We start from the raw sequence: 57,671 nt of genomic DNA, 5'->3' as shown, positions 1-57,671 counted from the left end.
TAAAAGTGGCTGAGTGTTTCAAAATGTTAGCCACCCTGTTCCCCGACCGCATCGACCTGGGTATCGGCCGGGCGCCCGGTGGAACCGGCCTTACCTCTCAGGCACTGGCATACCCGCATCAGCCTCATCATGGCGATCTGTATGCACAACAGGCCCAGCTGCTGAAAGGGTTTATCGAAGGTAGCCTGCCGCAAAATAACGCCTTCAGCCAGATAAAAGTGATGCCCGACAACAGCCCGCAACCGGAACTGTGGATGCTCGGCTCCAGCGGAGGCAGCGCGGGCTTAGCCGGCCATCTGGGGTATAACATCGCCCTGGCCCGCTTTATCGACCCGGACAACTGCCACCCGTCAATCTTCACCGAATACCTGGAACAGTGGAAACGGGCAGAACACCCGGGCACACCCACCAGAATGCTGGCGATCGCCTGCATCTGTGCCGACACCGAAGCCGAAGCAAAGCTACGGGCAGGTACAGCGGTGTATCGCAAGCTGGCCGCCCAACTGGGTATGCGGGAAGCCTTCCTTACCCCGGCCGAGGTTCAGGATCGTTATAAAGCGTTTCCGGCAGCCCACCAGGCCGAATATGATCATATCCTCAACGGCTACACTGTCGGCACACCGGAGCAATGTGCCGAAGAGATCACTCAACTGGCCAGCACCTTTGATTGTAACGAGATCGCCACCGTTGCAGTAACCCATAGCCAGGCAGATCGAATCGATAGCTATACGCAGCTGATAAAAGGTTTTTAACAACCGCCGCTCGAACGTCTGTCCCGACCAGCCCATTACTCGAAGAAGTATTAGCTGCATCCAACCTGGATGCAGCCTGGATATAACCTATTCAAACCTGACGCTTTCAGTAAACAGTATTGGGCATCACAACCTGTAAGATAAAAATACAGATCATAGTACAGAATGCCCCTTTAATACGTATCAGCACCCACAAACATTTCTGACTTATACCCACCACCCAAAATGGGTAATGACGCTACTCTTCTGCTTGTTAAACTATCTCTCTTTTGCCACTATAAGCCTGTTGGTTGGGATGAAAAAGAGTCCCGTTTGAAAAGTCAGACATCGTCCCCCCCGGCGATATTGGATCTCTTTTCGTTGTACCCAACTGACATTAAATCTCGCGTCACTATTAGACAAATAGTCCTCAGACGCCACTGCGTGACTTGCCAGGGATTAGGCATGTCTGCGTATTTGATAAAATCAACTCAGCTCGTTGTTAGAATGTTGCTTCCCAGCTTACCCGTCGTTCGCAAATCCTGCTTAAACAGGTTTCTTAGCCCATATCATTTTATTTTTAAACTGCCTCGACTCTGGCTTCCTGCTTCGTTCTACCTCCGCCACCCCTGGAGTCGTGTTCGGCAGTGAACACCATTTACGCAGCTGCAACCGCTCTTGATTAGCTGTCGTCCTGAGCGCATTACCTGACACATAAACCACATTATCGTCGCGAGTGCTGCGTACCCGGAATCTGATTTCTGTGTCGCAGGCTGCATATTCTTTCCCTGTTGTATTCACTGCATCAATTCACAGTAAGCAGTTATTCTGTTTCGTGAAAACTTCAATAAAGCTAAATTAAATATTTAAAGGCACTGCGTTAATTAACCATTCCTAGCCGCAATGTTTCTTAAAATTCTCCGCCTGTTCCAGAATCGCTTTATAGGCATCATCATTGGCCACAGGCGGATAACCGAATTCGGCCAGCAGTAGAATCAACTTCACTTGCAGCTCGGCTTTTATATCTTCTCGCTGATTCCAGGCGGGAAAGCTGGCAACACTCTCAACCTCTTCTCTGGCGCGTTTCGCCAACTGAATCATCTTATCTTTGGGGTAGAAAAAATCGTATTTAACCGACAGGGATTTCAGGATGTCGTAGAACGCTTTCTCTTCATAGTCGATACCCATATCGGCAAACGACGTCATTTCGGTTTTCAGGTCGTGATAGAGATCGATAATTTCATTCGAGAAGTCTTCCAGCACGCTACTAACGAGTACATCATCTTCTCTGCGCTCGTTATATTTATCCACCAGCGCTTTGAACTTTTTAGAAAAATCGATAGCTTGCATCCTGTTGGTTTTCGACACTTCACCAATCGCTTTTTCCAACAGTTTTTGCAGCAGTTTAATCTTGGTGTTCGGCAGTTTTATTTTGTCGATTTTGGCGAGGTAATCTTCATCGAAAATATCGATAGCGCCCTCACCCTCTTCTCCCAGCTTAAAGATCTCTTCGACGCCATCACTTTTAATCGCTTCAGCGATCATCCCGCGTACTTTGGCGTTCATCTGCGCGGTATCGGGTGCCGTGCCCCGGATTAGCTTGAAGATAATAGAGCGAATCGCCATATAAAAATGGATATGATCTCGTTCATCTTTAGTGATCTGTTCATTACCACAGCAGATGTCATAAGCCGCTTTAAGACGTTTAGTAATGTCCATAAAGCGCTTTTCAGTTTTCTCGGTTTGCTGAGCATACTCTCCGGCCCGGTTAAGGCAATTTAACTGGCTAACCGGGTCAGCGGTAAAATAATCTGAGCTATCAAAGTGATAAAAGGCCTTGTTCAGCAGATCTAAGTGGTTACGCACCTCAATAATCGACGCGGCGATATCTTCAAAGTTATCACTGCCACTACCACCGAACTGTTTCAACGCTTTGTTCATGCTGGTTTTGATGCCGATGTAATCCACCACCAGCCCTTTACTCTTGCCTTCAAACTTGCGATTGACCCGCGAAATCGTCTGTATCAGGTTATGCTGTGATACCGGCTTGTCGATATACATGGTATCGAGAAAGGGCACATCAAAGCCGGTCAGCCACATATCCACCACAATGGCGATCTTAAAGTTAGACTTAGCCAGCTTAAACTGGCGGTCCAGCGCTTTACGATCGTCTTTGCTACCCAGCAGATTCCACAACGCTTTATCGTCATCTTTATTGCGCGTCATCACCATGCGCACCCGCGCCGAGGCTTTTATCGCCTTACGCTCTTTGTCGCTAAGTGATTCACCCTTAGCGCAATTCAGCACCTCAAACCATTCGGGACGCAGGGTTTGTAATTCCTGATACAGCTGATAAGCAATCTGCCGTGAACTACTGACAAACATCGCCTTACCCGCCACAGTAGAGCCCTCTGCCACGCGGTCTTCGTAATGCGCCACAAAGTCCTTCGCTAAGGCCTGAATACGATCCGGGTCGCCGAGAATCGCCCCCATGCTGGCCATCGCTTTTTTACTGTCGTCTATCTGATAATTGCTGGCCCCATCGTCGGCACATTGCTGATAGTACGCTTCAATCTCTTTCAGCTTACTGTTATCCAGAATGACCTTTGCCGCACGGCCTTCATAGACAATGCGCACGGTAATCTCATCCCTGACCGACTCGTTCATGGTGTAGCTATCGACAACACACCCAAACACATCCAGGGTGGCGTCAATGGGTGTGCCGGTAAAGCCCACATAGGTGGCGTTAGGCAACGAGTCATGCAGATATTTGGCAAAACCGTAGGTTTTTCTAACCCCTCGGTGTTTACCTTCGGTCACCACTGATATTTTCTGGTCGAGGTTAATCTGACTACGATGCGCCTCATCGGAGATACAGATCACATTACAGCGATCGGTTAACAGCGCGACATCTTCAGTAAACTTATGAATCGTGGTGAGAAATACCCCGCCGCTCTGGCGGCCTTGCAGCTTGGCGCGCAAGTCTGCACGGGAGGCCACCGTTTCAACAATCTGATCGCCAATATAGGTTTTGGCATTGGTGAATTGCTGCGAGAGCTGATCATCTAAGTCGGTGCGGTCGGTGATCAATACAATGGTAGGGCTTTCAAAGTCCACGCTCTTCATCAACAGACGCGCAAGAAACTGCATGGTAAAGCTTTTACCGCAACCGGTCGCACCAAAGTAGGTGCCACCTTTGCCGTCGCGTACAGCGTCGTCAGCGATAATATTACCTGCACTATCACGCTTTTTCTGATGCTGTTTTATATTCTGGTAGAGCTTGGTTGCCGCGTAATATTGCGGATAACGACAAACAATCTTGATCTCCTGATGGCTTTTATCGGGGAAGTAAATGAAGTGCCGGATCACCTCACGTAAACGCCGCTGATCAAACAGCCCCTGCACCATACTGTTGAGTGAATCGATGCCCTGTTTATCAACCGTCTCGTTGCCGCTGATTTTGCGCCAGCCATAATAATACTCATAGGGCGCAAACAGGTTGCCCAGCTTATTATTCACCCCATCACTGATTACACAGAGGGCGTTATAGATAAACAACTGCGGGATATCCCGACGGTAGCGGGTGCAGATCTGCACATAGGCATCGTGAATCGTGGCTTCTTCACGAATCGCGCTTTTAAACTCAAACAACACCAGCGGCAAGCCATTAATATACAAAATGCCATCGGGAATACGCAGTTCCCCCCCACTGGCCGACGCTACCCCTTCAATCTCCAGCTGGTTTACGATTTTATAGATATTGTGTCTATTGGCCTGATAGCCCGGGCCTGTTTCGGCAACAATCGAGAGCTGATCCACTTCACCCCCCGTGGGCACACGCATCCTGGCTAGGTCGCTGTAATCAATCAGCTGTATGTAGATATCTTTATCGGCTGGATCTTCGCGCTTGAGTAAAAAGCCATCACTTAACCATCTGCAGAAGGTTTTGTTACTGTCATACAGATCACTGGGGGATAGCAGTTCCAGTTGACGGATAATGCCGTTGATCTCATTGTCCGTGATGCCTTCACTGGCATATTGCTGACTTAAAAAAGCACGCAGATCCGATCTGATCAATACCTCTGTCGCACTACGAGAAAGATCGCCCCCCAGCGTATGGGGATAACCCTGCTCCCCCAATAGCTGGATAATGGCGCTTTCTAATTGAGCTTCAGTAAATTTGCGCATGCTTTTTAATAATCCTTTACGTGTTAGCAGTCAGACCAATATCCGTTTACTTTTTCGTATCTTGTTTTTGCAAAGCTACTTTCCCGGAACCTGCTTGGCTTTATCGACCAACGCATCAAAGTCACTCACAATACCCTTTGCGTCGGCAGCATTCCCGATACGTCGTTGCTCGGCAAACTGTTCGTACTGCTCTTCCGCTAAGGCTTTCGCAACATCATGAGATATTTTACCCGCATCCGCCAGTATCGAATGTTCATTAAAGGCTAAGAAGGCATCCAGTTTATTCGCCCACTCCTGCATCGTCATCGGTTGGCCTCTTTCCGCCTGGCTCTCAGCGTAATCCAGATACATGGTGACAATGCGATTTAAACTTTTTAGTTCGGCTTCAGTTAAGTAGTTTTTCGCCAACGGCACATCCCGTTTGGTGACTCGACTACCCGTCCAGCTCGTCAGCCCCATATTAGGTTTACCGCTATCGGCACGTTCAGCCACTAATTCAGCGGCGGTATGCCCATGAATAGCCCAATGCAGCTTATTCTGCACCGTGGCAAAAAACTGTTGGCTCACAGCTGCCCTGGCGTTGTAATCACTGGCCGTGGCGTAGATGTCGGTGATTTTTTGATAGAAGCGTCGTTCCGATGCCCGTATATCGCGGATACGTTCAAGCAGCTCATCAAAATAGTCACGGCTAAAATCCCGCCCCGGATCTTTAAGCCGCTCATCATCCATGGCGAAGCCTTTAACCAGATACTCTTTTAATACCTGAGTCGCCCACTGTCTAAACTGTACACCACGATCAGAGCGCACCCGATAGCCGACGGCTAACACCGCCTCTAAGTTATAGTGATCTAGCAGCCGCTCCACGTCTCGCGTGCCTTCGCGGGCAACTATTCGGAATTTCCTAATAGTTGAATCAGGCTTCAGCTCACCTTCTTCATAGATATTTTTCAGGTGTTCATTAATGGTGGGCGGTGTTTTTCCAAACAACTCCGCCAACTGTTTCTGCGTCAACCAGAGGGTTTCATCTTCAAGCTTCAGTTGCAGACGCACACGACCATCTTCGCTGGTGAACAGCGCCATGGGTAAACGGGTTTGTGCCATCAACTCACCTCATCCATAAGTGGGTTAGTTTCGCTATCAAGCATAGATTCAGGCAGGCGCAGTTCACCGGAGATCAGTTTGGGGAGAAGAGTGTCGCGGAGTTTTGTTAAAGTATTATTTTCATTATTTTTTAAAGTCATTTTATGTATTGTTGAGTCCATAAAACTAGAAAACAACTGCAATAATTTTGCATTGGCTACAGGAAACAACAAGCGATACACATTATTTCTATTCAAGCCTGGAACTGCAGCGTCTGTATTCATGTCTTGAAGTCCCAGTATTTGCAACATCATGAAGCAAAAACTCAAACTATAATCGTCTCTTGGTTTAACAAAAAAAACCGTATCAATTGGATAAAAAGGGCTGCTCTCCCAGTAGAGTGAACCAACAGTTCCCTTTCTACCTATAACTATCCCTGGGCCATCTACGATTGAACTATTGTGATAACCGTTTATACCTCCCGAACCATAAACAGGAACATTCCCATCAATCCGATCAGTCTTCTTTAACGCCTTCCCGTATGCTAACTCCATTATTCCATCAACCCTTTTTACCTCCCACCCCTTCGGCACCCAGCCCAGCGCTTCGGTTTCTTCAAACTCACTGGGAAATAGCTGGCGCACGTCATCGGGCAAGGGTTGATGATCAGGTTTGGCGAGTTGCTGCTGGCGGCGTTGGGCGCGTGCTTGCAGCTCGTCGGGGATAGGGTTACCCGCAGCTAAGGCGTTGTCGATCACTGGGTCGAAATCCACAAACCAACTTTTAAACAAGGCTTGCGCCATCTGCTCTAGGGTTTGGTTGGTTTGACGGTTGAGTTGGATTTTGTTGTCGAGCGCGCTGAGAATATGAGCAATATTTTTTTGTGTTTCATATTTAGGAATTTGTAGCTCTAATTTTCTAAGTTCAGACTGTTTAATCCCCTTAACCGTTGTTCCTGTTCCTCGCCCATCTAACTGATGTTGCACATCATTTGAAATCAATAAATATTTCAAAAACGTATTATCTAAAAAACCCTTTTTTCCACGTAAAGTAATAACTCTTTGAGCTAAAGCAATCTTCCTATCATCAAGCTGAGCCACCTCACCAAGAGGTGCCTCTGTTGTAAGAACTACATCTCCAGGCTCGGGAATGCCTCTACGCATCCACGAATCATAGTCTGCTTCGGCAATAAACTCGTTAACTTGCTGAATAGTCCCATTCTTGATGATTTTAGCTGTTATCAAAGGGATACCTGAATCGGTCTTCTTAGGCGTCTTACCTCGGTAATCAATAATTGCATCCATACAATCTTCAAATAAATACCTTGGCCACTTACTCCCCATAACCCAGCACCTCCAAGTTCTGACGAATAGTCCTATCCAGCGTTTCCGCTTCTTTCATCTGGCGATACAGGGTTTGGCTAAGTTTGCGCATTTTATCTTCAAAGGGGATGCCGTCATCTTCGATATCCGCCGCGCCCACATAACGACCGGGGGTGAGGACGTAATCGTTGTTTTGAATATCCGCTAAGCTGGCCGCTTTGCAGTAACCGGCCACATCCTCATACTGTGCCAGTGTGCCGCTGCCATCCTGCGTTTCACCGCGCCATGCGTGATAGGTGCCGGCAATTTTAGCCAGGTCATCGGGTGTTAGTTCCTTATGAATACGGCTGGCCATGGTGCCCATCTGACGGGCATCGATAAACAGGGTTTCCCCTTTGCGGTTGCGATAGCCGCGGGTTTTATCTTCAGCTTTGTTCTTAGTCAGAAACCATAAACACACGGGAATCTGGGTGGTGTAAAACAGCTGCCCCGGCAACGCGATCATGCAGTCAACGTGATCGTTATCGATAATCTCCTGACGGATTTTACCTTCACCACTGGTGTTAGAACTCATTGAGCCATTGGCCAGAACAAAACCTGCAGTACCGCTTTCACTTAGTTTACTGAGTATATGCAGAATCCACGCATAGTTGGCATTACCGGTGGGCGGTACGGTGTAACCGGCCCAGCGAGGGTCATCAACCAGTTCGTTATCGGCGCGCCACTGTTTTTGGTTAAACGGCGGGTTAGCCATAATGTAATCGGCTTTCAGGTCCGGGTGCTGATCTTTAAAGAAGGTGTCCCCGGCGACATCACCCAGATTGCCGTTAATCCCCCGGATGGCGAGGTTCATTTTCGCCAGCTTATAGGTGGCGCTGGTGTATTCCTGGCCGTAGATCGAGACCTCTTTTTGGTTGCCGTTATGGCTGTTCACAAACTTGATCGATTGCACAAACATACCGCCCGAGCCGCAGCAGGGGTCGTAGATTTTACCTTTGTAGGGTTCCAGCATTTCGGCCAATAATGCCACTACCGATTTAGGTGTATAGAACTCGCCCCCGCCCTTACCTTCGCTGGCGGCAAACTTACCCAGGAAGTATTCATACACCCGGCCAACCAGATCTTCTTCGCTCAGGTGGCAATCATTTTTGCCGCCCGTCATATAAGTATCAATATTGTTAATGGTATCCAGAAGCGCAGCCAGTTTGCTGCTTTCTAACCCCAGGCGCGAGAAATAATTGTCGGGCAACGCTCCGGCCAGAGATTTATTATTTTTTTCAATGCTGTGCAAGGCTGTATCGATTTTAAGGGCGATATCATCCTGTTTACTGTGCTTGATCAGTGTGCTCCAGCGCGCCTCTTCACTGAGATAAAACACATTGCTCTGGGCATAAAACGGCACCATATCGATAAACTGCGCTTTGCCGTCGTCGATCAGGGCCTGACGATGGGCTTCAAACTTATCACTGATGAATTTAAGAAAGATCAGGCTCAAAACGATGTGTTTATATTCCGATGACTCGACGCTGCCACGCAGCTTATTGGCGCTGTCCCAGAGAGATTCTTCAAACGAGGTGTTTTGTTTTTTTGACGATTTAGAATTTGCGGGTGCTTTAGCCATTGCAGAAACGATTCCATTGTATAAGTCACACGCCCTTCCTGGATGTGAAATGACAGGTAAGGGCCTGGTCTTAAAAGCTTGAAAATATGCTTGAATTTATGAGCACCGATTTTGGCAGAAAGCAGAGGGCTTGTCGCCTTACGTTGCTGACCTTATGCTTCCTCAGGGCCAGTTAATATCATAGCGGGTGCTGCGCCCTCCTCCTTCCAGCTTTTTCAGACAGTTTTTTTCCAGAAGATCCGCAAGATGCCGGGTCGCAGTTGCCTTGGATACACCCGCTATGCCCATATATTTTTTGGCGTTCAGATGCCCTTCAAAACCACCAGAGCCTGCATCTAATAGACGGTTGAGCACTTTGGTTTGCTGCGCATTCAGCCCGTCCTGACTATGAACCTGCCAGAAGCGGGCTTTTTGCATCACCAGATCGATACGCGCCAATGCCGTTTCTAACGTGTGCTTAAAGGTGTCTAAATACCAACTCATCCACGGGGTAATATCGACATCGCCTTTCTGAGTCGCTTCAAGAATTTGGTAATACGCCTGCCGCTTTTCCATAATACTGGCGGCCATGGCGTAGAAACGCACCGACTGATTCTCTGCCTGGGCCAGAGCATAATCACTGACAGCCCTCGCCAGACGGGCATTACCATCATCAAACGGGTGCAGGGTGACAAACCACAGATGAGCCTGAGCCGCTCGAAGGATCGGGTCTAGTGTGCTATCGGTGCGGCTGGATTCTAACCAGCCAAGAAACCTATCTAACTGTTCAGCCAGATCAGCCGAACCTTTTTCGAGCGTTTGTTTAGGCGGCGCTTCAAAATGTACAACTTGTCTGCTGACAGGCCCTGAGACGACCTGCATGGTAGCATCACCACGTAGTTCGCCAACACGGATATTAACGAGGCGGTATTCCCCCTCTGCGGATTGTGGAAACAGATAACGATGCCACTGAAACAGGCGCTCCATCGTTAATGGCTGCTGATGATTCTGCGTGGCATCCAACAGCAGTTCAGCCAACCCTTCGGTCTGTGCAGTCACAGGTGTGAGGCCTGCGTCATCAACCCCTAATCGGCGTGCAAGCGAAGAGCGTACAGAGGCTGCATTGAGGTGTTCTCCTTCAATAGCAGAAGACTGCACTATATTTTGTAATAGTGCATCCAACTGGCTGACAGCAGAACTCTCGTCAGCCACCGTATCGATTTTACCCAGCAACCGGCCCAGAAGCTGATGTACTTCACGCAGGCTGGCACTAAGGGCCTTATCATCCCATCTGAACTCAGGCCAGTCTGGCTGTTGCCAGATCCAGATATGCTGATGTGAACAGGTATGATCATCTGTTGGGGACATCGGTCACCTCTGAGTAAGCGTAATATTTATCTGCTCAACTATTTCCAGTTGATCGATCACATAACCACGATATGAGCCGATTAATCGCTCTATTCGGCTCACACTAAGAGCCAATTATAATCATTATTCGGCTCACAGGGAAATTTGAGCGACAGATCGCCTTCCATCGAGCAGGTTAAACCGGCTTACAACAGATCAGAAACAATAAGGTCGAAAAAGATAAAAGACGTTCAGGCACAAAAAAAACAGTCAAGCGCTGGTCTGAAGGTTTCTTCCATCAGGAAAATAAAGCCCAGCCTCCGAAACAAATCTTCTGGCTTCTGGCAATATTTGCAGCCCCAGAAACTAACCGTTCGGTTATATTTTTAACAATGACACAAAAGAAAACAGGTAATATAACCGAACGGTTATATCGCATTGATTTCTTTAACTATTCACCAAGTATGCTTTCAAGTTTTTGATAAGCGGCTTTATGTTTGTCGTCAGCCATTCTGGACAAGTTAATCTGTTTCCATTTTATCGCTGGAAGCTCACTAACACCGTCCAGCTCTAATAAGTGCCAATCTGGCTGCCTGTTTTTAAAAGACAGCAGATAATTTTTTTCATTGGCAGTCAAACCTTGATGAATCAGTGTAACCAACAGTTCGCGAATCTCTAGCAGCTCCTCTAGCGGGACCTCACTGTCTGTCATACTTGCAAATTCACCGCTGTATACTGACTCAATATCCTTGAATTGTGGACGTAATAACTCGGCCATTGGCCGGTTGTGGCTGGATAGATAGACCAATAGCGCTTTGCGTATATCATCGGTTAACCCTTCATTTTCAAGCAGCCACTTAACATCAAAAAGATCCCGCGGATGCTGGCGATCCAGAGCGGCACAGATCTTTCCGGCATACAGGTCAGGCAGAGCGACAACCAACATTTCGGTAAAACCAAACTCATCTTCAACGGCCTCACACACCGCCATGACTTCTGGCTTAAAAACCGTACCCCGTAATACGGGCGATAGCTCAATCTTAACTTGCACACCGTTACGAACGACTATTAATCGTAAAGCATCATCTTTGTTCTTATACGCTTCGGTAATTTGTGTGCCGGTCAAGCGCTCAACGATGGAGGCACTGATAGCATCCAGTGCTTCACGAATCTCGTCCAAAGCGTCATCACGGGATTTCATTGGCAAATATACCAAATCAATATCAACAGATAATCTCGGTAAATCCCGGACAAAAAGATTAATTGCCGTGCCACCTTTCAGCGCAAAGCATGTCTGTTCTGCCACAAAGGGTAACACCTGCATCAGCAATTGAACCTGTTTATAGTAACGGTTATTGTGGTTCATCTATGCTATCCCGATTGCCTTTAGTCATATGAGCTGGCACTGTGATCAAATAGTCTTTATCCAGCTTACCGCCTGTAGCAACCACACGTTTACCCGATCCAAAATCATAATCGCTTCGATTCAATTTGCCGAACCACGAATAGTTTTGCCGCGCAGCCAACCAGAAAAATAGACGCTTTGCTTTAACATTGCGACAAGCCTGTAAAAGACCATCAAGCTTACGTGGGGACAAATTGACCAGGCCCTGCATTAACTCATCAGCATGCTCGAAACTGATGTTTTCTGGCACCCCTGTCAGCAACTCTAATATCGCCTTTTCCGGACATGAGTAATACACCGGGGGTAAAGCGTTATCCCATTCATACTCTTTGAGGTAGCGCCTGTCCGCCATCAGGCTTTCAGGCCACAGGGTTTTCACGCTATAGCCTTTAAATGCCACATCCAATGATAATCGGGACAGCCACGCTGGAAGCTTGTTGAAGGTGTAGAGGGATACAACCTGATTCCCCAGAGGCAGATACTGAAATACCCCGGACAACGATAACGCGCTTATCCCCCCCACATGCACAGCAGGTACAGAAGCCTTCTCCATACGCTGCAATGAAGCGATAACGCCTTCCCAGCGAATACTGCGCGAATACTGGCTATAAACCCCCGATGTCAGCAACAACAGCGTTTTCGTCTTTACAGCATTATCCAGAGCGTGATTACTTAGCCCTTGCGACGCGAGCCACTTTTTGGTCGCCAGCATTCCGTAAGGCAACAATACCTTAAGGCGCTCTTTATACCCGTTTTTCTTTTGCGTATCCGCCAATGCCATATCGTCATTATCCAGAGCAAATAAACCACCCAATAAGTTTATAAAAATGAAAAAACACGGCGATTATCGCCGCATAATAACAGAAATACAAACCATTTTTAGCAGACACGTTTATAAAATAACAGTATCACGGCGAAAAACGCCGTAGAAAATTATTAATTTAAACTACAAATATAGCTGAAGCAGACAAATCGTATGAGGAGTATCTGATAAAAAAGTAAAACTGATCTATTTCAGGCACAAAAAAACCAGCAAAGTGCTGGCCTGATGGTGGTCTTCTCTTCTTGAATAGATAAGTGAAGTGGAAGGATTTGGTGGGCCTAGCTCTATCTAATACTATCCATAAGGCATTGAATTTTAATTAATATAATAAAGACCAATTATAGAATGCCCCTAAAAATGCCCCCGCATTTTTTTCCTTAGCCTACAGAGCAAATTATAAGCTGCCCTCTTTCTCAAACGTTATCGCTTTACCGCATAGATATACTATAACGCTGGTGGCTTGGAGGCCCTATATCAAGCCTGGATTACTACAGTTAAGGGCATACATTATACTCGCCTTGAACGCTTTGACGTTATCTAGCCGCAACTTCACTTACTCCAAGCTAGATCTGGCTTCCACTGAACAATCCATCTGGGAATCTCTGCAGCCGGCATTGGTCTTGCAGTTCCATAACCTTGGGCGAGCTCGAAACCCATTTCTAATAACTGCGTTCCATGAGCTGTAGTTTCTACTCCCTCCACTATTGCTTGACGGTTAAAAGCCGTAGCTAATCCAATAATACCTCTCACTATAGCGCGATCATCAGGCTTCTCTAGCATATCCTTGAAGAAAGTAAGATCAATCTTGAGCAGATCCACGAGTAAACGTTGAAGATAAGTTAGAGATGAAAAACCTGTGCCGAAGTCATCCAATGAAAAGTGAATTGACTCGCTTTTGTTAGCTCCTCTACGCCCTAAATTCAGTTGATAAAACACCTCCGTTGCAAGTTCACCAATCACATTTTCAGCCCATCGTTTACCGAGACTATTCCAACAATAAATAAAATTTAAAACTACCAGCATTGAAAGTAGTATTTAATTTCTGTATAAATACATACTGTTTCGCATATCGAAACATAATTTTACAATAAAAACCAAAATTAATTGGCGCTTTAACGATGAGGATTATGAATGAAAATAAAAAAATCACTGCTGGCTCTTGCGATAGGCGCAGCAACGCTTACATCTCCTCTCTACGCTGCTGAATTTAAAGCAGGTGATACCGATTTCAATATTGGTGGGTATGTCAAATTTGACGCGAGTTACAACAACTTTGCGTATACCGGTAACGGCACCATTGTTACCACCACAGCGCTCAAAAACGGCGACAGTGCTGACGACGGAAACCTAGATATGAGCGCACGTGAATCGCGCTTCTGGTTGAAAACTTCCACACTGATCAACGGTTCGACGCTAAAAACACATATCGAAGGGGATTTTTACGGTAGTGGAGGCAATGAGGTTGTTTCTAACTCACACGGCCTGCGTCTACGTCATGCCTATGGTGAAATGGACGGTATCCTGATGGGTCAAACCTGGTCAACCTTCATGGATCTAGCACACCTAGGTGAGTTGATCGATTTTGGTCAGCATAAAAGCACCATCTTCGTTCGACAGGCCCAAGCACGCTACACTATCCCACTGGAAAACAGCAAAGTGATGTTAGCAGCGGAAAATCCACAAACAGGCTCCACCGATACCGGCACGTTGCCTGACCTGATCGCGCGCTATGACTATAACAGCGATGGCTTTCACGGCTCTGCGGCGATGATGCTACGTCAACTGAAAAGCACCACTGGCGAGACTAAAACAGGCTCCGCGATCAGCTTAACCAGTAAAGTTAAAATTGGTAAAGCCGATGATATTCGGATGCAGTTAAATGGCGGTGCTTTGGGTCGTTATATGGGTCTTATACACCCAGCAACAGAAGGCTCTGGCAGTACGTTTGACATCGTAAACTCCTTTGGCGCTTCGGTGGCTTACCGCCATCTATGGAACAAAGATGTACGTTCAACGTTAATGTATTCTGCCACTCAGGCAGATCCGAACATTGTCACTGCAACGACATTAGACGGCACTCAGTCTCTACATGCCAATGTGCTTTGGGATCTTAATAAGCGAGTACGTTTTGGCGCTGAAGTACAGCGGACCAATCTGAAATATGCGGATGGTTCTTCTGATAACGGTTTGAATCGTATTCAGTTCTCAGCCCGTTACCTGTTCTAATTCCATGAACGTGTCTGAGTAACGAGTCCATGCCAGACACAATGGCCGCGATTGATTAACGGCTGCTAAGGACTTAATAGATAGAGCCATTATCCGCCCCCCCTTCCGGATAATGGCTCTTCTTTCGTTAGATAGGCTGCATAACTCAGATTGTAGTGGTCAACTAATCCCGGACAGTAAGTTAAGATTTTCTTCGGCTCGTGAAGGAGCCTCTCCGTTGTTGTTCCGAGGTTTTATCGCGACGGGACGCCGCTCGCTTCAGGGTTGGTGGTTTTATCACTGGAAGGTGCCAAAAAAAGGTTCATCGCGCTTTACCGGGAAAGGCATCCTTAATCTTCAAGAAGAAGTAAGCCTTGTTCCGGTAGCCATATGCCATATGCCATCCGCTTCACCACTTTGATCTTATTATTCATCCCCTCCAAAACACTCGTGCTCAACCGATAGCTGGCACTCGATACAATGCCCTCAAGATAGTTCCCCAGCCTTCTTGCGAAGAGCTGCAGGGCGTGGATACCACTCTCTTCTGCCATGGCTAACCAACATTTCCAACGCGCTCTCGCGGTGTTTTCGTCAGGTGCATACCAGAGCTCTTTGAGTTGCGCCTTCAGGATGTAGACAGTCGTTAACGGCGCGTTTGCGCTGAGTAACTCATCCAGCTTGTTAGCTTGATCTGCAGCGAGGTTTTCAGGGTTGCGTAACAACAGCCAGCGACTGCGCTTAACCAGGCGCCTTGCCGACTTGTCGTGACGTAATTGGTTCGCTTGATCGACCCGTACTCGATCAATGACTTCGCGGCCGTATTTGGCAATCACATGAAAGAGGTCATAGACTATGCGAGCCTTTGGGCAGTGCTTTTGGACCTCCAGATCAAACGCGGTATTCATATCCATCGCAACAGCCTCAATATTCTGACAGGCGTAGCCAAGCCAGAGGAAGAATGGCCGTATCGCTTCACGGCTTCGCCCCTCGCCGATCCACAGCACCTGCTGTGTATCAGCACAGATCGCTACGGCTGCGTAGCGGTGTCCCTTGTGAAGCGCGAACTCATCCATAATCAACCGTCGCAGCTTACTGCGGTTCGGTGGCACAACATCGCGATTCAGGCGCTGCTTATCGATGTTCTTGACGGTATGCCAGTGCAACCCCAGTAACTGTGAGACATGACGTATCGGCAGGATCTTAGACAGTGTTTCAACCCAGCAGCGCATCGCGTTGGTGAGGTGGAGTCGACCGGATAACCAGTCGATGCGCTCAAGTGCTAGGCCGCAATGGCGACACCGTAGTCGCCGCACAGGCACATCCAGCCAGACCTTGCGATCAAACAGGTCACGCTCTCTGACGCGTCTGATTCGACAGTCATGGACTTTATAACAAGGTTTTGAACAGCCGCCGCAAAGGGGGATGTAATCAGGGCAAGGGCGAAGTTGGATTAACAACGAGTGGTCGGGCTGAACTTCAAAGCAATCAAGTTTGAAGCCTTCCCAGAAGAGGTTCAGCAGGTTAGCATCCATGTTGGCGGTGGTGTTGGTTAAACTGTGGTTTTGGTCGACAACAGCTTAACCGGAAAGGCACCACCGCTTCCTAACTATTTCCCCATAACCTGCGAAGAACCAAAAAAAAGCGCCTCTTAATCATATTAAGAGACGCTGAATGCCCAATATCAAAAGACGGGCGGAAATGAAAAAACGACGTACTAGAACATCGTGGTGGGCAACAGCAAGGACAATATAGGGAACGCAATGAGTGCAATAAGGACTATGATATCCATGACCAGGAAGCGCAATACACCCATAAAGATGTCATACACCTTCACTGCTGGAGTGGTGACACTGGCGATCACAAACACGTTAAGCCCCACAGGCGGTGTTATCAAACTGATTTCGAGCAGTTTAATCACGACAACACCAAACCAAACGAGATCCAGTCCATAACCTTCTACCATTGGGATTAAGAACGGTAGCGTCAGTACTAAAATACCCAGTGGATCGAGGAACATACCTAACAGCAGATAGATACCGGCAATCATGACTAGCAACAACCACAGTGACACATCGGCAGACTCGACAATATCCACCAGTGCAGGAGCCATGCCGGTTAAGGCAACAAAGCCAACAAAGATTTTAGCGCCCGCAGCGATAAAAAAGATCGATGTGGTCTGGGTACAGGTTTCTTTTATCGATTGAACGAACTGCTTCCAATTAAGTTTCTTTTGTAAAACACCGACAAGCACGGCCACAAAAGCACTGATCGCGGCAGCTTCTGTCGCCGTAAATACACCGCCGTAAATTCCGCCAATGATAATCGCAAACAAAGTTAAGGCAGGCCAACATTTTATGGCTGCCTTACGACGATCACCCTTTGATAGCTGAACATCTGGAATAGGCGCCGCTTCAGGGTTACGTTTAACCCAAATATAGATAACGACCAAAAAGCCGGCTAGAGAGAGCAATCCAGGAATAATCCCGGCCAAGAAAAGTCGGTTAATCGACATTTCAGTAAATATACCGTAGATGATGAAAAGTACACTTGGCGGAATCAATGAGCCTAGGGTTCCTCCGACCGCAACTGTCGAGGTCGCCAAGCGTTGATCGTAACCCGCCCGCAGCATCTCGGGGCAACAAATTTTACCCATTGCGGAAGCACAAGCGATACTCGAACCGGTGATCGCAGAAAAACCACCACAACCAAATACCGACGCCATGGCGACACCACCAGGGACTTTCATCAACCAAATGCGGGCCGCATGATAAATATCGGTTGTCATGCCGGTGTGATAAGCCACATGCCCTAATAAGACAAACAGTGGAATCATACTCAGGTCATAGGAGTGCACCAGATCAAAGGTATTAGCAAATACCATTGATAGGGTTGGTGCTATGGCGCGTTCGACTTCAAAGCCGCCGGAGCGCGTAGCAAAAATAATAAAAACAAAAGCAGTTGAAACGCCTGCAAGTGTGAAGGCGATAGGAATCCGAATCGCCAGCATGACTAGCGCACAACCGAATCCGATAAGACCTAACGTTAATGGATCCATGAATCAGCTCTCTTCAATGGTGTCGTGAACAGCATCGGTGCGTTTCACTAGATAATCGGCATCGGCTCGGATCGCCGCACGAAGGTCTGCGATACACACAATACTCAAGCGCAAAACAAACAACAGTGCGCCGAGGAAAAAGATAAATCGGCCCGGCCATTTTGGTAAATCCAGATCACCCCAAAAATAGCTGCCCGCCTCTACGGCATGCGCAAATTCGTTCCACCCGGCTACCGCTAGCGGCAGCAAAATAACAAGACTTAAGGTAGAGCCAATGGCCAGAGTCCAAAGCTTTACACGCTCATTCATCCAGTTAAAAAGAAAATCAATCGTGATGTGACTATAGTTAGCGGTCACATAGGCTAGGGGCAAAAAGATAGCGCCGACCATTAACTCACTAACCAGGGTCACATCGTCGGAAACGCCTGCGCCAGAAAACGTCCGCAAGATAACCGTGGTGGTTATCAATAAACCGAGGGCAACAATACACGCCCCAGCAATGGCCAATGCGCCTAGTTCTAATGTTTTAAGCATCACAGTTACCTCTACTATCCAAATAGCTATGAACCTGACGACCAACAGTATTCCGCCTGAATACCATCATTGGTTAACAAGAACCATCCCTAGTTCTCCCAAAAAAACTCAATAAATTAATACCTTAGCGAGCCCAAGGATAGCCCTTTTCATTTAGCTCTTGAGTGTATTTATCCAGCAAACCTCTATAACGGCTAACCATAGCATCACCATCTAAACCGCTTTGCGTCGCACGCTTAGCCCACTCAACGATATAAGGTTCGCCCACCTTAGATAGCTTTTCTGTATCTTCAGCAGACAGGGTGTAAAATTTAAGACCGGCATCTTTTAATGATTTCTCACCGGTAATTTCACCTTCCAAAGCACTTTTAGAAATGTAATCGACATAGTCGGCAGCAACCTCATCAAGTACCTGTTTCTGCGTTGCGCTTAGACGCTCATAAGAGTTTGTATTGATAAACATACCCAGACCCGCGAACAGTCCCCAGTTTACTTTGGTCACGTTGCTGCTGACTTCATAATGCTTGAGGGCAGCGGAAGGCGCCAAATAGCTTTGAGTACAGTCAATCAGTCCAGTATCCAGCCCTTGGTAAGCTTTGTAGATACTCATATTGACGAGGTTTGCACCTAAATCACCAAAACCTTTACCGTAAGCTGAGATACCACGAATGTTCTTATTTTTAATATCATCCAGCGTGCGGATAGGGTCGCCTTTACATACCACAACAACCTTACCGGCACTGTGCGGAGCAACATAAGCGAGGTTCTGCGCAGCCAACTGGGCTTTAATGGCAGGATCTTGCATATGCTCATTCAATGCCCGTGTGCCAACCCAAGCGTCTTGGTTAACAAAAGGCATATCACCGATGCTGTAAGAGACAAGCTCTCTTGGAAAATACCCCTGAATAATGGTACCCATATCAGCAACGCCGGTGGCCACTGATTGACGCGCCGCTTTAGCCTTAAAAAGTGCACCGCCCCATTGGATATTAATTTTTAGATCGCCACCCGAGCGCAACTCAACTTGGTCTGCAAACCACTGAGTATCCGCAGCCCGCTGGCCACGGTTTGGACCTGGTTCGCCAAAGGTCAATACGGTAGAGGCGAATACTGGCACAGCGGTTAAACTCACTGCCGTCATCGTGCTGACAAGTGCCATCTTTTTTATTAGATTCATTCTCAATTCCTTACGGTTCGGTCTAAGCTTTGCTTGTTTTGATTATTTTCGCTGTGCGAAACGTAGTACCAATTTACACTATTAAAAGCAAAAATCAAGGCTCTCGTATTCATTTATACAATCGTCTTTAATCGCTTTACGCCTAACGTCTATACAATATTATTTTTGGGTTATAAATCGTGATCATAGCGGTAATTACGGCATAAATAGGGGTAATATCGGCTTTCACTTCCGCTCACGCACATGATTATCTCTCCTTTTATAGGCACAGATAGAGTACGTATTAAGAGAAAATTATAAAAACACACAATTTTACTTGGCAGAATTTAATTCTGCTTTTTAACATGGTGTGATTATTAATTCAGTATCGATCTAACGGCGTCCTTATTCTGTAGTCCCATGCGCCATATCCATGCGCGTGACTCAGTCAGCGCAGCAGGGTGCTGATGATAAGCACCCTGCTAGTCATGACGTTAGTCTAGCCTCAATGACTGACTAATTGCGTGATAAAGGGCAACGGTGCCAGCGCTTCTTGCAGCCGCTGCCGTACCCCTTCAAGATCTACATGATGCAGCAACACCAGCACTCGCTGATCCTGCTCGATTTCAATCTTCGGTCTCATCGTCAACCCATGCTCTAGACACATCACTTCAACCATGTCACGAACCACCGCTTCCGCCGCTAGCGCCCGTAAACGAGGTTTGTAAATTTTGCCGACATTGGTCATCGGCATTGCATCAAGCACTACCAATTTTTTCGGTCTCGCCGGTGGCTCATCAACCCCCGCAGCAGTGAACGCTAACAACTCGTCTTCAGTCGCACTAGCCCCTTCAATCAGTGTGACGAAAACCACCGGCAGCTCACCCGCATACGCATCCGGCGCACCGACGGCTGCAGCAAACTGCACGGCAGGATGAGCAGACACCACATCTTCAATCTCTTTCGGATCAATGTTATGGCCACTGCGAATGATTAAATCTTTAGAACGGCCACTCAGATGTAGTCGGCCTTGATCATCAAGCCAGCCCAGATCTCCGGTCGCCAACCAACCATCATCGGTAAACGCGTGACCGGTCGACTGTGTATCAAGAAAACCAGAGAAGAGATTAGGTGACTTAAACAGCACCATACCTTGCTCACCCAATGGCATATCATTGTCACTTGCACCACCTTCGCTATCCAAAGCCACGATACGTAACTGTGCATAGGGCAGTCTAAATCCAACACAACCGGTCGGTGCCACAACGCCGGGAGGAGTAATTGCCGAAATACCCGCCATCTCGGTCATCCCCAAGCTCTCGTGGGCATGCAGACCAAATAACCGCTCGAAGCGTCCGGTTAACTCAGGAGAAAGTGGCGCCGCACCAGTACGACAGTATTTGAGCGATGAGATATCAGCCCCATCGAGTGGCACATTAGCCAGCCCCGCTAGCACCGTTGGCACGGCAGACAAAACCGTGACTCGATAGGCTTCCACCAAGCGCCAAAAATCAGTGATCACATCGCGGTTACGATACAGCGCTGTGGTTGGAATAATCGTCTCCATGCCACATGCAAGCGCCGTTAGCGCACCGGGTAAAACACCCGCAACATGAAACAACGGAAAACCATTGATAACGATATCTTGCGATGTACTGCCCTGAAATTTAACACTGGCCCAGGCGGTAAAAACCTGCGCGCCATGTGAATGGCGTGCAAGCTTAGGTGCACCAGTTGTGCCACCGGTATGAAAATACGCGGCAATATCATCCGCTTCGATAATACGCCCGCTGACAAGGTGATCAGTGGGTTGTTCAGCACGAGCAGCGGTAAAATCAATCACATTGTTGGGTAGATCAGACGGCAACGCGGCTTCATCATGCGGGGCAACACGAAGCACATGGGTCAATGTGGGCACTTGGTTGCATATACGCATCGCTTTCGACCAAATACCACTATCGTCATCATTACCATAGGCAATCAACACCTTGGCACGCCCCGCATTCATCAACGAGATCAACTTTTCATCGTTCAACAGCGGATTCAGAGGCTGCACAATCCCGGCCGCTTCACCGCCCCACAATGCTAAGTGATACTCTAAACAGCCCGGTAACATCACAGCCACCGCATCATCAGGTTTTACCCCAAGCTCATGCAGAAGGTTGGCCGTCTGGTTAATACCCGCTAATAATTCGTTGTATGTCCAACGAATAGGCTCCTCAGATAGGTTGGTGGTGCGCAGGAAAGTGAGTGCATTTCGCTCCCCAAACGCGTGCGCCGAATTTCGCATAATTTCATAAGTGCTGCGCACGGGCAACGCCTGCTCCAGCGGAATCTGTTCCAGTTGCTCAATATCGGCCAAACATTTGATCGGAAACGAAGGGGTAAAAGGTTCGTTTATTGTTGTAGTCTGTTTCTGCATTTTACTTCTCTCAAGTAGGTACAATTAAAAGGTGCCTACATGTTGGGATAATTTGGGCCGCCGGCGCCTTCGGGTGTCACCCAGGTAATATTCTGAGATGGGTCTTTGATATCACAGGTCTTACAATGAACACAGTTTTGCGAGTTTATCTGAAACGCTTTGTTGTGCTGCTCGTCCTCGACTATTTCATACACACCTGCCGGACAGAAACGCTGTGCAGGCTCATCAAATAACACGAGGTTATGTGCCAACGGGATCGTGGCATCCTGAAGTTTGAGATGGCAGGGTTGATCTTCTGCATGATGGGTATTCGACAAAAAGACAGAAGACAATTTATCGAAGCTAAACACACCATCAGGCTTTGCGTAGTCGATTTTGTGGCATTCTGACGCGGGCTTCAGCTGCGCAAAATCAGGTTTAAGGTCATGCAAGGTAAAGGGTAACTTACCTTTGAAACAGTTCTGATCCAAATAGTTAAACACACCGCCAAAGACCATACCAAACTTATGCATCGCAGGGCCAAAATTACGTGAGCACTGCAGCTCTTCATTTAGCCAGCTACGCTTAAAGTCTTCACCGAATTGGGTCAAATCCTTGCCGCCGCCATCGCCACTCGCAAGGACACCTATCAATGTATCGGCAGCGATCATACCGCTCTTCATGGCCGTATGGCTGCCCTTAATTTTGGCAAAATTCAAAGTGCCCGCGTCGCAACCGATTAGTAGGCCACCAGCGAAGCTCATTTTCGGTAAAGAATTAAAGCCCCCCTTAGCAATGGCACGTGCACCATAGGACACCCGCTTTCCACCGTCTAAATATTGTTTGAATACCGACTGGTGCTTCATCCGCTGCATTTCATCGAACGGGCTCAGATAGGGATTTTCGTAACTAAGATCGGTGATTAATCCCAGCACGACTTGATTATTCTCGGAGTGGTATAAGAATGATCCACCCGCCGCATTTTTACCTAAAGGCCAACCGGCCCCATGAATAACCAGACCGGGTTTATGTTTTGCCGGATCGATATCCCACAGTTCTTTAATACCTAGGCCATAGTGCTGAGGGTCGCTATCACTATCAAGATTAAATCGGCTGATTAACTCTTTGCCTAAGTGACCACGGCAACCTTCAGCAAACAGAGTGTATTTGGCATGTAGTTCCATACCCGGCATATAGCTATCTTTTGGTTGTCCATTTTCATCGACACCCATATCACCGGTAGCAATCCCTTTGACTGCGCCATCATCACGATAAAGAATTTCAGCAGCGGCGAAACCGGGGAAAATCTCAACCCCTAATGATTCGGCTTTTTCGGCCAGCCAACGCGTCAGATTGCCCAAACTAATAACGTAGTTACCTTCATTATGCATCGTGCTTGGCACCATGCAATTAGGTATCTTGGTGGCTTTCTGCTCATCTTTAAACAGGTAAATTTCGTCAGCACTAACTTTCTCGCCTAATGCCAGCCCCTGCTCTTCCCAATCAGGAAAGAGTTCGTTAAGTGCGCGAGGCTCAAACACCGCACCCGATAATATATGGGCGCCAACCTCTGAACCTTTCTCTACGACACAGACCATTAATTCCTGATCATTGACTTGAGCCTGCTGCATCAATCGACAAGCAGCAGAGAGCCCGGCGGGTCCTGCTCCAACAATGACAACATCAAATTCCATCGCTTCGCGTTGCACGATAGCCTCCAAATAATTATTTAGATCGTTACTGCCGTTAAAGCGTGCAATGACATCGCTACCCTCACGCCATAAGGGCAACACACCATCCATGACTCAACGTCTTTTATAAAAAAGCCCTAAGTAAAACTTAAGGCGAAGCCAGCACCCTTAAAATGGTGCTGGTCTACCAGGGAAAACGCTATGAGATGATACAACTCAGAGGCTATGCGCTAACTCAGGCACTGCATCAAACAGGTCATCGACCAAGCCAAAGTCGGCCACTTGAAAGATAGGAGCTTCTTCATCTTTATTAATAGCAACAATGACTTTAGAGTCTTTCATACCCGCTAAATGCTGGATCGCACCTGAAATACCGACAGCAATATACAGATCCGGGGCAACAATTTTACCCGTCTGCCCTACTTGCATATCGTTGGGTGCATAACCGGCATCCACAGCGGCACGAGAGGCGCCTACCGCAGCACCCAGCTTATCCGCGACCTGCTCTAATAGGTTGAAGTTACTACTATTACCCATGCCTCGACCACCCGAAATAATGACCTTGGCACTGGTCAGTCCAGGTCGATCCGATTGCGCCAGTTCCTCTTTAACAAAAGAAGACAAGCCTGCATCCGTAACCTTATCCAGCGATTCAATCGTTGCACTACCATCACACGCAGCAGCATCAAACCCCGTTGCCCGCACCGTAATCACCTTAACCTTATCCATAGATTGCACGGTCGCGATGGCATTACCCGCATAGATAGGCCGCTTAAACGTATCGACACTGACAACCGCTGTGATCTCAGAGATCTGCGATACATCTAAGGTCGCTGCAACCCTAGGCATAAAGTTCTTACCATTGGTAGTCGCTGGTGCCAGCACATGACTGTAATCTGCCGCCAACTCAGTCACTAACAGACTGATATTTTCCGCTAACTGATGAGCGTAGACCGAATGATCTGCCACCAGTACGCGGTTCACACCGCTAATCTTGGCGGCTTGCTCTGCAACTGCGTTGCAGTTCTCACCCGCAAGTAATAAATCGACGTTGCCGCCAATCTGGACAGCGGCGGTCACCGTGTTAAGGGTTTCATCCTTTAAGGACCCATTATCGTGTTCAGCAATAACCAGAATACTCATATCAGATAACCTTTGCTTCATTTTTTAGCTTTTCAACCAACTCACCCACACTACCGACGAGCACGCCGGCACTTCGCTCTTGTGGGGATTCAACAAGTAAGGTTTTAAGTCCCGATATGACATTGACGCCAAAGTCAGCTGGCGTTTTAACATCCAGAGGCTTGCGTTTAGCTTTCATGATATTGGGCAAAGACGCATAGCGAGGTTCATTTAACCGCAGATCTGTGGTGATAATCGCGGGCAAATTCAGCGACAGTGTTTGTAGACCACCATCGATTTCGCGCGTCACTTCAACGCAGTTTTCACCCACGTTAATCTCTGAGGCAAAGGTTCCTTGAGACATGCCGGCCAGCGTCCCGAGCATTTGCCCTGTCTGGTTATTATCGGCATCGATCGACTGCTTGCCTAAAATAACCAAATCTGGCTGCTCAACCTCGACCACCTTGGCTAACAACTTAGCAATGGCCAGAGACTCTAACGGCTCATCGGTTTCCACCAAAATACCGCGGTCAGCCCCTAAAGCCATCGCCGTGCGAATTTGCTCCTGAGCCACCTTCGGTCCAATAGAAACGACGATTACCTCATCAGCAACCCCCTTCTCTTTCAGGCGAACGGCTTCCTCTACCGCTATTTCACAGAAGGGGTTCATCGCCATTTTTACATTGGTAAGATCAACACCCGATTGATCACTTTTAACGCGGACCTTGATGTTGTAATCAATCACTCGCTTAACGGCCACTAATACTTTCATAGCTCTACCTTACTATTATCGGTTGGCAACTCAGCCGGCAGCGGCTTTATTAATTAATGATTGCAAATGGTAATCACGCGAACCCAACTGATTATTAATACAGGTTAGACGCTTGAAAAAGTGCCCTACATCTAGTTCATCAGTAATGCCCATACCACCGTGAAGCTGCACCGCTTGCTGGCCAACTAAACGTCCGGCACTGCCAATCTTAACTTTCAACATCGACGCCACACGGCTTGCTTCTGGACCACCTTTAGCCACTTCCATCGCAGCAAAATACACCATCGACTTAGCTTGCTCGGTTTCCATAAACATATCGGCTAAACGGTGCTGCAATACCTGAAAACGACTGATCGGCTGGTCAAACTGCTGCCTAGTCTTGATATATTCTGACGTCGCAGCTAACAGTTTCTCCATGATGCCGACTGCTTCAGCGCCTAACGCGACAATCGCCTCGTTCAGTACCAACTCAATGGCTGGCGCAGCCGAATCGGCCTGGCCCAGGATAGACGACGCGGGCACGGTTACTTCAGTCAAACCAACGTCAGCGGCACGAAGCCCATCATTCGTGGCATATCCACGCAACTGCACGCCGGCTGACTTAGGGTCGATCAAAAATAGAGTGATACCTTCAGCGTCACCCACGGCACCCGAGGTGCGGGCTGGCACTAATAAGTAATCTGCAGATTCAGCACCGAGGACCACCGCTTTATGGCCATTCAATACATACTGGTCACCCTGCTTCTCAGCACGAGTTTTCGTTTGAGACACATCAAAGGCAGCTTGAGCCTCGCTATGGGCCAAGGCCAGTTTTAGTTCGCCGGCAACAACCTGCTCAAGCAGTTCCAGTTTTTGAGCATCGTTCGCTTGCTTCTGAATCAGGTTCGCGCCTAGCAAAACGGTCGCGTAATAAGGTTCGACCAATAGGCCCTTACCAAACTCTTGCTGCAACACCATCGTGTCGACCAAGTCACCATCCAAACCGCCATAGGGTTCTTTGATCGGTAGCGCTAACCATCCGAGTTCAGCAAATAACTTCCAGTTATCCTCACTGTATCCCGCTGGACTGTTAGATAACCCCCGACGGGTTTCAAAGTCATAGTCATTTTGAATAAATTTTGCTGCGCTATCCTGCATCATTTGCTGAATATCGTTCAGTGAAAAATCCATCACTACTCTCCTATAGCCCTAGCACTTGCTTGGCGATGATGTTCTTCTGAATTTCATTAGTTCCGCCGTAGATACTGACTTTACGATCGTTGTAATAAGTCGGTGCAGCTTTAGCGGCAAACAGTGGCCCGATTGACTCGCCATCGAAGCCTTCGGTGTACTGTTCAGGGACAAATGGCAAGGCGTAAATACCGGCGATTTCAAGTACCAGCTCATCCAACATCTGGATCATTTCTGAGCCTTTGATCTTTAAAATTGACGACTCAGGCCCCGGTGCTTTACCGGTTGAAACAGACGATAGTACTCGCAGCTCGGTATACTCTAGCGCCTTAAGCTCAACCTCGATCTCGAGTAACCGAGCCATAAACACAGCATTAGAGTTGAGGTCTTCTCCCCTTGCTGCTGCTTCATCAATCATTTTCTTAATCGAATTAAGTCGTGCCTTAGACTCGGCAACACGGGCAATACCTGTCCGCTCATGGGTCAGCAGAACCTTGGCATAGGTCCAACCCTTACCTTCTTCACCAATTAAGTTATTGGCAGGCACACGTACATCATCAAAATGCACTTCATTGACTTCATGAGTGCCATCGATAGTGATGATCGGCGTCACACTTACACCAGGCGTCTTCATATCGATCAGGAGAAAACTAATACCCTGTTGCTTGCGACCACTATCATCGGTACGAACCAAGCAGAAGATCCAGTCCGCATGCTGACCTAATGTTGTCCATGTTTTAGTACCACTAACAATGTAGCTATCACCATCACGAACGGCTTTAGTCTTCACTGAAGCCAGATCGGAGCCAGCATTCGGCTCAGAATACCCCTGACACCACCAAACATTGGTCGCCAGAATATCGGGTAAAAATCGCGCCTTTTGCTCTTCAGAACCATAGGTGTAGATAACCGGTGCCACCATCGCCAACCCAAACGGAATAATGCGAGGTGATTTTGCTTCGGCGGCTTCCGTTGCAAAAATATACTTCTGCGTCGCTGACCAACCCGTACCACCGTGCTCTACTGGCCAGTTGATACCCGCCCAGCCTTGATCATATAAAGCTTTCTGCCAAACGATATGATCGTTTTTGGTGAGGTAGATACCCTTTTCCTGCTTATCCTTTACCGCAGCAGGAAACTTATGTTTAAAAAATTCCCGCACCTCTTCACGAAAGGCGAGTTCTTCGTTTGTAAAATCTACATTCATCTCTTCACTCCAGCCTAAGAATATCTTCATTGCAAAATATAGTACCAATATAAATTAAAACAGACAACGAATTATGACTTTTATTTTCGCATAGCGAAACTACAGTTCACAAAAAGTAAGCGCATTTAATCTCTTAAAGCAACCCAGATGGTCATGAAAGCAACCATGAAAATGGCTCAATTAGGGCAATAATAGGGAGGTAAGCAACACAGGAGGGGCAAATCATGAATACACTGACGAACCAAACCTAGGTAGTGATATAGACAATAGAGAGAGGTAGAGCAGGCAATAACGAATATGTAACATACAGCGCTATCAATGATGACTAGCGAGAGCTAATCGATCTCGCCCCCAGATGCTCAACGCAAGCAAGCCGGGCAGTTACCTTAAAGATCGAACCCAATAAGCAGAAAATAGGCTACCAGCAGCGAGGCTGAGCAGCCGTAGAGACATGTTTGGCCTGCCGCTTCGTGTTAGCACTCAACGGCCTGGACCAAGGATGTAACAACCTATCATTTCTTCAGCTTAGCACTCAGCTTTTGACGCACGGCGATAGATTCATCGGACTGCAGCATCTGATTAAACAACATAAACTCTTCTGTCATTCGCTCTTTCAGCACTTGATGCTGACCCTGCTTAAGTAACAGCTTGGTAATCGATAGCGCCTCAACAGGCTGTTGCGCCAGTTGCACAGCTTTATCAAAACCGAATGTCTTGATATCTTGATCCGCTACAATACGTGTCACGAAACCGGCATCAAGTGCCGTTTGAGAGGTGAAAAAGTCGCCTAACATCAATAACTCTGCCGCTAAACGATGTCCTGCCAATGCGGGCACCATTAAACTGGAGCCCGCTTCAGGACAGACACCCAGCGCAACAAACGGTAAGCGAAAGCGAGTCTCGGGAGCGGCATAAACCAAATCACAATGAAGTAAAATGGTAGCACCAATACCCACCGCCAAACCTGCAACAGCGGCCACAACCGGTTTACTGAAATCATGTATGACTTCTAACATGACCGCTGCAGGTGAGGGTTTACTTGGATCTCGATCATTAAAATCAGCGAGATCATTACCCGCCGTGAAGGCATCCGCCGTGCCGTACAATAAAACAGACTTAATTTGCGAGTCCTGTTCGGCTATTAAAAATGCCGAACGAATCGCATCATACATCGCACGATTAAGCGCGTTTTTCTTGTCCGGTCGATTAAGACCGATCTGCATGACACCCTGTTCGCATGTAACATCAATAAATTCTGAATTAGACATTGCTTTTCACTCAACTGAAAAAACTTAAGCTGGCTCTCACCCGCTTCTCAGTTACAACTTAGAGACAGAACTCATTCGCTGTAATGCTTCGTTAGCCTGACTCTCGAGGGTGGCAATAATATCGGCCATCGGCTCAATCTGTTTTACAAACGCAAGTGCATGCCCAGCAGACAACACACCACGGCTACAGTCACCGGTCACATAAGCTTCGCGGCCTATTTTTCCAGAAATGAGAGGCAGTAAGTCTTGAATAGTGACATGCTCTAATTCAGCTTCTTTTGCTTGTACTAGCGCGGTTGTATCATTCTTAAGCGCGCGAACCGTGTTACGAATACTCGACATAATCAGGGTCGTATCTGACTCCGACACATTGATCAAATGACGCTTAAAGTCATCATGTGCCCAGATTTCCTCGGCAACCAGCAGCTTCGTGCCCATCACAACCCCTGAAGCCCCCATCATCATCGCCGCAGCGATTTGTGAGCCATGACCGACGCCGCCGCCAATCAGGTAGGGAATCTCCAGCTTCTCTAACGCCATCGCCGAATTAACGAAACTACCTATCATTTCCATCCCAGGATGCCCACCACACTCAGCACCAACGATCGAAACGGCATCGACACCGATAGCCTGTGCTTTGAGCGCATACTTAACTGCAGGCACTTTATGCAGCACCTTTACCCCTGCCGCTTTTAGCATCGGCAGATAAGCTTCAGGGTTGCGCCCCGATGTCTCTACAACTTTAATGCCTTCATCAATGATAATTTGAAAAACCTCTTCGGTTTTTTCACCCGGCACCAGCTTAGGCAGCATCGAAACATTGACACCAAAGGGGGCATCACCGCACAGTTCACGACATTTTCGAATCTCAGCGCGCAGATCATCTTCCTCAGGAAACATGGCCGCCACGATAAATCCAAGAATTCCAGCGTTAGCCGCCGCAGCGACATACTCTGCGTTGGCCAGCCACATTAAACCGCCAGCAACGATCGGCAGCCGAGTGCCAAAAAGCGCTTTAAAATCTCGGCCGGATTCAACACTAGACATTATATTTCTCCCCATTCAAAAGCAGGGTTGAAGTTGCCCGGCCGCTAAGCCGAGACAGACCCTGCTGATACAAACAATTATTATTTTGGTGTTATCAATGCTGTTCTGAAGCCCACTGGGAGAGTGTTTTACCCTCTTTCACCAACGTCTCAAGCAATGCTGAGGGAGCCCAATTCTGCTCACCGTGCAACTCACGATATTCGCAAAGGGTTGTATAAACAGTCTCTAAGCCAACGGTATCGGCAAAGAACATAGGTCCACCCCGATACACGGGGAAGCCATAGCCAAAGGCAAACACAACATCAATATCGCTAGGCCGCTGCGCTACGCCTTCCTCTAGGATCTTGAACCCTTCATTGATCATGGCGAAGATTAAGCGGTTAACGACTTCCTCATCAGTCACATCGCGACGAGTGATGCCTTGCTTTTGCGCCTCCTCCTCAATCACTTGTAAAACTTCAGGGTCCGAACTGCGCGCACGGGTCACTGGGTCATATAGATAATAGCCCGCCCCAACTTTCTGGCCGACACGTCCCATCTCTGCCAACCTATCGGCAATACAGTAACTCTTAGGGTCGCCCTTCTCTTCATCGGTTAACGCCTGACGCGCCTTATAACCGATATCGATACCGGCCAAATCGCCGACTGACAAAGGCCCCATCGCCATGCCCCAATTCGTCATCACCTGGTCTATTTTTTCAGGCGTCGAACCTTCAATCAAACACAGCTGCGCTTCACGCAAATACTGGCGATACATTCGGTTGCCGATAAAGCCATAACAAACACGGGATAACACCGGTACTTTTTTTATTTTTTGGGCTACTGCCATCGATGTCGCTAGCACGTCATCATTGGTCTTCTCACCTCGCACAATCTCCAGCAGCTTCATCACGTTCGCAGGGCTAAAGAAGTGCAAACCGATAACATCTTCGGGGCGCGAAGTTGCTGCGGCGATTTCATCCACGTTTTGGTAAGACGTATTGGACGCTAAAATAGCCCCGGGCTTACAGACCGAATCAAGCTTAGCGAAAACCTCTTTCTTGATTTCAATGTTTTCAAACACAGCTTCAATAACCATGTCCACATCGGTTAAATCATCATAGGAGGTGGAACCGGTCACCAAACTCTGTCGCTTAGTAGACTCGGTTTCAGACAACCTACCTTTCTTGACGGTCGCTGCGTAGTTCTTACTAATGATATCCATGCCACGCTGTAGCGCTTCATCATTAATCTCTAACAAGGTTACCGGAATGCCAACATTGACAAAGTTCATGGCGATCCCTCCACCCATTGTGCCACCGCCGATAATACCAACAGATTTAATCTCTCGAATTGGCATATCCTTAGCCAAGCCTTTCACTTTAGCGGACCGCCTCTCAGCAAAGAACAGGTGCCGCATAGAAGCTGACTGAAATGAATCTCTTAGTTCAAGGAACGCCTCTCTTTCGCGTTGTAGACCCTCATCAAAGGGCAGACTCACGGCTGCTTCAACGCAGGAAACAATATGCTGAGGTGCCATTTGGCCACGGGCACGCTTAGATAAATTCGCCCGGTATTGGTCAAAAAGCCCTTCACTCACGGTGGACGGATCAATGACGATGTCACGTACACGCTTCAACTCGGCATTCACGGCTAATAGCGTGTTCGCATAGTCGAGTGCGCCTGCCAATAAATCACCCTCAACCACTTTATCGATCAATCCTAAACCTTCAGCCTTAGCCGCAGAAATAGGATTACCGGACAACATGAGATCCAGCGCCGCTTGAGGACCAATCAGACGCGGAATACGTTGTGTACCACCCGCGCCCGGGAGTAAACCAAGCTTTACTTCTGGCAAACCAATCTTCGCCGAAGACAATGCACAACGATAATGACAGGTTAGGGCTGTTTCAAAACCACCACCGAGTGCCGTTCCATGAATAGCCGCGACGATCGGTTTTGTCGAGTTCTCAATGATGCTCAATAATTGAGGCAGCGACGGCGCGATTGGGGGCTTACCAAACTCGGTAATATCCGCCCCAGCAATAAAGGTGCGGCCCGCACAGATAAGTATCAATGCTTTAGATGCATCACTCTGTGCCGCTTCAACAGCTCCCTTAACCCCTTCGCGCATCGGCTGCGACAGAGCATTAACCGGTGGGTAATTGATAGTGATAACACCGATATCACCATGACGCTCATATTCAACAACTGACATACAAGTAATCCTCACTCGTGACTCGAATTAAACACGCTCAATAACAACAGCAATACCCTGACCAATACCTATACACATGGTCGCGAGGGCGTAACGGCCACCGGTACGTTCAAGTTGACGTAATGCTGTTAATACAATTCGCGCCCCACTAGCACCCAATGGATGACCGATGGCGATAGCGCCACCATTTTGGTTAACACGAGAATCATTGAAATCTACATCGAGCAATTTCATGCAACCCAACGCCTGAACAGCAAACGCCTCGTTAAATTCCAAGACATCCATATCCGCTAACGTTAGACCTGCTCTAGCCAGCGCTTTTTGTGAAGCGGGGACAGGACCCAGTCCCATAACACGGGGGTCAACACCGGCGATAGCTCCGGCTAAAATACGTCCACGGGGCTTAATACCCGCTTTTTCGCCGACGCTTTCATTACCAATAATCAGCGCTGAAGCACCATCATTGATACCCGAGGCATTACCAGCCGTCACCACACCACCTTCAAACAGTGGGCGTAGCTTTTGAAGTACATCCATATCAGTGCTCGGGCGAGGATGCTCATCCGCATCAACAACTAACACTGGCTTTTTACGGCCTTGAGGAACATCAACAGGAATAATCTCATCGCTGAAATACCCGGCTGTGCGAGCAGCTTCATACTTGACCTGTGAAACAGCCGCAAACTGATCACTCTCTTCACGAGAGATACCTAAATCGGCAGCAATGTTATCTGCAGTCTCAGGCATTGAGTGGCCACCAAACTGACTGATAATACGAGGGTTCGTAAAGCGAGCCCCCATTGTGGTGTCGGCCAATACTTGGCCACGATCAAATGCACTCGCTGACTTTGATAAAACCAATGGCGCACGGCTCATCGATTCAACACCACAGGCAACAAACAACTCACCTTCGCCACAGCGTACCCCACGAGCAGCATCTAAGGTCGCAGCCAGGCTAGAGCCGCACAAGCGGTTGACCGTCAAGCCACCGGTTTCAATCGGCAAGCCAGCCAGCAAACCAGCAAAACGTGCAACATTACGGCTATCTTCACCCGCTTGGTTGGTGCTACCTGCGATCACATCTTCATAAAGACCAAAATCGAAATCGTTGCGATCAACCAACGTCTTAATCACCTGAGCCAGCAAATCATCCGGACGCAAAGGTGAAAGTACACCACCATAACGACCAAATGCGCTACGACCACCATCATAAATAAAAGCACCAGACATATTAAACTCCAAAAACAACTTTAAGTTTTGCTCTGCGAAATGCATTTTCACTTTAATGTTTTTTAATATCACTTGCAACCCGATTTTGAAATTTATGATTTGGTGTCTTTAAACATGAAGGAGTTGTTAAGAAGATTATGAAAAAAAGGTAGCTAGAATCGCCCATGAAATCAGCGAAAACAGTGTCAGCCAGAAATAAAAAAGTGATTCATTAACGATGCAAGCCGCTGCCTCTACCGCAACAAATAGGCAAAGATCTTTTATGAAAGACGAGACCTTACAAACCTTAAAGAGGTCTAGTTCTAGACGCTAGGATCAAAAATCACGTCCTGATAAGAAACGTTGTGAGGCTATCGAAAGTTGACCACTACCACGGATTAATCCGCGAAGTGGGTGCCATTAGCAAACGTACATAGAGAGAAAAGAGCACTACAACTCCATCTAGCGATAATACGAGCCAAGGGGAACAACCATTGTGCAACGAACCAGTGAAAGAACACGCCCATAACAACAACGATAGAGAAGACAATAACAAAATCAGAGACTTGAAAATCGACAGATAGAAACGAAGACTTTTACTCTTAAATAAAAAAAATTTTAAATATCAGAAATATAGTGTTTAAAATATCATCCTTAACAAATTAAGCCTCAGCAGTAAAACTGGCTGAGGCTAACAACAAACAGCTGATTGTTGATGCTAGAACGATCGCGACTCATCTTTTTCAGTTATTCAATTCGCTGAGCAGAACACCCTCTGGCGAATCAGAACCCGATCGAAGTCTGAAAGTCCCTTCTGCTATAGCCAGCAACTTACCGTACTGATCGAAGAGCTCACCGCTACTATTGAATATGCGTCGTCCACCGGCCCTTTTCTTACCAACCGCTCGCACCACACCTTCGCCACATTGCCCTGTAAAGGTAATTGTTAAAGACAGAGTAATGGCCATGCGAATACGCTCGGGGTCAGGACAAAACAACCCCGCTTCCGCACAAACAACATCCAGCAAAGAGGAAATAACACCTCCATGCATAATCCCTGCGCGATTAAGATGTTGAGGTTTTAGCTTAAGTTCAAGCACGGCAGAATCTTCATTTCTTTCCACTACCTGGTACCCAAGAGAAGCTGGAAAATTGTCAATATCAACTTTCACGACCTCTTGTTCCGCTCCAGAGCTTACTTCTCTTAAATTGTTACGCATTTCAATTACACCATTTTTATACAAAAAAACATAATATCATTTCATCAGGCGGAATTGAAATTCATTTATAAAGCAATATACTCTAGCTAAGATTCTCCATTAAAACCGGACGATTAACAGCACTGCCATAACCCTAACCACTTGCTTTTACAGGATTAAGATATGCTGCCTCAAGTACTCAGAGAAACGGACCCATCCCTCGAACAGTGGCACAACGCACTAGCAAGCATTGTTAAACAGGGGATTAATACGCAATCGGTCGGCTATTTGGTAGATACTATTCGTTTCATTATTAACGGTGACAACAGCAGTATTACAATCTTTCACAAAGATGCACGACCAAAGCATATCTGCAGTCAAGACCCTGACAACGACAGCACTCAACATAGTCATCAGTATTATATTAACAATACAGATCACCACAGCCCCTTTTACCGACTCGCCATGAATGGCTCGGCAGAAGGGGTATATACCTTGTCAGAAGTCGTTTCCCGCGAGCACAGGCAGAGCCTGTCTAATCACTCTCGTTATGGCCGCCGGTTTAACCTGACAGATGAGATCTGCATGCTTATTCCAACAGAGAAAAGCACCAGTATTCAAATTTCCGTAAAACGCACTAAGGGTGGCTCAAGCTTTACAACAACAGAGCACGAATTTTGTCGCAGTGTATTCTCGATTGTGCGAGAAATATCATTGAAGTGGTATCAAGCATTCCAGCAGAGCGAAAAACAACCATTGCTCAGCCCTCATTTGGATAATGCATTAAGGAACTTTGGACACTCGCTGCTGACACGACGCGAATGCGAAACATTAGAAATGATGCTCCGCGGCCACAACATTACATCAACAGCCACAAAACTAAATATCAAACCTGAAACGGTTAAGCATCACCGTAAAAACCTCTATACCAAACTAGACGTTAGCTCTCAGGTAGAGGTGTTCCATTTATTTTTAGATTCATTGAGAACGATGACTGAAAGTTCAGCAGCAGACCCTCTTGTCGATTACCTAAAACATATCGACAACACATCGGTTACAAAGGAAGTACTCAGCAGTAACTCAACAGCATAACACCGCTGCACACCATAAAGCGGCAAAATAGCGGCAAAATAGCGGTGCCCTATCTCCGCTAGGCCGTCAGGCAAGTTCAGTACATTAGGGTGTTTGAGACCTAGGTTGCCTCTAATAACGTCTTAACATTCCTTATAGACGCTTATCTTTAAAACAGAAAATTCAACAGCAACCTGGTTGTCAGGGTTAACGCCTGCAAAGATATGAAGGTCAATGTCGTGATGAATAACGCTAAAGCGCTTTCAACGAATCGACAGGTTTTTAAACAATACCTCTTCTCAAAGTAACAATAATGCTATTAAGCAATCTCACGGTTAAGTGCTTAAACACCCATGTTTACAATATCGCGGACAACATGAATTAACTGCGGCGCAAATAAATCTGTAACCATCTCAGCAGTCACCAGATAGCTCGGTCCACCGACACTTAAACACATTGTTTTGCCATCTTGAAGACGGAAAGGCACTGCCACGGCGTTAACCATTTTGTCCCAGTCACCCAATGAAAGGCAGTAACCATTTTCTTCATAGCAGGTTACAGCGTCTTCTATGCCGGCGGCTATTGCTGGCCACTTATCGCCGCTTTTACTTTCCAGCATGTTAAGGAAAACTTCCCGCTCATCTGCATTTAAAGAGGCTAGATATGCCCGACCTGCAGAAGAGGTTTCCATCGGTAAACGAGAACCAACGTCCATACGCAAAGATTGAGAGTTATCGCCGCGACAGTTTTCAACATAAATCATTGAAAGCCGCTCTCGAGTAACCAGCCCAACCGACACCTTTGTGCGATGAGCGAGATCATCCATCAATGGTTTAACAACTTGTCTCACTTTCAAATTGGACGTGTAGGCATAGCCGAGCGCTAAAACACCCGCATCAAGTTGATACTTTTCCAACCGAGGTGAATAGCTAAGATAGCCTAACTCCATAAGGGTATATGTCATTCGGGATACTGTTGGTTTCGGTAAGCCTGTAATCGATGCAATTTCCTGATTACCGAGTACGCCGCCGCCATAACTAAACGCTCGAAGGATATCCAAGCCTCTGGCTAACGCCTCGACAAACTTCCGATTTTTGACTTCATCTTTTTCTCTGGGAAAGTCCATCATATTGTTTGTACACCTTAAAAATATCTAAATTAAAATTATTTAAACAGTGAATTCCATTTAAGCCCACAGATCCAGTGATTAGTGAATTATAGTTCCATTCATGATGAATGGGTAGGTTCTAAGCGTGCTTACGCATCCTTAAAAAGCCCCGTTGTCGAAATAACGCCTCTACTTGCAAAAAAACAGCAGAAATAGAAACTTATCCGCCTTTCTGCAGGCCTCAGGCTTTCTCGTCAAACACGCCCGATTAACCCCTAGGCATCCAAGCGACCTATCGAAATGTCAGATAGTCTTAGGCTAGGAAATATCGCCGTCATCAAAGAGAACAATAAAACCTTTTACTAACAAAAAATCAATATTAATTTCGCATGGCGGAATTCAATTATGCATATTGACCCTGGGATTCATTTGATATAGCTTAACAAACCATTCATATCGTCCCTATCGGATACTGATGGTAGACGAGTAAATTTTGCTATTGACGAATAATGGCCATAGGAAATAAGAACAATGATACATGGTGATGACATATTCATGGGTAAACCAGCCAACGAGATAACAAACTCTCTTCCCGCTAGAGTCAGCCATAAAATCAAACAATGGATCAAGAAAACCCCAGACGCATTCGCTCTCAATGAACGTTCACGTAGCTGGACTTTTGCTCAACTAGGGCAAGCGATTGATGCCGCTCGGTTGCACCTTGAACAGCATCAAGTACGCCCGGGTGATCGGGTTATGATCATTGGTGAAAACTCCTGCGCCCTCATTGCATTTATCATGGCCGCGAGTGAAATGGATGCTTGGATTGCGATCATCAACGCTCGCCTATCTAAGCACGAAATAGAAGGCATAAAACTTGATTGCGAGCCTCGCCATATCGTCTACACGGCGGAGTGCTCAAGCGAAGCTAAATCACATGCACAGGGACAAAACGCCACCTTTCAACAGCATCCCCTTCTAGGTGAGATCGCTTACAGTGGCACCCTTGAAGCAACCCCTGAACCCGTTTCAGAAAGCGGAAAAGATCAAGTCTTCGCCATGATCTATACCTCGGGCACCACAGGGCAACCGAAAGGCGTTATGCTCACCCATCAGAATATTGCGTTTGTCGCAACCATCTCTGGAGAGCTGCGAGATCTGTCTCAATCAGACCGAGTCTATGCCGTACTGCCTATTTCCCATGTCTTTGGTCTCGCGTCAACATGCTTAGGCACACTGTTTGTTGGCGGCTGCCTTTACTTAGCGCCTCGCTTCGACACCACCTTATGTATCAAAGCATTATTAGAACAGCGCATTACCGTATTACAAGGAGTTCCCCCAATGTTCTGTGCGTTGGTCGATTACCTGAAGAACACCAAGGGAATGAGTGCCGATGATTTACACCTTCGTTATATTTCTTGCGGTGGTGCACCTCTTGACCCTGAAACGAAAAAGCTCACCGAAGAGTTTTTCAAAATACCGTTGAACAACGGCTATGGCATGACCGAAACAAGCCCCACCATTACTCAAACCAGAATTGATGAGCCATTAGAAAGCTGTGCCACCGGCCGGCCAATCCCCGGGGTTGAAATTCGCCTTGTGGCTAAGGATGGTACTAATGTCGCCAAAGGAGAAGTAGGTGAACTTTGGATCAGAGGGCCAAACGTAATGAAAGGTTATTTTCGTAAGCCAGAACAAACAGCAGAAATTATTAACAGTGACGGATGGCTCAACACCAAAGACCTCGCTCAGGCAGATGAATTAGATAATGTTTATATTATTGGCCGCACCAAAGAGATGATCGTAAAATCAGGCTTCAATGTATACCCAGCCGAAGTTGAAGCGGCCCTCAACACACACCCTTTGGTCGTCCAGTCAGCAGTTATTGGTAAACAGGTCCAAGGGGATGAAACGGTTCTGGCATTCGTTCAGCCTTCCGCAGAAAGCAACCTCACCGTCGAAATGCTCAAGCAGCACTGCCGACAACTTTTATCCCCCTATAAATGCCCCTCTCAAATCACCATCATGCAGGAACTTCCGGCAACGGCAACCGGTAAGATACTGAAAAGCAAGTTAAAAACTCAAGCAGTGGCATGAAAGACTCTAGCCATTGACACTCGCTGACGTTAACCACGTCAGCGGCCCTACCTATCCGTCAGGGCTCAGAGAAAACGTCTCCCATCATCTTAAGATAATGTTGCTCAACATCTATTTCGATGTGTGGCTTTGCGAACGGCAACCACACACTGAATGCAGCCCAGTATTAAAATAATTAGCCCGCCTGGAGGGATAGAGCCAATGATTAATATCCTGTCAGCACTCTGTCTGATACTCACGATGGCGGCAACGGTTTGCTATCAATTGCTTGGTGATACCTTCTATATGCTTTGCGCTGCCATCGCGACCATCGCCTTTTTCGCGATGCAATGGTCACAGATGAATACCACGGCCCGGATTCTGTTAGGTGCTGCCGCATCTTCAACCCTGCTGCTTAGCTTAACTCAAGATCCTCTCAATACCGCCGCAACGGCACTGTCTCGAGCCTGCTATTTCGCTACCTTTTTAGTTGCTCTCACTTTTTTACGCCTTGCGGCTAAGCACTCAATGATGGTGAGCCGATGCGGTGAATTGGTTGTCAATCAACCACCCGCTCTACGCTATGGCATCATTTCATATGCCAGTTATATCGTTGGTATTGTCCTCAATTTTGGTGTTATTCATCTTCTTGGACAGATGATCGCTAAAGGCAACACGCTGGAATCGGCCGGTAACCTCATCCGTATACAAGAGAAACGACGCCAGCGAATGAGCCTTGCCCTTCTCAGAGGTTTTGCTGTTCTCCCTCTAGCGTCTCCGTTCTCGATTACCATGACGTTAATGCTAGCCGCTATTCCTGATTTAAACTGGCTGAAATTATTGCCTATCGGCATCGCCACGGCAGCCATGCTGATCTTGCTCGGCTGGATTCTTGATTACGTTCAAAATCCACACCCTGCCCCCATCGAAGCACAATACAAAGGCTTGACCCTCAGCTGGCTGCCTGCTTGGAAATTTTTAGCGCTCATCCTCTCGATTTTCTCGCTAGCGGCGCTGATCGAACGATTCACACCGGCAAACCTATCACTTGCAATTATTATCTTAAGCCCGGTTTTTGGCATCTTGTGGATTTACTTAAGACACTATCGAGAAGGCAAGGCATGTAAGCACACCTATCAACAGGTCAAACTCGAGCTACCACATGAGATAATAGGACTGCGCTCGGAAATAAGCATAATGACTGGCGCCTGCTTCTTTGGCATCATCATTGCCGACACTCTCCCCCACGACACGCTAGTGCAATTGGTCGAAGTGGTGCACATTACAGGCACACCATTAGCCATTACGGCGTGTGTCTTGATAACACTTTTATCGCATATCGGACTAAACCCCATCGTCACGGTAACGATCATCGCGTCAGTTCTAACCCCTGCCGAATCGTTTGAGCTATCCCCAGAATTGCTGGCGATTGGATTAATGTCAGGATGGTGCCTTGCCATGAACTCATCTCCGGTTGCTATCCCGACACTACTGATAAGTAAAATAACGGACTGCCTGCCGAGGATAATCACCTACCGCTGGAATGTTCTATACACACTACTTAGCATTATTGGATTAAGTGCTTGGCTTAGCGTTTTGAATTCGACTTTATTCAGCCTATAGGTTTTCTGCTAGGTTGATGCTCATTGAACGACCGAATCGAGTCTCTTCAATTGCATTAATTCCGAAAAATACCAGCAGCAACCATATCTAGCTTTTGATTGGCTACCACTTCTAAACACCTCTCTACTACATATCAAGCATTTCAGCATATGCTAGCACGTCGATCTTGTTAGTTTTCTGGGTCGGCAGTCGTTCCAGGATATCCTTCCGATACCCATAGGTTTGATGGCCGTTCAGCTTCGCCGACTGGATCAACCGACCGCATTCGATCAGGCTTTCAGCCAGACATAACGCCATTGCAGTATCGTCGCTCCATTCCCCTAATCGCATTTTAAACTTAGCGCCTTCTCGAAGCCCGGTGAGCGCTGTAAATCGTCCGCGCTGACAAAACTCGACTGGCGCACCCAGTGCATCTCCAATAGCCAAGCCAATGATGGAACCTAAAGCTTGATCTAAATTCATGGAGAGCAACTCTCCCTGACAGGCACTTTCTATCGAGTAGTACTTTCCAATGACTCTACAACCTGTAAGTCTCTTTCTGCGATCCTGTCTTCTATCCATTGAGAGACCTCACCTTCAACCCAGCCGACCGCCTTATACCCCAATTGTACAGACATAGGAAACGTCTTCTCATCCATTTTCCGATAGACACTAGATCGAGAAAGCCCTGTACGGTTAATTACCTCTCTCAACTTGATCATTTTCAATGCATTACCCATATCACCACCATTTATCTGTAGGCACATAGAGCTAAAGTAGCTATGTTTATCCATGTAAAAATAATGCCAAACATAGGCTTTCCTTTCGCCTCCTCTGCTTACACAAGACGCCAAACTTAAGCAGACCAATTGACATTGGAGTTAATGAAGAGTATGCATAATAAATTAAATAGAAGTTCCCCCATTACAAAATGAAGCCAATATGGCTTCTCCCTTTCATAATCAAGGATGCTTTATGAGTCAGAACAATACCAATAAATTTAGGACCAGTAATAGTCGACAAGGTGTAGCATCTACCCCATATTCTGAAGTACTTGATATGGTTCTCTCAGACCTGGATATCCAAGCACAAAGTTTGATTAGTGAAGTATTCAAGACACTCGACATATCGAACCAAGAGCTAAAAAATGACTATTTAGAGAAAGCTCTACAAAAAGCTAAAGAAATGCAGTTACCTGTAGAAAAAGACAAAACCACTGAACTTACTCAGTCTAAAGTGGCTATCAAAAATCAGATTACTTATCATACTAATCAGTCCCTTTTAAATGCAACATGGGTCATGCTCACTTACTCACAACAAAAAAATCGACCGCCAACAGGTGTACCTCAAGTCGACATTATCAGCATAAAAATTCCCCTCGATAGGGCCATCAAATGTCTGACTATTGCACAAAGGAACTTAGCCTCACTAGAAATCCTAAAAAAACTGGAGAAAAAGCTATATACAGCACGCGGCCAAAAGGGGGGATATGCTAAAAATAAACTTGCATCGAAAAGCGATGAGCAGCATCTATTAGAGACAATGGTTAAAAATATTCTATATAACGAACCAAATTTACACTCAATGTGCCAAAAAGACTATGATTCAAGCAATCATGTTTGCTCTGAAATTAGCAATAGAATTTATGAAGTAAACAAAGTTGCTTCAATTCTAGAGTTCAATCATTATGATAAAATTAAAAACGACATTCGAAATATAATTGTCACAAAACTCAGAAAGGGAAGAGGTAACTCATGGGCCAACATTTCCGATCAAAAACTTTTATCTCGAAACTTATCTAACTTCTCACCCTCACCAGCTCGAGACTCGATAGAAGATAAAATCCAAACCAAAAGTGAAGAAATAAAAGCTGAGATAGAAGATCAAAATAGATATATAGATGGCCTGTTAGATTTTTTAAAATTCTTAATCAAGGAGAAATTCGGAGAACCTTCAGTCACAGACATTATTTCTTTAAGAAAAGCAACTACCGAGGAGGAAATTAAACACATATACTATCGAATAAACGAGACCGATAGCTGGGAATCACTATTAGAAATCAAAGCGAAATAACAGGCCGCTAGAATAAGCAGCCTGTTATATTATAACAACCTAATAAATTTTAATGTCAGATTAAATCAGTCACAAGCCTGGCATTAGATTTATCATTCTAGTTTTACCATTATGAAATAAACAAATCTCATTACGAGCTAATAAAATATCAATTGCAGCTCTAAGGCGGTGTTTATTTCGTAAAGGTGAGGGAGCGTATTGCCGAACATAGTTATATGGTAATACTCGGTTATTGAATTGACGCTGTTCATTAAACCATGCCGATAGCTGGTGAGAATCTACAATATCTTGTGGTGGTTGCACCATCACTTGCTGAAAATTAATTGAGAAAGCACTACACATTTCAATCGCCATTCTAAGTGAAGATTCTGATATATCCCCATCATACTCTTCAAATATATGAATTAATGCAGCAACACGGGCAACATTATCGGCCAGCTTTGATGCATGATCAGGGCATTCGGCAAAACGTCCTCCAGGCTGCATCTGCCTTTCAATTTCGTTTGCTAATCGAAACCAAAGGGCAATCGCTTCAGTTGAAAGCTTTAAGACCTCTCTTGGCAAGTCAGGTGTTTCTATCAAAGCCTTATTTTCGTCTGCAATTTTCTTCAACCGTTTTTCTGCAGCGACCCAACTATCATCACGGACCACAGTATCAGTACTGAAAAAACGGTTACCACGCATAGAACCTGGAACACAGAAAATAAATCGAGCCCACCACCCCGAGTCGCGATCCTCTGGCCGCTGATGGCGATAAAGAATACCTGGTTGAATCATTATAAATGTTGATACCCGAACATTATTGAGCAAGATATCCGGTTTTGTTGCTCGAGTTATAATCGTATCATCACCTGAATAAAAATTATTAAGATGCCCCCTCGCTTGACTCATTGAGGTTCTGAAAAAAATATCACCTTCATCTGTTGCCAGCCCTGCTGTTGAAACACCTTCGCTTAACCCCTGAAACAAAGCCTCTGGTGTTGTATTCTGATAAAGAAGACGAAACTTCCGCGGAGGTATTGGCTTAACATCGTAGTGCTTCCTTAAAGCCTCCTTTTCTTTAGCTGCGACACCACCATTTTTAGAAAGAGTGCTTTTTACCTTCTGGCGTAAAACGTCATGCTCCAGCTGCCATGAGTCTATGTCTTTCTTAAATTCCTCCATATTCAGCTTATATTTATCATTTTCACTCGTTTGCAGTGCTTTAAGCGGCGCCATTACCATGCTTTCTGCGGCTGTTTTCCCCTCGCCAGACTCACTCACAACACATATATTGAGGGACACTGGTCGAATTGCGCCATACGGAAGTTGAACGTCATAACGACCCTGTGCCGATATCGCAATACATCCAAGAAACGTCACTACTGCCATCTCTGGAGCCACTTGGCGCTGATATGCTAACGAGTTAGATGCTTCCCACAGCAGAGTCTGACTTAGACACGCCATGCTAAGTTGCTCTGGCGGTGTTAAGGCTGGTTTATATATATTTCTCATAAAACTCTCCATATAAAAATAATAAAGGCGGGAGGATTCCTAATCCTCCATCACGCCAGTAGTATCTTGCTGGAAAGCCTGTATTGGTCACATAGGCCTGCTTAGCAGCCCTGGAAGGCACAAGCAGAACTATTGACTAAAGACCAAAAATCATGATAGCAAAATATATTTTTTGATTTTATTTTAGCTTCAAAACCTGCTATTTCTGCTACGAATAGCGAAAATAGCAATGATCACCTCAAAGCGGGTTAAGCCACAGGCATAATAATGTTTGGGATCAGTGAATAAAGAGCATCATTTCCGATTAATAAAATCATGCAGAATCAGTTATTTTTTTCGCTGACTTCTGAATTCATCACTCACCAACTCTGGCTGTTCCGCCACCCACTTCAGTAATGTGCGAGCAGCGCCACTCGGTTGTCTTCTTCCCTGCTCCCAGTCTCTTAATGTGCGAACGCTGATGCCAAGACGACGAGAAAAGCTCATTTGGGTGAGCCTTAAAGCCTTTCGGGCCTGTATGGCCAATACAACAATGGGATCAAGTCCAACTGCAGAATTATAACAATCTATCCACAGACACGCAGAACTGTGGTTTTTCGACTGCATTGCCGCACTATCCAACACCTGCTGAGGTGACAGGCAATCAGCTTGCTGAAGAGGTAACCGAGTTGCATTCAGATGCTCTTCCTCATAACGGCGCATCCACTGATCTGCAATTGAAGGGTATTCGTCTGCCATACTGCCGTCCTCCAGATAAAGTATGTGTCCGACATAGCCACACATAACATGTCACTCATTCAGTGCCATTATTACTTTCTAGTGAGATGACTGGATAACAGTGCAGCGAACCGAAGAACAATATAGGACCAGCGATGCGCTTCAGGTTTCATAAGCCTGGGGGAGAACTACATACAAGATGACGGCTGCTTAGATAACTTGCGAGGACGCCCTCCCTTACTAGGAACCGGCGCTTGTATCTGCCCTTTTCCCATAGTTCGATAATTTACTTTTTGATGGCCTCTTAATCGTTTCGGCAGCTTCAAACGCATGAAGTAGTCTGCCTTAGAGAAATAGCCAGCGAGATGCCTCAACCCCTCTCTCGCATCTTCATCGGTGTAATGAATCTGACCTCTAACATTAAATTTGTAATTGTTATGGCTCGCATTCACATTGAAGTATGTACCCCGTCCTTGTGTAATCTCATTCGACCAATATTCCCCTATGCTCTTCCCTATAAGCTTATCAGCGCGCTTTGTAGAGCTATTAAAGAAAAACATAACATGATAGTGGTATCGCGTGAGTACTCCATACTCAAGCTTCCAGATGTAACCTAAGAGCCCATCAAAGATCTTGTTATGCCTTCTGTTCGCTAACAACCTTTCCATATCCGATTTAACGTTTTCAAACTCATCTATCTCTTGGCTGGAGAAGCCACTATTAGATATTATTTTTCTCCTTGCATCGTTGTAATCTTTTTTATACTTTAGATCCAACCTCACCACTAATAATCTAGATCGATTTTCAAACAATCTATCAATATACGAAAGCATGCTTCGATAATTTTTATCACATGTCTTTTTAATCCTTGATTTAATCCTTTTAAAACCAGGGCCATTTATTTTATCACCAAGATCTGAAAAACATTTGTATATTCTATTTTCAAGATCATTATAGCTAACCTTATACGATCCTAGACTATCAATCTGACTTAAGCTATTCATCTTATCAAAAGTTTCCATTGATTTTTCTACGTCATCCATCCACTGAATATACACAGTCATATTCGGAGAAAAAGCCCTTGCCGAATCAAAATCTCCTCTTCTGCAATCTCGAATCGATAGATACTCCTTAAAGAACTGATTAACTATTTTACTTTTACATGACAACCCACCAGTATAACCAAAATTTAATTTTTGATATATTTTTTCTCCTACACTACATTCTTGATTCGAACTGACTTCGAAAGAAACATCGTTAAGATCGAACTTTTCAACCAACTTATCAATCCTAATAATAATCCGTGCTATATCTCTATCCTCTGTAACCTCCAGTCCGTTTTCATTAACTTCATAATCCCACTTATCAGTTACTATACTTTTTACATCATCATAATCATACATACTGTATATACCTCATATACTCTATATAAGTATTATCTTTCTATAATACTTATAATTATAATTTTGCTTTTCAATAACATAAGATCCAATACTCTCAACATCATTAAAACCCAAGCATTGATTATTCACTTCCATCAAATTTATTTTAATAACCAACAGATTGCTTCATATGATATGTACATAGTTAGTAAATATTTACATATCAAATAAAAAACTTTCAGATATATATCACCTACCTGAGAACAGCACATCGCTGTCCTTCCGGGCGACTTAACCCGGTTCTTATGCTCATTCTCAGGAGAATTAACAATGTCATATTCATGCCCTAGCTGCGGCTCAGAAGAGATCATTACTCGAAACGTCGGTCGTAAAGTTGGCTCCATCACCGGAGGTGTTGCAGGGACAGCCAGCGGTGTAGCGGGAGCGGCCAGTGGCGCAGAAGTTGGTTTTATCGCGGGCGCTGCCGGAGGTCCTATCGGGATGTTTCTGGGCGGTATTACGGGTGCACTGCTGGGTGGTCTTATTGGTGGAGCAACCGGATCAGTCGCGGGCGCGAAAATAGGTGAAGTTGTCGATGAAAAAGTGTTGGACAACTACGCGTGTTGCAACTGCGATCACACCTTCCGTATTGATAGCTGACGCCTGTCCCGGTTAGCCCCTCCCCCTTTCACATTTACGTATAACTCATTCCTTCAGGCATCCGGCTATATGCCGGCTTTATGCCGTCCAGGAATAGGAGGTCGTTATGACAACACTTCGCACACACGAAACCTCTCAGGCTGAACATATTCAGGCCCTGACGAGTACAACCAAACGCCGCCATGGACGTGCACACCGTCTGGTGAATACCCGACAGATGGATCGCGATACCTGGCTGGCCATTCGTCAAACCGGCATTGGGAGCTCTGATGCCGCCGCAGCCGTCGGCCTGAACCCTTATAAGTCACAACTGGAACTTTGGATGGAGAAAACCGGACGGATGAGTGACGCTCAGGAACCAGACACTCAGCAGTCAGACGAAGATAACGGACCTCTGTTCTGGGGCACCGTTCTGGAGCCCATTGTCGCGGAGCACTATGCAAAACGTACCGGTCACAAGGTACGTCGAGTTAATGCCGTATTACAGCACAAGGATTATCCCTGGATGCTGGCCAACTTGGATCGAGAGGTAGCCGGTTCCAGTGAAGTTCAGATACTGGAGTGCAAAACCGCCGGGATCAATGGTGCAAAACTGTGGCGTGATGGTGTACCGGAGTATGTACAGCTGCAGGTGATGCACCAACTGGCGGTGACCGGACAGGACGCGGCGGATGTCGCCGTGCTGGTAGGCGGGAATGAACTGCGGATATTCCGGCTGCAGCGGGATGAAATACTGATCGAACGTCTGACAACCCTTGAACAGGAATTCTGGCGACACGTAGAAGAGGACATAGCACCGCCGGCGGATGCCAGCGAATCGGCTGAACGAGCGCTACGCAGTCTATACCCCGATGATGACCATGAAGTGCTGGATCTGACTGAACACACAGATCTAACCAATGCCTTTGAGCAGCTGCAGACGGTGCGTTCCGTACTGGAGGACACCAAACAGCAGGAAGCTCAACTAAAGCACCAGTTGCAACAGGCGATGGGCTGCGCCAGTGAAGCACGCTTCCTGGCAGGCCGTATTACCTGGAAGAAAAGCACCGATACCCGGACGGTTGATCTCACACGCCTGAAACAGGAGCAGCCTGACCTGATGAAACAGTATCTAACGGTAAAACCGGGTAGTCGTCGTTTTGTGGTTCATAGCCGCTGAATCATACCGCAGTGACAGCACCACGTATTCATTATCCCTTTTGAGCCCCACCTTAATCATTCGGTAATCGTGGGGCTTTTTCTATTTCGTTTGGAGGTAAACCATGTTGAAAGGTCTCGCTATCACCCCACCGATTCTGGGGCGTATCGCCATTGGCAAGATGATCGAAAAGGACGGTAAACGTCTGCCGCAAAAAGATGATCAGTTCACACTGACATCTCAGATTCAGACACGAGATGGCTGGTTGCCACACCCGTTGGATGAATCCCTGCGTGAAACCCAGGGAGACAAATTACGCCGGATCCCGATTCGGCTGCTGTTTAATGAACCCGAGTTGAACTTAAGGGCTGAGTATTCCCTGTTTGATCGCAACACGGCCAGGCCGTTATGTGTCGGGGACGGTGAACAATGCCGACGCCGAACCCGCGAAGGGATGCAGACACTGCCCTGCCCAGGTCCTGATGGCTGTGAACTAGCTCAGGGTGGTCGCTGTAAGCCTTATGCACGACTGAACGTTGTGGTCGGCGATGAGGACCCGCTGGGTACTTTTATCTTCCGCACCACCGGTTTCAACTCGATACGCACGTTGGCAGCACGCCTGGAGTATTTCAAAGCAGTATCAGATAACACACTGGCCTGCCTGCCGCTGGAACTTCGCTTACGGGGTAAATCAACCCGACAGAGTCACGGAACACCAATCTATTATGTGGATATCACGTTGCGAGAAGGCATGGACCTGGAAGAGGCGCTGGCCAACGCGCAACAGATGGCATTGGATCGTCATGAAGTTGGATTCAATCAACAAGCGCTGGATCAGGCAGCCCGATTGGGCTTTGCCAATGGTGACTTTGAAGAACAGGAGGAAGATGCGGCCGCTATTGTCGAAGAGTTTTATCCCCATGAAAGTGAAATACCTGCTAACGGCAAGATGCATGCGGATACAGGCTTGCCCCGCAACGGCCTGGATCCAGAGCGACTAACCCAGAAACTGGTTGCTAAATCACAAGGCGTCCGCGTAGCACAATCAGCGTCCCACGCAGCGAGATGACCTAACACCGTTAACCCGACTTCCGGCGATCAAGCCGGATTCCATTAGCAACAACACCTCATCCTTACATCACAATCACCCTGCCGGATAGACAGCCCTGCGGGGTATGCCTGTGCAGGTCTGGAGGCTTAACATGAATACTTTATCCCACGATCAACTATACCGTCAGGCACCGGCCATCTTTGCCCAGGCACCGGATCTGGCAGTATCAGACCGTTATGGTTTTGTGCCCACCATTGAGGTGGTCAACGCTCTGCACGCTGAAGGCTGGCATCCGGTTAGAGCACAACAAACTCGCGTTCGTAATCCCGAGCACCGGGATACCACCCGCCACATGGTGCGCTTTCGTCAGGATCCCGATCGTCAGATCCTGGTCGGTGACAGCGTTGCCGAATTAGTCCTGACCAACAGTCATGATCGTACAGCGGCCTATCAGCTAGACCTAGGGTTGTTTCGTTTGATCTGTAGTAATGGCATGGTCACCCCGGTCGGAGAGATGGGTGGCATCCGGGTGAGACATGGCAAACAGGTTGTAGATCAGATACTGGATGGCTCTATCGCCCTGATTGATGAGGTACCTAATCTAGCGGGCAGCGTCGAGCAGTTTCAGTCAATGCGACTAACACCGGAAGAGTCACGTCTATACGCACAATCAGCTCTCACGCTGCGCTATGGCGAAGACTGGCGCGAGGTCAGTCCAGTTCAGCCCGATGCGCTGCTACACGCACGGCGTTCTGAGGACCGGGATCCAGACCTCTGGCGGGTCTTTAACCGTGCTCAGGAAAATTTACTGAAAGGCGGCATGTCAGGACGTTCCCGTAATGGACGTCACACCCGTACCCGCGCTATCCGTTCTGTCACTGAAGATGTCCGACTTAACCGGGCACTGTGGCAGTTCACCGAACATTTTGCCCAACTGAAAAATCAGTCTCAGGCAGCCTAAGGCATCAAGGAGAATACAACGATGACAACACAATTGATCGCAGGGGAACTCCCCGGCACCTACGTCGTACCTCATGCTGTCACTGACAGAGAACTGATGCGATTGGCGAATATGCTGGCTCGTAGACGACTCAAACGTGGACGCCCTCTGCTAAACCTTGAAGCCGTTATCAGTGCCCTGCAGACATTGCTGATGCATTACGAAAGAGAGGTATTTGGTATGGTCTTACTGGATAACCGTCACCGGATTATCGAATTCGTCGAGCTCTTCATGGGCTCGATCAATTCAGCCAGCGTACACCCACGGGAGGTCGTGAAAAAAGCCCTGGCGCAAAATGCTGCGGCAGTCATCCTGGTTCACAACCACCCTTCCGGAGACCCTGAACCCAGCCAGGCTGATCGTGAGATCACCAATCGGCTGAACGAAGCCCTGAACATAGTGGAAGTGCGTTTACTCGATCATATCGTCGTTGGTCTTGAAGGGACCGTATCGTTTGCTGAACGCGGGCTGCTTTAGGCCTTTTATTTTCAAGTGAGCCATTCAGGTTCCCATTTTAGTCTTTTGGGAACTTGCAAACCCCCGCCACACGGGGCTTTGCGGTAAGTCACCTCTTCGAAGTTCTCAAAATAGCCATTTCACTCGAAAAAAGGAACACGCTATGGCAGAAGTCCAAGCGGTTAAAGATACGGATACCATCAAGTTGATTAGCCATCTCCTGGAAATTCGGCATAGTCAGCAGATGTCGGATATCTGGAATGTTGGGATCAACTTGGCGTTACGTATCTCTGATCTACTTTCCATCAAGTATAGCGACATAGAAGAGGACCGATTGGTCCTACGTGAACAAAAGACTGGCAAGCAGGCCAGTATTCAACTTAATCCGAAAGCATTACAAATAATTTGCCGTATCAAACGGGAACATCCTAGTCACATCTATTTGTTCCAATCCTACAGAAATCAACAATCCGTTAACCGTACGTCTCGTCCAATTTCTCGGCGTGCGGTAAGTAAAGCCTTCGGATCGGTTGGAAAGGAGTTGAAGCTGATGCTTGGTACACACTCCATGCGAAAGACCCGTGGCTACCACCTATATAAATCCACCAATGATATTGCGAGAGTGATGAAAATGCTCAGGCACAGTTCAGAGGGCGTAACCCTTCGCTATATCGGCATCACCCAAGATGAGGTCGACCAAGACTTCAAGGAGTTAGAACTATGATTGATTCAAGAATCCCCTCAGGTGGACTCAAACTGCTGAAGCTTCCGAAAGTGATAGCAATGACTGGTTTGGCTCGATCTAGTGTTTATAGATACTGTGCTGAGAACCATTTCCCTAAGCCCATTCGACTTGGTAGACGCAATGTAGCGTGGGTTGAGGCAGAGGTGCAGGAATGGATTGAGCAAAAAATCCACCAGCGGGATATGGCTAGCTGACGACTGGTGTTTTCAAAATGGAGATAGGCCTCCATTTTTTTTGGGGATTAACATTGTGCTCGGATCATCAGTTAAACATGCTTTTACTTATATTGAAGTCAAAGAGGAAAAGGAGCCTAAGCATACGTAGCACTTGAAGCGCTAGCTCAACTTTAAAGCGTCCTGAATCTGCATAAACGAGAAAAATCTATCATAAAAATTTAATCGTAATAAATTACGATATAATTACATCAAAATCGTAATTATTTTTAAATCTTCTTTTATATAATTCGTCTTACCAATCAACGACGAGAATCAACCCCATGCCCAGATCAGACAAACTCTCTTTAGAAGATACTAAAAGACTTTTAGACCATGCCGTCAGCGCAAGCTCAAATATGACTGCAGCTAAAGTTGCCGAATTTATACAAGTGCCTCCCCCCAGGATATCAGAGGGAAGAAGAAAGGAGTGGCGTTTAAGTCGACATGAAGCAGATACTTTAATTGCGAAATATGGACAACCGAGAGCTAAGCCAGGACTGTTTGTAAGTGCTGAAGAAAGGGATAGCATTAAATCTTTTATCGAATTAGAACCTTCGACCTCAAAGGCTCGGCATCTCAGAAGAGTGTCGAGCCTGTACCATTCTAGCCAATTTATTAACGCAGTCGTAGACAAGATCGCGATCATAGGTGAGGACGATAAAGCCCTTACTACTTACGAGGAATTTTCAGAGGAAGGTGATGAACTTTTAGACTGGGATGAGCAAAGGGAAGCGCGTCGAGCCAGGGCACAGAAAAAGTACTCTTCAGCTGAATTCAGAAAGAAAAAACTAGACAAACTCCTCTCTGTTATGAAAACGCCAGAATTTTCTAAATGGCTTATAGAAGCTAGGTTATATTTGAATAAGCTGAGGAACACATACGACGACCCAGACAAAATTTTTCAAATGATGAGTGCTACAGGCTTTTACTGTATTGAAGAAATACACAACATCATACCTGAAGGAAAGAACAATCATTTACCCTCAGATGGGAGTCTGGATAAGCTATTTGAGAAGCACGGGCTTAAACCTTCCACGCTATCTGAGATGAGTCTATTTTTGATTGGTTCGCTAGAAAAGCATTTCCGCGAGTCGGACCTACCAACTATTGGTAGCGCAACAGCTGTTCAACAATCGACCGAAGAAATAAAAGATTATGTGATCACTGGCAAAAAAATTTGGTCTAATAAAGATCGATTCACTGATCCTAAGGTTGGAGAACTTAGTATCGAAACAATTTTTTTTCCTGACATTAAGGATAGGCCTGATTGGACATACCCTATATTAGAAGATCGGCACCGCCTGAAACTACCACCGGAGAAAGGGACAACAGACCTATCAGTGGATCGCTGGACAACTTATGAGATTTCATTATTTCTCAAAGATAACTGCGATTACGCGTTGATGCTCTCATTGGGCAGTTATGAAAACAGATACAGTGATGTGATACACCACCCTGAACGGTTTATCGTTATCCCAAATATACCAGGCCTGCAACTGTTCAAAGAGTTGGATGAAATGAGGAAGTGGCTAACATTGCCTGAGCTTCCGCTAAGCAAAATTAAAAAAGACATAGCCAAGCATGGAGGCTATGTACCTGGTGCTATTGTTATTTAACTAAACGAATACAAGGAAGAGTCACGCTAAAAGTGATATCTGTTGGTGCACCTACGCGGGTTGATGCCACGAGCATATCGACTAAAATACCCAACGCTTAGTTGACTGATCAAGCAATGATGAATGGAAAATTCAACTTAATCGACGCCGATTATGAACATTCCATTCGTCGCGTTTTTTAAGTGTAGTGAGCGAATCTGGCAAGCGCACCCAAGCTATGCCTGCATTACTAATGGATATATTTAGCGTGGTTCAACGGAGTGAAGTACATGAAGAATGCCTTAGAACCTAACTCTTTAGGAAATAATAGTCCCCTGAGACCCAAGAAGATTGCAGCACCTTTTCTCAGCTCTGAAAAATTTCAAATAAAAGAATTAGAACTCTCTCTGAATACAAAATGTAATTTACGATGCAGTAACTGTGGGTTTAAAGTCCCTAATCAGCCTGAACCATTCAATAATGATATGGGTATTGAACAGCACATCGATAGTCTGCTCATCCTAAAAAATATTGGTGTTCGCATAGGGAAAATTGTTCTTGTGGGCGGTGAGATATCGTTACATAAAGACCTCAACTCAGATATCAAAAAAATTAAAGAAGTAATGATCGCAGGTCAACTGGAAGTCGTTACTAACGGGTTATACCCTCAGGGAATCGACAGTACAACTCTAGAATTGATTGATAGCCTGGTGATTAGCGACTATGTTCGAACAGAGGATTTTGAAAGCATTTGGGAGCAGTATGCTGGATCACTACGCGGTGAATTTAACATCAGCTTTCGCCGCAAGGATTTCTGGGATGACTGGAACACCCCTGTTTCCATGTCTGCTGACGCTGCCCAGACCGCCTGGAGCACGTGTTTCTATCGAAATTATGACATTACCCTGGAACGTGGCAGGTTGTTCAGCTGTTCACGAATTGCAAAAAACAGGAAGGAGAATGAAGGTCTCAACATTAACGATATCCAAGATATATCTGACGTTGAGACATATCTAAACTCAACCACCCCCAGACCTTCTTGTTCAACGTGCTCTCCCGTTGCAGGCCTGCCAGAAGTAATCGTAGCCCAACAAGATGATGGAAAAGAAGTGGCGCTGTCGAGAGCAGCGATCAGACATATGGAGCAGTCCATCCAAGGAGTAAGGCGATGATCAGTAAGAACAAGCTATACATGATTGTGGGAGTGCCAGGTTCAGGCAAGACAACTTTAACGCGAAAACTAGCCCAGCAGGATCTTCACTCTCATTGCCTTTCCTGTTCTGAATTACTCAGGGAAATAATGCAAGAACAGGGCATTGATAGCTGGTCAATGTTTGATGCTTTAGACAAAACAGCAAGATTTCAGTTGGTCAATCTTGTCACCCGCAAGCTCGAGCATCTGAAAACGCAACATAGAGCTATCTACGCTGATGCACACATGCTGGTTAAAAACAGAGCTACTGGTACCTTTGAAGTCGGGTTAACGCAATCTGACGCAGATATTCTGGATGGATTAATCTTCTTAGATACGCAGCCGGTAATAGTTCAAGAAAATACACACCGTGACAATGAGTTAAGTACGCGAAAGCGACCCAATGCATCGCTAATGCAGATTGAGTCTCATAGAAAGCAGGAATTGGAGGCCGCACAACAATATTGTGAGCAACACGGAATTTCACTTTATGTGATCAATAACAGTGATAACGACTACTCTATTACAGAGGTTTTAGAGCGCATCTCAAATGGTAATAACCTCGCGCCTGCAACAGAAAACTCGTTACATAATCAGCTATCAACTCATTTAGAACGTATCGGTGCACAAGGTGGGCCTGCGTTAGTTCTTGATGGGGATCGGACGTTCAGTGAAGCTGATGCTTTTCGGTTTGTTGATTCAAAACTTGGATTACGAACGCTGAATCGGCAAGTATTCGAAAGCTTTGGTTACCATCTTCAGAGCTATATTGGTGTGAGTGAAAACTGGAAGAGTATCTCAATATTCGAGTACGTCGATGCACTTGGAAAAGTAGCGGAGGAAATACAGCCTCGTTCCGAATGGCTAGAGGTATTATCGAAGACGCCAAAAGAAATACCTGTATTTTTGGTGACTGCCGGTATCCCACAGCTTTGGCAGTATGTTCTGAGCAAACATCAGCTTAATCACATAAAAGTAATCGGTGGAACGCACCCATACCTCGATAAAGAGTTGATTACACAGGACAGCAAGTCAGAGATTATTAACCTGTTGAAAAAAAGAGGGTATTGGGTGATGGCTGCTGGCGACAGTCCTATTGATGCACCAATGTTAAATGATGCTGATGTAGCAATCGTTGTGCCTGATAGCAAGGGCAGCTTGCCATTAATCAATAGATTAGATCACAAGAAAGGATGGTTCTATCTCGCTATCGAGGGATACAGAGAAAAAAGCAATGCAGTTTCTCCTGTCTCTATACATAGCACTATATCCAGCAAAGCCAAGTTCACAAAATACCGTTACCTTAATCATGTTGATGGGACTGAGATTGCAAGTGCACATAGCCGATCTAAAGTCGCTGGAACCCATCGCCTAGGGCTCAAAACTGAGCACAAGAAGATTGGTGCATTATTTCTTAGCGAGCTTAGCACAAGCAATCCTGATGTATCTGTTTCAAATACAGTGGTCATAGGAGTTGAACGATCTGGAAGATACTTGGCTGAAGGAGCAGCAGATATGTTTGACTGTCCTCTTTTGAGTGCTTACGAAGTCAGTAGTATTCATACAGAAAAAGAGAATGAATATGATACTAAAATGATCATTCCGCACCTTCACCCAGATATAGAAAATATTGTCATCTACGACTCTGTTATCCACACAGGTGGCACAATACAAAAAGCACTCAGCGGAGTACCAAAAACCCACCAAGCCCGAGTATTTATTTTTTGTACTGAAGTTAATGAGGCATCGTTAGAGGTGATTAAGAGCCTAAGCCAACGGGCTGAATTCTACTGCCTTCGTATCTCTAGTCGTAAAGAAAAACCGTCAGGAAACAGTGATATGGGCGCCAAGCTATATGGCACACTTTCTTAGTACTAACTGAGAGCTGGAATGAAAAACAACACTTTACTACTTTGCCCTGAGATATTTGGTAAACAGCAATTCTGGCGCTAGTTTACAGGGCAGCATAGATTTTTTAATTCATATCACGTTAATAGTTATTAGCGTGATATGAAGAAACCAACAGTGCAACTACAGAATACAGTTTTTAAAGAAGAGAGAGTTGCTGCTCCAAAGAGCAGCACTTTAGTGACCAAAATTACCCAAATAAATTAATTGCCTTTGGTGTAGTACCCATCAAGAGTAACAGTTGCATACCGCTCACCCGTTGTATAACTTGTGCCAGAACTCATAATATATTGTTCTCTTGCTCCTCCTAAGGAAACAGCAACACGCGAGTAGTCATCTTTCAAATGGTGATGCTCTTCTTCTAGCCAGGCTGGAAAACTCGCTGTTTGTTTTAGCCTCAACTCAATACCTTGAACTTGAAGGGTGTCCCTGGCCAGGTCTTGTACCATCGGTAGTTCAGCACCACCGCCGGTAAGAGCAACACCCATCCCTCCAAATGGAGCCGTTCGCAACCAGGTAGGATCGATCGTTTCAAGAATTTCTAGCATACAGCTACGTAGAGCATTACCAAATGATTGCACTGACTCGAGTTGTAGAAACTCCTCAAGCTCAACTTCAACGACGGTTTCTCCACCAAACAGAGTAACGTATAAAGAGTGGTCTCGAAATAATGCCTCTTTGTAATGTCTAATCTCCAGGCTAAGAGCTCCTCTAATATTCAGGTATAGCGGATCATCATAGGTGACTGCACCTTTATGTAAAATGTATTCAGTAAGCAGCTTATCGAGGTGATTACCCGCTTCAGTGATCGCACGCGTACTACCACTAATTTCTCTAGAGACACTCTCACCAGTATCAGGATTATACTTAATTCTAAAAAGACTAAAGTCGCTGGTACCAGCCCCGACATCAACTACTAGTAACAGTGAGTTTACTTCGCTTTTCCAACTCATAATCGAACCAGCTACCCCTAGGGGTTCGCTTATCTGGTTAGTAACGAATGAATATTCGAAGCTGTTTGCTCGAATCTCATTAATTACGGCAACAAACTCTGCGAGGGAAACCCCAGACATCATCTTTTCCTTGAATGTGTCAGCTAGAAGCTGTGCCTGTCCGAGCATTAATTGTAGTAAATGCTCTGTTTCTCTTTGTTTTTCCCCCGTGAAACAAGGCATTGCAAATCGACGGCTGATGTTGCGTTGGAAGCCGAGTCCTTCAATGCGGTCATTCATCGCCCACGTCAGAAACATCAAATAAGCCAATACCATATCACCGTAAGTTACTACAATATCAGTTGGATTGAAGAGCTCGTTTACCTCCTCATTAATACCATCCTCTGACAGCCAGCGCTTGATGTTGTCTAAACGTTGGCGTCTTCCGTCTAGGGAAGTTGCGAATAAGTCCCTCCTCTTGAGACAATCTGCGATGCAACCTTCTCAGAGATAAGCCATGGATCATC

General features: G+C 46.4%; 44 protein-coding genes and 3 pseudogenes (1 of these 47 running past the window's edge). 16 read left to right on the top strand and 31 right to left on the bottom strand.

Translation table 11 applies throughout. The features are described from left to right. On the top strand, window positions 1-752 hold the 3' portion of the coding sequence (locus Q0499_RS03800) for an MsnO8 family LLM class oxidoreductase (RefSeq protein ID WP_299196175.1). Its footprint begins 256 nt before the window's first position; 752 of the gene's 1,008 nt are visible here — the last part of the coding sequence; its start codon lies beyond the left edge, outside the window; the stop codon is at window positions 750-752. Window positions 753-1,625: 873 nt separating this feature from the next. Here Q0499_RS03800 and Q0499_RS03795 read toward each other — a convergent pair. From Q0499_RS03795 to Q0499_RS03760, 8 genes are all read right to left on the bottom strand, one after another. Further along, on the bottom strand, window positions 1,626-4,919 hold the full coding sequence (locus tag Q0499_RS03795) for an HsdR family type I site-specific deoxyribonuclease (protein WP_299196173.1): 3,294 nt from the start codon (window positions 4,917-4,919) through the stop codon (window positions 1,626-1,628). A gap of 75 nt (window positions 4,920-4,994) precedes the next feature. After that, window positions 4,995-6,020 (bottom strand): RhuM family protein, encoded by a 1,026-nt coding sequence (rhuM, locus tag Q0499_RS03790; RefSeq protein ID WP_299196172.1) that lies wholly within the window; start codon window positions 6,018-6,020, stop codon window positions 4,995-4,997. Beyond that, window positions 6,020-7,342: a restriction endonuclease subunit S gene (locus Q0499_RS03785; RefSeq protein WP_299196171.1), complete on the bottom strand. Its 1,323-nt coding sequence runs from the start codon at window positions 7,340-7,342 to the stop codon at window positions 6,020-6,022. The genes rhuM and Q0499_RS03785 overlap by 1 nt, the downstream gene beginning before the upstream one ends. Then, window positions 7,332-8,942, bottom strand: coding sequence for a class I SAM-dependent DNA methyltransferase (locus tag Q0499_RS03780; RefSeq protein ID WP_299196170.1), 1,611 nt, complete (start codon window positions 8,940-8,942; stop codon window positions 7,332-7,334). Before Q0499_RS03780 ends, Q0499_RS03785 begins: the two co-directional genes overlap by 11 nt. Before the next feature lie 162 nt (window positions 8,943-9,104). Further along, on the bottom strand, window positions 9,105-10,289 hold the full coding sequence (locus Q0499_RS03775; protein ID WP_299196168.1) for a Fic family protein: 1,185 nt from the start codon (window positions 10,287-10,289) through the stop codon (window positions 9,105-9,107). Window positions 10,290-10,719: 430 nt separating this feature from the next. Beyond that, the gene (locus Q0499_RS03770; RefSeq protein ID WP_299196166.1) at window positions 10,720-11,592 is read right to left on the bottom strand and encodes a nucleotidyl transferase AbiEii/AbiGii toxin family protein; all 873 of its coding nucleotides are present in this window, start codon (window positions 11,590-11,592) and stop codon (window positions 10,720-10,722) included. Window positions 11,593-11,620: 28 nt separating this feature from the next. Further along, window positions 11,621-12,454 (bottom strand): type IV toxin-antitoxin system AbiEi family antitoxin domain-containing protein, encoded by an 834-nt coding sequence (locus tag Q0499_RS03765; protein ID WP_299196164.1) that lies wholly within the window; start codon window positions 12,452-12,454, stop codon window positions 11,621-11,623. 591 nt (window positions 12,455-13,045) lie between these two features. Next, complete coding sequence (locus Q0499_RS03760) at window positions 13,046-13,456, bottom strand: EAL domain-containing protein (RefSeq protein ID WP_299196162.1); 411 nt, start codon at window positions 13,454-13,456, stop codon at window positions 13,046-13,048. A gap of 171 nt (window positions 13,457-13,627) precedes the next feature. Between Q0499_RS03760 and Q0499_RS03755 the strand changes: the two genes are divergently transcribed. Continuing rightward, complete coding sequence (locus tag Q0499_RS03755; RefSeq protein WP_299196161.1) at window positions 13,628-14,722, top strand: DcaP family trimeric outer membrane transporter; 1,095 nt, start codon at window positions 13,628-13,630, stop codon at window positions 14,720-14,722. Between the two features lie 301 nt (window positions 14,723-15,023). On the opposite strand, the pseudogene Q0499_RS03750 reads toward Q0499_RS03755, so the two are convergent. The 15 genes and pseudogenes from Q0499_RS03750 to Q0499_RS03680 form a co-directional block, all read right to left on the bottom strand. Continuing rightward, window positions 15,024-16,233 (bottom strand): annotated as a pseudogene (locus tag Q0499_RS03750) (ISL3 family transposase). Window positions 16,234-16,415: 182 nt separating this feature from the next. Continuing rightward, the gene (locus Q0499_RS03745; RefSeq protein ID WP_299196159.1) at window positions 16,416-17,756 is read right to left on the bottom strand and encodes a TRAP transporter large permease; all 1,341 of its coding nucleotides are present in this window, start codon (window positions 17,754-17,756) and stop codon (window positions 16,416-16,418) included. Window positions 17,757-17,759: 3 nt separating this feature from the next. After that, complete coding sequence (locus tag Q0499_RS03740; RefSeq protein WP_299196157.1) at window positions 17,760-18,290, bottom strand: TRAP transporter small permease; 531 nt, start codon at window positions 18,288-18,290, stop codon at window positions 17,760-17,762. A 124-nt stretch (window positions 18,291-18,414) separates the two neighbouring features. Further along, window positions 18,415-19,467: a C4-dicarboxylate TRAP transporter substrate-binding protein gene (locus Q0499_RS03735; RefSeq protein ID WP_299196155.1), complete on the bottom strand. Its 1,053-nt coding sequence runs from the start codon at window positions 19,465-19,467 to the stop codon at window positions 18,415-18,417. A gap of 484 nt (window positions 19,468-19,951) precedes the next feature. Next, window positions 19,952-21,868, bottom strand: coding sequence for an acyl-CoA synthetase (locus Q0499_RS03730; RefSeq protein ID WP_299196153.1), 1,917 nt, complete (start codon window positions 21,866-21,868; stop codon window positions 19,952-19,954). Between the two features lie 35 nt (window positions 21,869-21,903). Beyond that, entirely contained in the window at window positions 21,904-23,541 is a 1,638-nt protein-coding gene (locus Q0499_RS03725; RefSeq protein WP_299196252.1) for an electron transfer flavoprotein-ubiquinone oxidoreductase, read from the bottom strand. Window positions 23,542-23,754: 213 nt separating this feature from the next. After that, window positions 23,755-24,681 (bottom strand): FAD-binding protein, encoded by a 927-nt coding sequence (locus Q0499_RS03720; protein WP_299196151.1) that lies wholly within the window; start codon window positions 24,679-24,681, stop codon window positions 23,755-23,757. A gap of 1 nt (window position 24,682) precedes the next feature. Then, window positions 24,683-25,432: an electron transfer flavoprotein subunit beta/FixA family protein gene (locus Q0499_RS03715; RefSeq protein ID WP_299196149.1), complete on the bottom strand. Its 750-nt coding sequence runs from the start codon at window positions 25,430-25,432 to the stop codon at window positions 24,683-24,685. A 30-nt stretch (window positions 25,433-25,462) separates the two neighbouring features. Further along, the gene (locus Q0499_RS03710; RefSeq protein ID WP_299196148.1) at window positions 25,463-26,602 is read right to left on the bottom strand and encodes an acyl-CoA dehydrogenase; all 1,140 of its coding nucleotides are present in this window, start codon (window positions 26,600-26,602) and stop codon (window positions 25,463-25,465) included. A gap of 10 nt (window positions 26,603-26,612) precedes the next feature. Further along, window positions 26,613-27,809 (bottom strand): acyl-CoA dehydrogenase family protein, encoded by a 1,197-nt coding sequence (locus Q0499_RS03705; protein WP_299196146.1) that lies wholly within the window; start codon window positions 27,807-27,809, stop codon window positions 26,613-26,615. Between the two features lie 512 nt (window positions 27,810-28,321). After that, window positions 28,322-29,032, bottom strand: coding sequence for an enoyl-CoA hydratase-related protein (locus Q0499_RS03700; protein WP_299196144.1), 711 nt, complete (start codon window positions 29,030-29,032; stop codon window positions 28,322-28,324). Window positions 29,033-29,128: 96 nt separating this feature from the next. Then, window positions 29,129-30,124, bottom strand: coding sequence for a nitronate monooxygenase (locus Q0499_RS03695; RefSeq protein WP_299196142.1), 996 nt, complete (start codon window positions 30,122-30,124; stop codon window positions 29,129-29,131). Between the two features lie 94 nt (window positions 30,125-30,218). After that, entirely contained in the window at window positions 30,219-32,321 is a 2,103-nt protein-coding gene (locus tag Q0499_RS03690; RefSeq protein ID WP_299196140.1) for a 3-hydroxyacyl-CoA dehydrogenase NAD-binding domain-containing protein, read from the bottom strand. Window positions 32,322-32,348: 27 nt separating this feature from the next. After that, window positions 32,349-33,551, bottom strand: coding sequence for a 3-oxoadipyl-CoA thiolase (locus Q0499_RS03685; protein ID WP_299196138.1), 1,203 nt, complete (start codon window positions 33,549-33,551; stop codon window positions 32,349-32,351). 722 nt (window positions 33,552-34,273) lie between these two features. Beyond that, window positions 34,274-34,750, bottom strand: a complete 477-nt coding sequence (locus tag Q0499_RS03680; RefSeq protein WP_299196136.1) for a PaaI family thioesterase — start codon at window positions 34,748-34,750, stop codon at window positions 34,274-34,276. A gap of 162 nt (window positions 34,751-34,912) precedes the next feature. Here Q0499_RS03680 and Q0499_RS03675 point away from each other — a divergent pair, with 162 nt between their 5' ends. After that, window positions 34,913-35,821, top strand: coding sequence for a helix-turn-helix transcriptional regulator (locus Q0499_RS03675; protein WP_299196134.1), 909 nt, complete (start codon window positions 34,913-34,915; stop codon window positions 35,819-35,821). 322 nt (window positions 35,822-36,143) lie between these two features. On the opposite strand, the gene Q0499_RS03670 is transcribed toward Q0499_RS03675, so the two are convergent. After that, a complete protein-coding gene (locus Q0499_RS03670) occupies window positions 36,144-36,929 on the bottom strand; it encodes an IclR family transcriptional regulator (RefSeq protein ID WP_299196132.1) in 786 nt (261 codons plus the stop codon). Window positions 36,930-37,463: 534 nt separating this feature from the next. On the opposite strand from Q0499_RS03670, the gene Q0499_RS03665 reads away from it, so the two are divergent. Further along, window positions 37,464-39,005 (top strand): class I adenylate-forming enzyme family protein, encoded by a 1,542-nt coding sequence (locus Q0499_RS03665; RefSeq protein WP_299196130.1) that lies wholly within the window; start codon window positions 37,464-37,466, stop codon window positions 39,003-39,005. Between the two features lie 201 nt (window positions 39,006-39,206). Continuing rightward, window positions 39,207-40,607 carry a hypothetical protein gene (locus Q0499_RS03660; protein WP_299196127.1) on the top strand — a complete coding sequence of 467 codons (1,401 nt, stop codon included), beginning with the start codon at window positions 39,207-39,209 and terminating at the stop codon, window positions 40,605-40,607. A gap of 126 nt (window positions 40,608-40,733) precedes the next feature. Here the strand turns inward: Q0499_RS03660 and Q0499_RS03655 are convergent. From Q0499_RS03655 to Q0499_RS03645, 3 genes and pseudogenes are all read right to left on the bottom strand, one after another. Beyond that, window positions 40,734-40,862 (bottom strand): annotated as a pseudogene (locus Q0499_RS03655) (transposase domain-containing protein); the annotation flags it as partial. A gap of 6 nt (window positions 40,863-40,868) precedes the next feature. Next, window positions 40,869-41,069 (bottom strand): annotated as a pseudogene (locus tag Q0499_RS03650) (ADP-ribosylglycohydrolase family protein); the annotation flags it as partial. 29 nt (window positions 41,070-41,098) lie between these two features. After that, complete coding sequence (locus Q0499_RS03645; RefSeq protein ID WP_299196250.1) at window positions 41,099-41,308, bottom strand: AlpA family transcriptional regulator; 210 nt, start codon at window positions 41,306-41,308, stop codon at window positions 41,099-41,101. A 253-nt stretch (window positions 41,309-41,561) separates the two neighbouring features. On the opposite strand from Q0499_RS03645, the gene Q0499_RS03640 reads away from it, so the two are divergent. Then, window positions 41,562-42,659, top strand: a complete 1,098-nt coding sequence (locus Q0499_RS03640) for a hypothetical protein (protein WP_299196125.1) — start codon at window positions 41,562-41,564, stop codon at window positions 42,657-42,659. A gap of 69 nt (window positions 42,660-42,728) precedes the next feature. Here the strand turns inward: Q0499_RS03640 and Q0499_RS03635 are convergent, their stop codons facing one another. The 3 genes from Q0499_RS03635 to Q0499_RS03625 form a co-directional block, all read right to left on the bottom strand. Further along, window positions 42,729-44,153, bottom strand: a complete 1,425-nt coding sequence (locus Q0499_RS03635; protein WP_299196123.1) for a YfjI family protein — start codon at window positions 44,151-44,153, stop codon at window positions 42,729-42,731. 327 nt (window positions 44,154-44,480) lie between these two features. After that, complete coding sequence (locus Q0499_RS03630; protein WP_299196121.1) at window positions 44,481-44,891, bottom strand: helix-turn-helix domain-containing protein; 411 nt, start codon at window positions 44,889-44,891, stop codon at window positions 44,481-44,483. Window positions 44,892-45,058: 167 nt separating this feature from the next. Next, window positions 45,059-46,273, bottom strand: coding sequence for an inovirus-type Gp2 protein (locus Q0499_RS03625; protein WP_299196119.1), 1,215 nt, complete (start codon window positions 46,271-46,273; stop codon window positions 45,059-45,061). A 309-nt stretch (window positions 46,274-46,582) separates the two neighbouring features. On the opposite strand from Q0499_RS03625, the gene Q0499_RS03620 reads away from it, so the two are divergent. The 10 genes from Q0499_RS03620 (at window position 46,583) to Q0499_RS03575 (ending at window position 56,176) form a co-directional block, all read left to right on the top strand. After that, window positions 46,583-46,912 carry a hypothetical protein gene (locus tag Q0499_RS03620; protein ID WP_299196117.1) on the top strand — a complete coding sequence of 110 codons (330 nt, stop codon included), beginning with the start codon at window positions 46,583-46,585 and terminating at the stop codon, window positions 46,910-46,912. Between the two features lie 106 nt (window positions 46,913-47,018). Further along, a complete protein-coding gene (locus tag Q0499_RS03615) occupies window positions 47,019-48,071 on the top strand; it encodes a lambda-exonuclease family protein (protein ID WP_299196115.1) in 1,053 nt (350 codons plus the stop codon). A gap of 103 nt (window positions 48,072-48,174) precedes the next feature. Continuing rightward, entirely contained in the window at window positions 48,175-49,119 is a 945-nt protein-coding gene (locus Q0499_RS03610) for a hydrolase or metal-binding protein (protein ID WP_299196113.1), read from the top strand. Window positions 49,120-49,252: 133 nt separating this feature from the next. After that, entirely contained in the window at window positions 49,253-50,062 is an 810-nt protein-coding gene (locus Q0499_RS03605; protein ID WP_299196111.1) for a DUF932 domain-containing protein, read from the top strand. Window positions 50,063-50,083: 21 nt separating this feature from the next. Then, window positions 50,084-50,578, top strand: coding sequence for a DNA repair protein RadC (gene radC, locus Q0499_RS03600; RefSeq protein ID WP_299196109.1), 495 nt, complete (start codon window positions 50,084-50,086; stop codon window positions 50,576-50,578). A gap of 142 nt (window positions 50,579-50,720) precedes the next feature. Beyond that, window positions 50,721-51,281 (top strand): tyrosine-type recombinase/integrase, encoded by a 561-nt coding sequence (locus Q0499_RS03595; protein ID WP_299196107.1) that lies wholly within the window; start codon window positions 50,721-50,723, stop codon window positions 51,279-51,281. Then, window positions 51,278-51,496, top strand: coding sequence for an AlpA family transcriptional regulator (locus Q0499_RS03590; RefSeq protein WP_299196105.1), 219 nt, complete (start codon window positions 51,278-51,280; stop codon window positions 51,494-51,496). Before Q0499_RS03595 ends, Q0499_RS03590 begins: the two co-directional genes overlap by 4 nt. 302 nt (window positions 51,497-51,798) lie before the next feature. Continuing rightward, the gene (locus Q0499_RS03585) at window positions 51,799-53,133 is read left to right on the top strand and encodes a hypothetical protein (protein WP_299196102.1); all 1,335 of its coding nucleotides are present in this window, start codon (window positions 51,799-51,801) and stop codon (window positions 53,131-53,133) included. Window positions 53,134-53,402: 269 nt separating this feature from the next. Continuing rightward, entirely contained in the window at window positions 53,403-54,284 is an 882-nt protein-coding gene (locus Q0499_RS03580; protein ID WP_299196100.1) for a radical SAM protein, read from the top strand. Continuing rightward, on the top strand, window positions 54,281-56,176 hold the full coding sequence (locus Q0499_RS03575) for an AAA family ATPase (protein WP_299196098.1): 1,896 nt from the start codon (window positions 54,281-54,283) through the stop codon (window positions 56,174-56,176). Before Q0499_RS03580 ends, Q0499_RS03575 begins: the two co-directional genes overlap by 4 nt. Window positions 56,177-56,415: 239 nt before the next feature. On the opposite strand, the gene Q0499_RS03570 is transcribed toward Q0499_RS03575, so the two are convergent. Continuing rightward, on the bottom strand, window positions 56,416-57,444 hold the full coding sequence (locus Q0499_RS03570; RefSeq protein ID WP_299196096.1) for a hypothetical protein: 1,029 nt from the start codon (window positions 57,442-57,444) through the stop codon (window positions 56,416-56,418). Window positions 57,445-57,671: the final 227 nt, after the last annotated feature.

The organism is uncultured Amphritea sp. (assembly GCF_937127095.1).
Lineage (GTDB): Bacteria > Pseudomonadota > Gammaproteobacteria > Pseudomonadales > Balneatricaceae > Amphritea.
This window is presented reverse-complemented; position numbering and strand designations above follow the sequence as displayed.

Coding starts and splice junctions, on each gene's coding strand:
- Q0499_RS03795 (WP_299196173.1), bottom strand. CDS start 4,919: ATGCGCAAATTTACTGAAGCTCAATTAGAAAGCGCCATTATCCAGCTA.
- rhuM (WP_299196172.1), bottom strand. CDS start 6,020: ATGGCACAAACCCGTTTACCCATGGCGCTGTTCACCAGCGAAGATGGT.
- Q0499_RS03785 (WP_299196171.1), bottom strand. CDS start 7,342: ATGGGGAGTAAGTGGCCAAGGTATTTATTTGAAGATTGTATGGATGCA.
- Q0499_RS03780 (WP_299196170.1), bottom strand. CDS start 8,942: ATGGCTAAAGCACCCGCAAATTCTAAATCGTCAAAAAAACAAAACACC.
- Q0499_RS03775 (WP_299196168.1), bottom strand. CDS start 10,289: ATGTCCCCAACAGATGATCATACCTGTTCACATCAGCATATCTGGATC.
- Q0499_RS03770 (WP_299196166.1), bottom strand. CDS start 11,592: ATGCAGGTGTTACCCTTTGTGGCAGAACAGACATGCTTTGCGCTGAAA.
- Q0499_RS03765 (WP_299196164.1), bottom strand. CDS start 12,454: ATGGCATTGGCGGATACGCAAAAGAAAAACGGGTATAAAGAGCGCCTT.
- Q0499_RS03755 (WP_299196161.1), top strand. CDS start 13,628: ATGAAAATAAAAAAATCACTGCTGGCTCTTGCGATAGGCGCAGCAACG.
- Q0499_RS03745 (WP_299196159.1), bottom strand. CDS start 17,756: ATGGATCCATTAACGTTAGGTCTTATCGGATTCGGTTGTGCGCTAGTC.
- Q0499_RS03740 (WP_299196157.1), bottom strand. CDS start 18,290: ATGCTTAAAACATTAGAACTAGGCGCATTGGCCATTGCTGGGGCGTGT.
- Q0499_RS03735 (WP_299196155.1), bottom strand. CDS start 19,467: ATGAATCTAATAAAAAAGATGGCACTTGTCAGCACGATGACGGCAGTG.
- Q0499_RS03730 (WP_299196153.1), bottom strand. CDS start 21,868: ATGCAGAAACAGACTACAACAATAAACGAACCTTTTACCCCTTCGTTT.
- Q0499_RS03725 (WP_299196252.1), bottom strand. CDS start 23,541: ATGGAATTTGATGTTGTCATTGTTGGAGCAGGACCCGCCGGGCTCTCT.
- Q0499_RS03720 (WP_299196151.1), bottom strand. CDS start 24,681: ATGAGTATTCTGGTTATTGCTGAACACGATAATGGGTCCTTAAAGGAT.
- Q0499_RS03715 (WP_299196149.1), bottom strand. CDS start 25,432: ATGAAAGTATTAGTGGCCGTTAAGCGAGTGATTGATTACAACATCAAG.
- Q0499_RS03710 (WP_299196148.1), bottom strand. CDS start 26,602: ATGGATTTTTCACTGAACGATATTCAGCAAATGATGCAGGATAGCGCA.
- Q0499_RS03705 (WP_299196146.1), bottom strand. CDS start 27,809: ATGAATGTAGATTTTACAAACGAAGAACTCGCCTTTCGTGAAGAGGTG.
- Q0499_RS03700 (WP_299196144.1), bottom strand. CDS start 29,032: ATGCAGATCGGTCTTAATCGACCGGACAAGAAAAACGCGCTTAATCGT.
- Q0499_RS03695 (WP_299196142.1), bottom strand. CDS start 30,124: ATGTCTAGTGTTGAATCCGGCCGAGATTTTAAAGCGCTTTTTGGCACT.
- Q0499_RS03690 (WP_299196140.1), bottom strand. CDS start 32,321: ATGTCAGTTGTTGAATATGAGCGTCATGGTGATATCGGTGTTATCACT.
- Q0499_RS03685 (WP_299196138.1), bottom strand. CDS start 33,551: ATGTCTGGTGCTTTTATTTATGATGGTGGTCGTAGCGCATTTGGTCGT.
- Q0499_RS03680 (WP_299196136.1), bottom strand. CDS start 34,750: ATGCGTAACAATTTAAGAGAAGTAAGCTCTGGAGCGGAACAAGAGGTC.
- Q0499_RS03675 (WP_299196134.1), top strand. CDS start 34,913: ATGCTGCCTCAAGTACTCAGAGAAACGGACCCATCCCTCGAACAGTGG.
- Q0499_RS03670 (WP_299196132.1), bottom strand. CDS start 36,929: ATGATGGACTTTCCCAGAGAAAAAGATGAAGTCAAAAATCGGAAGTTT.
- Q0499_RS03665 (WP_299196130.1), top strand. CDS start 37,464: ATGGGTAAACCAGCCAACGAGATAACAAACTCTCTTCCCGCTAGAGTC.
- Q0499_RS03660 (WP_299196127.1), top strand. CDS start 39,207: ATGATTAATATCCTGTCAGCACTCTGTCTGATACTCACGATGGCGGCA.
- Q0499_RS03645 (WP_299196250.1), bottom strand. CDS start 41,308: ATGATCAAGTTGAGAGAGGTAATTAACCGTACAGGGCTTTCTCGATCT.
- Q0499_RS03640 (WP_299196125.1), top strand. CDS start 41,562: ATGAGTCAGAACAATACCAATAAATTTAGGACCAGTAATAGTCGACAA.
- Q0499_RS03635 (WP_299196123.1), bottom strand. CDS start 44,153: ATGAGAAATATATATAAACCAGCCTTAACACCGCCAGAGCAACTTAGC.
- Q0499_RS03630 (WP_299196121.1), bottom strand. CDS start 44,891: ATGGCAGACGAATACCCTTCAATTGCAGATCAGTGGATGCGCCGTTAT.
- Q0499_RS03625 (WP_299196119.1), bottom strand. CDS start 46,273: ATGTATGATTATGATGATGTAAAAAGTATAGTAACTGATAAGTGGGAT.
- Q0499_RS03620 (WP_299196117.1), top strand. CDS start 46,583: ATGTCATATTCATGCCCTAGCTGCGGCTCAGAAGAGATCATTACTCGA.
- Q0499_RS03615 (WP_299196115.1), top strand. CDS start 47,019: ATGACAACACTTCGCACACACGAAACCTCTCAGGCTGAACATATTCAG.
- Q0499_RS03610 (WP_299196113.1), top strand. CDS start 48,175: ATGTTGAAAGGTCTCGCTATCACCCCACCGATTCTGGGGCGTATCGCC.
- Q0499_RS03605 (WP_299196111.1), top strand. CDS start 49,253: ATGAATACTTTATCCCACGATCAACTATACCGTCAGGCACCGGCCATC.
- radC (WP_299196109.1), top strand. CDS start 50,084: ATGACAACACAATTGATCGCAGGGGAACTCCCCGGCACCTACGTCGTA.
- Q0499_RS03595 (WP_299196107.1), top strand. CDS start 50,721: ATGGCAGAAGTCCAAGCGGTTAAAGATACGGATACCATCAAGTTGATT.
- Q0499_RS03590 (WP_299196105.1), top strand. CDS start 51,278: ATGATTGATTCAAGAATCCCCTCAGGTGGACTCAAACTGCTGAAGCTT.
- Q0499_RS03585 (WP_299196102.1), top strand. CDS start 51,799: ATGCCCAGATCAGACAAACTCTCTTTAGAAGATACTAAAAGACTTTTA.
- Q0499_RS03580 (WP_299196100.1), top strand. CDS start 53,403: ATGAAGAATGCCTTAGAACCTAACTCTTTAGGAAATAATAGTCCCCTG.
- Q0499_RS03575 (WP_299196098.1), top strand. CDS start 54,281: ATGATCAGTAAGAACAAGCTATACATGATTGTGGGAGTGCCAGGTTCA.
- Q0499_RS03570 (WP_299196096.1), bottom strand. CDS start 57,444: ATGAATGACCGCATTGAAGGACTCGGCTTCCAACGCAACATCAGCCGT.